This window comes from Haliea atlantica (genome assembly GCF_054779855.1).
This window is the reverse complement of sequence record NZ_BAAGXL010000006.1, coordinates 1-57,671: the sequence shown is the minus strand read 5'-3', so window position 1 is coordinate 57,671 and position 57,671 is coordinate 1. Positions and strand designations below refer to the sequence as shown.

The window sequence follows — 57,671 nt, the reverse complement described above, 5'->3', positions numbered from 1 at the left end:
CAATTCTCCACACCGGGCTGGCCTGCATGGCAACACTCTCCCTGCTCGCCGGCTGCACCGGTGAAGACCCCGCGACAGCCTCCGCAGGCGGCCCGAATACCGCCTGGCTGCACTGGGGCGGCGACGAGGGCGGCACCCGCTTTGCCAGCCCCGAGGATATCCATACCGGTAACGTGCACCGGCTGGAGCAGGCCTGGGAGTATCACAGCGGCGACCTCGAGCCCGGCAGCTTCCCCGACCCCTTCAATGCACCGGCCATGCAAACCACCCCGATACTGGCGGGAGACAGCCTGTTCCTCTGCTCCCCGCGCAACCGCGTGATCGCCCTCGACCCGGCCAGCGGCGAAGAGCGCTGGCACGTCGATGCCAATCCCGATATCCGCGGCCTCTACAGCGTGTCCTGCCGCGGCGTGGCCTTTCACCACGACCCCACCGCCGGGGCCGACGAAGCCTGCGCCGGCCGCGTGATCGCCGGCACCCTCGACGGCCGCCTGCTGGCACTGGACGCCCGCAATGGGGAACGCTGCCAGGATTTCGGCATCGACGGTGAAATCGACCTGAAGAGCGAACTCGGCGAGGTACGCCAGGGCGAGTACGCCATGACCTCGGCGCCCACCGTCGTCAACGACCGGATCGTGGTCGGCGCACAGGTCGCCGACCTGCGCCGCGCCGGGGTGCCCAGCGGCGTGGTGCGCGCCTTCGATGTGCGCAGCGGGGAAAAAGTCTGGAGCTGGGAGGCCGTGCCTCCGGGTCACGATCAGAGCCAGGGCTATACCCCCGGCAGCCCCAATGCCTGGGCCCCCTTCTCCGCCGACAGTGAACGCCGGCTGGTCTTCATCCCGACCGGCAACCCCACCGGCGACTACTACGGCGGCGAGCGCGCCGGCATGGACCACTACGGCAGCTCGATCGTGGCCCTGGATACCACCACGGGCAAACTGGTCTGGCACTACCAGACCGTGCACCGCGATGTCTGGGACTACGATGTGCCCTCCCAGCCGGTCCTCTTCGACTTCCCCGGCAAGGATGGTCCGATCCCCGCACTGGTGCAGGCGACCAAGATGGGGCTACTGTTTGTACTCAACCGGGAGACCGGCGAGCCACTCTTCCCCATCGAGGAGCGCGCGGTGCCCCAGGGCGGCCCCGCACCCGAGGCCCTGTCGCCGACCCAGCCCTACCCGCTGCTGCCGGAGGCCCTGCACCCCGACACCCTCACCGAGGAGGACATGTTCGGCTTCGTCTGGTTCGACAAACAGGCCTGCCTGAAGGAATTCCGCCAGCTGAACTATGCCGGCCGCTACACCCCCATCGGCACCGAGCCGACCCTGGTCTACCCGGGTTTCATGGGCGGCAGCAACTGGGGCAGCGTCAGCTACGATCCCCAGCGCAACCTGCTCCTGGCCAACACCACCCGGGTACCCGCGGTGATCGAACTGGTGCCCCGGGAAGTGGTCGACGGCCCCGACTACAGCGAGCCGGTGGAACGCCAGGAGGGAACTCCCTATGCGGTCAAGCGCCGCCCCTTCCTCTCGCCCCTGGGCGCCCCCTGCAACCGCCCACCCTGGGGCGTGCTCACGGCGATTGACATGAACAGCGGCAAGAAAGCCTGGGAAGTGCCCCTGGGCGGCACCCGCGATCTGGCGCCCTTCCCCCTGTGGCTGAATCTCGGTGTCCCCAACAGCGGCGGCTCACTGGTCACGGCGGGCGGCCTGACCTTCATCGGCGCCGCCACCGACAGCTACCTGCGGGCCTTCGAAACCGCCACCGGCGAAGAGCTGTGGAAAGCGCGGCTGCCCGCCGGCGGCCACGCCACTCCCATGAGCTATCGCTACCAGGGCCGTCAGTATGTGGTCATCGCCGCCGGGGGCCACCGCCACCTGGGCTCGCGCATGGGCGACGCCGTGGTAGCCTTCACCCTCGACTAAGTCGCGGGCATCGACACAGGGAGCACAGAGATGGCCAATACCGCCTTTATCACCGGCGCCACGTCCGGCTTTGGCCTGGCCTGCGCGGAGCGCTTCGCCCGCGCGGGCTGGAAACTGGTATTGAGTGGTCGCCGGCAGGAGCGCCTGGACGCCCTGGCGGCGCGCCTGGGCGAGCAGTGCCCGGTCCACACCCAGGCCCTGGACGTACGCGATACCGCGGCGGTACAGGCCATGGTCGCGGGCCTGCCAGAGAACTTCCGCGAGGTACATTGCCTGGTGAACAACGCCGGCCTGGCACTGGGCACGGCGCCGGCACCCGAGTGCTCACTGGAAGAGTGGCACCGCATGATCGACACCAACATCAAGGGGCTGACCACGGTCACCCACAGCCTGCTGCCGACCCTGATTGCCCGCGGGCGCGGCGCCAGCATCATCAACATCGGTTCAGTGGCGGGCCACTGGCCCTACCCCGGCGGCAATACCTACTGCGGCACCAAGGCCTTTGTGGAGCAGTTTTCCTACGCCCTGCGCAGCGATCTGCAGGGCAGTGGCGTGCGCGTCAGCTGCCTGGCCCCGGGGCTGTCCGAGAGCGAATTCACCCTGGTGCGCACCGGGGGCGACCAGGCCGCCCACGACACGCTCTACCGGGGCGCCGATCCGATCCAGCCCGAGGACATCGCCGAGACCGTGTTCTGGCTGGCCAGCCTGCCGCCCCACCTGAACGTCAACAGCCTGGAGCTGATGCCGGTCAGCCAGAGCTGGTCAGCGTTTTCCATCAAGCGGCGCTGAGCCCTACTTCCTGGAGGCCTCGCGCACGGCCTTGAACTCCACCCCGTCGCGCCACGCGGGAAAGTCGCGGTTGTTGGCCAGCTCGCGGCCCATGTGCAGCAGCAACATCACTTCCTGCACGGCCCCCCGCAAATCCCAGTCCTCGCGGTATTCATCCGAGGGCTTGTGGTAGTGATCGGCAATCCAGCCCTCCAGCCGCTCGCGACCCCAGGTCTGACCGTGCTCGACACTGTCGGTGCCCCGGGTGAGGTAGAGGGCGGGAATGCCGATACCGGCCAGGGAAAAGTGGTCGGAGCGGTAGTAGAAGCCCTTCTCCGGGTAGGGCTCCTGCACCACCTCGCGGCCCTGGGCCTCCGCCGCCCGGGCCAGGTAGTCTTCCAGTTCACTGTTGCCGTAGCCCACCACCGCAATATCCCGGGTCGGGCCCAGATTGGCAGCCGCGATATTGTCCATGTTGAAGTTGGCGACGGTTTTTTCGGGGGGGAACACCGGATGCTCCGCGTAATACCGGGAGCCGAGCAGACCGGACTCCTCCGCGGTCACCGCGAGGAACAGAATGGAACGCGCCGGTGGAGAGGCCTGGTCCTGGAACTCTGCCGCCAGTGCCAGCAGACCGGCAACCCCGGAGGCATTGTCACTGGCGCCGTTGTAGATGTTGTCCCCGGCCTCATTCGGGCGCACCCCCAGGTGGTCCCAGTGAGCGGTATAGATAATCACCTCGTCCGGGTGGCTGCTGCCCGGTATCATCGCCAGCACGTTGCGTGACAGGGCGTTCTGCAGCTGGTTCTCCAGCTGCACACTGGCGGTAAAGCCGGCCAGCGGGCGCGCCCGGAAGCCCGGCTTCACCGCCGCGGCCTTGAGCTGCTCCAGGTCCATCCCGGCTGCCGCCAGCAACTGACTGGCCTGCTCCAGGGGCAACCAGCCCTCCACCGCCAGCGCGTCGTTGTTGTGGTCGGGCGAGGTGATGCCGATCGTGCCCCCGGACCAGCTGTTGCGCACCACCTCCCAGGGGTAGGCGGCGGGCGCGGTCTCGTGAATGATCAGCGCCCCGGCGGCGCCCTGCCGGGCGGCTTCGGCGTACTTGTAGTCCCAGCGCCCGTAGTAGGTCATCGCCCGACCGTTGAACAGGGCCGGATCGCCGGTGGCGAAGCCCGGGTCATTGATCAGGATGACCACGGTCTTGCCGGTGACATCGACGCCCGCGTAATCGTTCCAGTCGCGCTCCGGCGCATTGATGCCGTAGCCGACAAAGACCAGTTCCGAGTTGTCCAGGCCAACGGCGGATTGCTGGCGCTGGGTGGCCACCATCATCTGCTCGCCGTAGGCGAGGTCAGCACGGTAGTCGGGCCCGCGCAGGGCAAGCTCGGCGGAGGGTGCCGTGGCGATGGTGGTGATCGGCACTTCCTGGAACCAGGAGCGGCGATTGCCGGGTTCCAGGCCCAGCGCCAGGAAATGCTCCGCCAGGTACTGCACGGTCTTCTCTTCGCCCGGCGTGCCGGGCGCCCGCCCCTCGTAGGCATCCGATGCCAGCTCGGCGATGTGCCGGTGCAGGCTGGCCTCGATACGTGCCGCGGCGGCGGGGGCGGCAGTGTCCGCTGGCTGGGATCCGGTATCCGCCATCCCGGGCGAGGTCACCCACAGGGCCCCCAGCAGGGAGGTCAGCGCGAGAATGTTCTTCATGAGCAGCTTCCGAAAATGATTTTCACCGCGCGCATGTTAACGCCTCCCACTCTGTGGTGCACCCCTATACAGGGTGCCCGACAAGGCCCTTTTCCTGCACAATAGCCGGATAATACCCGGCCTGGGAGCGCCACTGCACATGACCACTGCGAGCATTTCACCCGCCGAGGATCGCGGCTTCTTCGGCCACCCGCGCGGCCTCTATGTCTGCTTCGCCACCGAACTCTGGGAACGCTTCTCCTTCTACGGCATGAAGTACCTGCTGCTGCTTTACCTGACCAAATACCACCTGTTCAGCGACGCCAATGGCCTCGAGGTTCTGGGCGGCTATGCGGCGCTGGTCTACGCCATGCCGGTCATCGGCGGCCTCCTGGCTGATCGCTACCTGGGCATGCGCAAGTCGGTGATCTTCGGCGGCCTGCTGCTGGTGCTGGGTCACCTGGGCATGGCCGTCGAGGGGGAACAGGCGCGCATGGTGGGCGATGCCGTGGTGCGCGACGAGCGCGCGCTGCAGGTCTTCTACCTGTCCCTGGGGCTGATTGTGGTGGGCGTCGGCTTTCTAAAGCCCAACATTTCCACCATTGTCGGCCAGCTCTACAGCGTGGACGATCCGCGCCGGGACGCCGGTTTCACGATTTTCTACATGGGCATTAACCTGGGCTCCCTCACCGCCACCCTGCTCTGCGGCTATCTCGGGCTGACCTACGGCTGGGCCTGGGGCTTTGGTGCCGCCGGGGTGGGCATGCTGGTGGGCCTGGCCACCTTCCTCCATGGCCAGAAGCACCTGCGTGGTCTCGCCGAACCGCGCGACCCCGAGCGCCTGCGCCAGCGCACGGCGCTCGGCATCAGCCGCGAATGGACCATCTACCTGGCCAGCCTGCTCGGCGTCGCCGCCGCCTGGCAGATGCTGCAATTCCACGGCGCGGTGGGGACCCTGCTCAACGCCCTGGCACTGGTGGCCTTTCTCGGCATCGCCTGGTTCATCCTGTTCCGCTGCAACCCGGTCGAGCGCAGCCGCATGACCGTCCTGGTGATTCTGATCGTCTCCAGCGTGGTCTTCTGGTCACTGTTCGAGCAGAGCGCGGCGTCGATGACGCTCTACGCCGACCGGGTGATGGACCGGGAGGTCTTCGGCTTCACCCTCACAGCGGCGCAGTTCGGTTTTTTCAATGCCTTCTTCATTTTCCTGCTGGCACCGATCTTCGCCGCCCTGTGGACCTGGCTCGGTCAGCGCGGCCGCGAACCCAGCACACCGGTGAAATTCGCCCTCGGCATCGCCCTCGCCGGCGTCGGCTTCGGCGCCCTGGTCTGGGGGGCCCAACATCCCGACGAGCGCGGCCTGGTGGTCGGCTACTGGATGGTGCTCGCCTATCTGCTGCACACCATGGGCGAGCTGTGCCTGTCGCCGGTGGGCCTGTCGGCAGTCACCAAACTGGCGGTCCCCAGCGTCGTCGGGGTCATGATGGGAGCTTGGTTCCTGGCCACGGCCTACTCCGAATTTGTCGCCGTGCAGCTGTCCAAGATCGCCGCTCTGGACACCCTGGGTGGACAGATCACCGACGTGTCACGGGCCCTCGAGGCCTACACCGAACTGTTCGGCAGCCTCATGTGGGTGGGTCTCGGCGTCGGCCTGGTACTGCTGCTGCTGTCACCCCTGCTGCGCCGCATGATGCGCGGCATACACTGATTGCGGCGCATGAGCGGCAAGCCGGCCGGCGCGGAAACCGCTGCCGACAGCAACAGCGAAGGGGATCGCTTCGACCTGCTATTCCACGGCGAGGTGCTGTCTGGCCACCGCCGCGAACAGACCATCGCGGCCTTCGCCAGATTGTTCGCCATTGACGACACGGACCGGGCCAGGCGCTTCTTTCGCGGTGACGAGGTTACCCTGCGCCGCCATCTCAGCCGCGAGGAGGCCGCCCACTGGTATGTGCGCCTGCGGCGTATTGGCATGGTGGTGGCGCTGCGCGCCAGCGACCGCGGCGAGCATGGGACGGAACCGGCGGCACCGGAGCCCAAGGCGGCAACGTCGGGCACGGCGGCCCCCAATCTCTATGCGCTGGTGCCCTGGTCCAGCGACCCACAGCGGCCAATTCGGGCCGCGCAGCTGGCCAGGGGGCTCTGGGGCTTGTCGGCCGTGGCCGCCCTCCTCGCCCTGCTGCTCACGGCCCTGCACACGCTGCTCTGGTCACAGCCCGAGCTGCCGCGACTGCGCGCCGCAACCAGCACGGCAAACGGGGAACTGTGGCTGGCTACCGACGAAGCGCTGCTGTCACACGACCGCTCCGGCAGGGCCCTGCAAGCGCTGAGCCTGGAGGCGCTGGCCGTCGACAGCCCGGTGGTGGCACTGACGGGCGGTCGCGAAGGCCAGTTGTGGATGTTGAGCGAGGCCGGCGATGGCACGCGCCTGTTGCAGCACTGTGTCCTGGAGGACGGCAGCTGCCGCGCACTGCTCTCGGGCACTCTGCTCACCCTACACTGGCTGCCCCGTCAGGCGCAGCTGATTCTGGCCCACAGCGGGGGGCTGCAACTGCTGGATGAAGGTGGCCAGCTCCTGGCGAGCAGCCCGTATTCGCCGGCGCGGAACCCCGGCCTGCTTGCGGTGGAAGGGCTGCTGTTCACTAACGCCCCGGAGGGACCTGCGCTCAATGTTCTGCGCCCGGAGCGCGCCCATTTTGGAGAGCAGCTGGACCAGCTACTGGTATTGCCGCACGACGGGCTCCGGGCGGAACTGGCAAGTACCGGGCCCTTTGCGCGCGTCGCCGACGGCTGGTGGGTTACCCTGAGTCAGAGCGACGGCAGCGCGCAGGAACTGCATCGCTTCGACAGCCAGTGGCGTGGGCTCGGCGCCGTGACACTGCCAGCGGCTACCCGTGTGGACGCGGTGCTCGCCTGGGGGGACCGGGTGCTGGTCGCGGATTTTCGCCGCGATCATCTGCTGCGCTACAGCGCCAACGGTGAGCCCCTGGCGCCGCTAGCGGTGAGCGCCTTACAGGCCAGGCGCGACGACCTCGAACAGCGCGCCAGCCAGATCGAGGGGTGGTGGCAGTGGAGTCGCGCCCTGCTCCTGGCAGTCGCCCTGCTGGCGGCGGGACTCGGGCTGTGGCAGCACCTGCGCGCGCGCGTCCTGGCGCAAACGCAGCTCACCCAGGCAACCGCCCCCCTGCGCGCCCCCGACAGCATGCTGTGGCTGCCCGTGGATCCGCGCCGCCTGCGGCGCCTGCTGCAGTTCACCCTGCTCCTCGCCGGGCTGGCCCTGACGGGCAGCACCCTGCTTGCCGGAGCGAGTGTTTCCACCCTGGCGCTGGGAAGCCTGCTACTCGTGCTGGGCTGCACCGCACTCGGCCTGTGGTGGTTGGCCCGTGCTCCCCTGGACATGCTGGGGCTGCGCGGCAGTCAGCTGGTCCTGGTGGATCACCGCGGACGCTACCGTTCCGGCCCGGCCCGGGAGGCACGCTGGAACCGCGGCTGTATTGCCCTCGGCGACCTGGTGGTCTTCACCGGGAACCGCTGGCTCCCGGCACTGGACACCACCCAGCACGCGCGCGAGCTGGGACTGTTGCTGAACCACTCCGCGCGCCTGCCGCTGCTGCACAGCCTGGTGCTGCTGGTGGCCTCGCGCCACCCGCTGGGCATCGCCGGCTTGTTGCTGGCGGCCGGACTGGTGGTCAGCCTCCTCCTTCTCTGCCTCTGAGCACAGACGGGGATCCGGCTAGCCGGTGTTGCGCATGCCCGCCGCAATCCCGGCAATGGTCACCATGATCGCCTGCTCCAGCAGCGGCCGGGCTTCCCGGCGCTGGCGTTTCAGCAGCTCCGCCTGCAGAACATTCAGCGGGTCGGTATAGATATTGCGCAGCTGTATCGACTCGCGCACCCAGGGGGCATCTGCCAGGGGCACGTCGCTGCCGGTCAGCTCCAGCACGGTGCGACAGTCCGCCAGCAACTGCTCGCGCAAGCTTCGGCCCAGGCCCTGCAGCGGCTCGGGCACCAGGCAGGCATCGTAGTGGGCCGACAGGCCGGCATCGGCCTTGGCGAAAACCATCTCCAGCATCGACAGGCGGGTGGCAAAGAAGGGCCACTGCGACACCATCTGCCGCAAGAGGGCCTCGTCACCGGCGTCACGCACGGCCTGGAGGGCTTCGCCCGCTCCCAGCCAGGCGGGCAGCATCAGGCGGTTCTGCGACCAGGCAAAGATCCAGGGAATGGCACGCAGGCTTTCGACACCGCCCCCCTGGCGACGCCGTGCCGGGCGGGAACCCAGGGGCAAGCCGGCCAGTTCCTGCTCCGGCGTGGCGTGACGGAAGTAGTCGATAAAGCCGGAATGCTCGCGCACAATGCCCCGGTAGCGGGCACAGGACAGCGTGGAAAGCCGGTCCATGACCTCTCGCCACTGGTCCAGCGGCGCCGGCGGCGTGCGCAGGTTGGCGCGGCAGATGGCGCTGGTGTAGAGCGCGAGGGTCTTCACCGCCAGGGAGGTCCAACCGAGCTTGGCGCGGATCATCTCCCCCTGCTCGGTGACCCGCAGGCCCTGCTCCAGGGAGCCGGGTGGCTGCGACAGCAGGGCCGCGTGGGCCGGTGCACCGCCGCGGCCAATGGTGCCCCCGCGGCCGTGGAACAGGGTCAACTGGACGCCCTGGTCGCGGCACAGGGCCAGCAGCGACTCCTGGGCCTGGTACTGGGCCCAAGCTGCCGCCAGCACACCGGCGTCCTTGGCCGAATCGGAATAGCCGATCATAACCATCAATTGGTTGTTGATGTGGCCGCGATACCAGGGCATCTCCAGCAGCGCTGCCATCACCTCCCGTGCCCGCGACAGGTCGTCGAGGGTCTCGAACAGCGGCGCCACCGGCAGCGGATGCCGGCAACCGGTCTCGCGCAACAGGAGGTGCACGGCCAGCACATCGGAGGCCTGGCGGGCCATGGAAATCACATAGGCCCCGAAGGCCTCCGGCGGGTGCCGGGCAATCACCCGGAAGGTCGCCAGCACCTCCGCCACGGCTTCCGGGGGATCCCAATCCGGGGGCAGCAGCGGCCGCCGGCTGGCCAGCTCGCCGGCCAGAAACGCGCAGCGGGCGGACTCGTCCCACTCGGCATAATCGCCCAGCCCCAGCCACAGGGTCAGCGCCGAGAGCGCCTCGGTGTGGCGGGCGCTGTCCTGGCGCACATCGTGACGCACCAGGTGCACGCCAAAGCACTGCACCCGGCGCATCAGGTCGAGCAGGGCCCCATCGGCGATGGACTGCATGCCGCAGGCGAGCATGGAGTCGCGGCACAGCTCCAGGGGCGCCCACAGATCCTCGCGTGACAGCAGCTGCCGGTCCACCGGGCGCCCGGCGTCCAGGGCCTGCTCGACCGCCAGCAGGTCCTCCCGCAGCGCGTCGCGCAATTCGCGCAACAGGGCCCGATAGGGCTCGTGGGCATTCCCCACGCGCTCGCGCAGGGCTTCGCTGCAGGGCAGCATCGACAGCTCTTCGACCAGCCCGTCGATATCCCGGTAGTAGAGCTCGAGTGCCTGCCAGCGGCTCAGCCAGAGCACCTCCTCCGTGACGTCGGCAGTGACATTGGGGTTGCCGTCGCGGTCGCTGCCCATCCAGGATCCAAAGTGCACCGGGGCGTATTCGAGTGGAAGCCCTGTGCCGCAGCTCTCCTGCAGGGCCTCGTCCAGCCGGCGCAGGAACTCGGGCACCGCCTGCCACAGCGAATCCTCGACCACGGCAAAGCCCCAGCGGGCCTCATCCACCGGCGTGGGGCGGTCGGTGCGAAAGTCATCGCCGTACCAGATCTGGGCGATCAGCTCCCGCAGGCGGGCGTGCAGGCGTTCGCGCTCGCGCGCGGTCAAGCCCTCCAGTTCCAGCTGGGAGAGGCAGCGACCAATTGCCGTGTGCTTGTGAATCAGGGTGCGCCGCATGATCTCGGTGGGGTGCGCAGTGAGTACCAGTTCGATCTTCAAATCCGCCACCGCCGCAGCGAGCGTGTCGGCGTCCGCCCCCTCCTCGCGGAGCTCGCGGAAGGTGTCGCGCAATTGGCGGGAGGCGGAGAACAGCGGCTCCATCTGTCGCGCGACGGTGTGGTGCTGGTCGGCAATGTTGGCGAGATTGAGAAACTGGCTGAAGGCGCGCGCCACCGGCACCAGGCGATCGCTGTCCAGGGATTGCAGCAGCGTCTGCAGCTCACCGTGGCCGGCGCCGGTATCCGCGGCATCCTGGCGCGCCGACTTGGAGAGGCGGCGGATGCGCTCGATCAGGTCCAGGAAGTCCTCTCCCTCCGCGGCGGCAATGGTGTCGCCGAGCAGCCGGCCCAGGAAGCTGACGTTGCTGCGCAGCTGGCTGTAGTCCTCCGGATCGGCGTGCTCCTCGGTGTGGGGGGCGGGCAGGCTGTCACTTACCACTGGGACAACCTCCGCAACAAGTCGACCACCCGGCAGGAATAGCCCCACTCGTTGTCATACCAGTTCAGCACGCGCAGGTAGCGCCCCCCGGTCACTGCGGTAAAGCCGGCGTCGTAGACCGAGGAATGCGGGTTGCCGATGATATCCGAGGAGACGATCGGGTCGTCCCGGTACTGCAGAATGCCCTGCAGCCGGGGTGAGCCCGCCGCCTCGCGCACCGCCGCGTGCACCTCGTTCACCCCGACCTCGCGGCTCAGCCTGGCAAACAGGTCGACAACCGACCCGTCGGGCACCGGCACCCGGGCCGCAATGCCGTGCAGGCGCCCCTTCAGGCGCGGCAACACGGCGCCGACCGCCTTGGCCGCCCCGGTCGAGGTGGGAATGATGTTCTCCGCCGCGGCCCGGCTGCGGCGCCAGTCGGAGTGGGGCACGTCCGCCAGACGCTGATCGTTGGTGTAGGCGTGAACCGTATTGATGACGCCCTCCTCGATGCCGAAGGCCTCGTCCAGCACGCTCACCATGGGCGCCAGGCAGTTGGTGGTGCAGCTGGCATTGGAAATGATCCGGTGCTCCGGCAGCAGGCCGTCGTCGTTGACCCCGAGCACAACCGTGTAATCGATCGCATCCGAGGCGGGCACGGTCAGCACCACCCGACCGGCTCCCGCCGCCAGGTGCGGCTCCAGCTGCGCCCGCTTGCGGAAGGCACCGGTGGCCTCAACCACCGCATCGATGCCCAGGGCCTCCCAGGGCAGGCTGGCCGGATCGCGCTCATTGAGCAGGCGCGTGCGGCCGTTGGGGGTGACAAACTCGTCCCCTTCCAGCGCCAGCGACTTGCCAAAGGGCCCCATTACCGTGTCGTAATTCAGCAGGTAGCGCAGGGCGGCGTTGTCGAACAGGTCGTTGATCGCCACCACCTCGATGTCCGGGCACTCGTCGAGAATACGAAACACCGAGCGCCCGATTCGTCCGAAACCGTTGATAGCCACGCGCATCATGCTGTCTCCCCCTTCGCGTCCAGGGCCCCGTAGAGGCGCACCACATCCAGCAGGCGCGCCGCGTGCCCGAGATTCTCGTACCAGCTCAGGGTCTTGATCAGCGTATCGCCGGCCTTGATCGTGCCCACCGCATCAAACACCACCGAATGGGCGTTGCCGATAATGTCCGACGACACGATCGGGTCCTCCACCACCGCGACCACGCCCGGGTAGTCGGGGGCCGCCTGGCGCATCGCCTGGTTGACCATCTCGGCGGTGACGCTGCTGTCTTCCATCACCAGGCTGAGATCCATCAGGCAGCCCTCGTGAATGGGGACATTGAGGGCGGAGGTCAGCACCTTGCCGTCGAAGTCAGGCAGCACCTGGCCCAGCCAGCGGGCGGCCTCGTGGGTATTCGGGATGATGTTCTCCGCCGCCGAACGGCTGCGCCGGAAATCGCTGCCGGCGTAGTCCTGCAGGACCTGGTCCGAGGTGTAGGCGTGCACCGTGGTCATGTTGGCGCAGACCACCGGAAAAGCCTTGCCGAGGATGTGCAGGAGCAGGCACAGCGCCGTGGTGGTGGCGGAGCCGGCCGAGATCATCCGGTCCTCCGGGCGTGCGAGATGCCCATTGATGGCGGGCATGACGATCCGGTCAATGTGATCCACCGGCAGGGTGCGCAGGAACACCCGGGGAGCGCCGTTGTCGAGGTGGTCCTGCATGAAGCGACGCTCGCGGAACTTGCCGGTGGAATCGATGACCGCGTCGACACCGAAGACATCCCAGGGCATCTCGGCAGGCTGGTCGATGCGCATGAGACGGGCCCGGAAGCGCTCATTGACCAGGAAGTTGCCCTCCAGCTGGTGACGCTCGGGCTGATCGACCTCCGAGCGCAGGAGATAGTGCAGAATCTCCGGCTGGCCGATGTCCGCAATGGCAACCACCTCGACATCGCCGCAGCGGGTGGCGAGATCGTAGATCTGGCGACCGGTCTGGCCGAAACCCATGATGCCGATACGCAATGCTCTCTGTTCAGACATGGCCTCTCCTGTTCGGGTTGAAAATCGTCTTACGCCATCGCGGGCTCTGCCACGGCCTCCGCGGCGAGGGCGCGTATCCTGTCCCAATTCCCGCCTTCAATCAGGGTACGGGATACCATCCAGGAGCCGCCGCAACAGGGGACGTTGGGCAGGGCAAGAAAACTGCGGAAATTGTCCGGGGCCAGGCCGCCGGTAGGGCAAAAAACCACGTCGGGAAAGGGGCCTGCCAGGGCCTTCAGCAGGGACACCCCACCCACCGCCGTGGCCGGAAACAGCTTGAAACTGTCGAGCCCGGCATCCAGCCCGCGCATGACCTCCGAGGCCGTCGCGACCCCGGGGAGCAGGGGGACACCCAGATCCGGCGCCACCGCCAGCAGCGGGTCCGTCAGCCCGGGCGAGACCAGGAAGGAAGCGCCAGCGTCGACCGCTGCCCGCGCCTGATCCGGGTCCAACACGGTACCCGCGGCGATGCACAACTGGGGCTGGTCCTCGCGCACCGCCGCCAGCGCCGCGAGCGCGTCGGGATGCCGCAGGGTGATTTCCACCGCCGTCATGCCCGCTTCCACCAGCGTGCGGCAAAGGGCGACGGTGGACGGAGTGTCCAGGGGCGCAATAACCGGCAGGACTCGCGCCCGGCTCAACCAGGAACGCAACATAGCGCTACTCCATTGCACGACGAAGAGACCGCGGGACGGCGGTTCCCCCGAGCTTACCACACTCGGCGGCCGGACCGCCTCGCAGGGCCTGTCGCGACGACTGTCCAGATTTTGCCCATGATTGCCGGCAACTCTGTCCATGCCACAGGCATCTGCTTGCAGGCAGCGGGGCGTATACCGTTTGAAACCGACGGAGGCCAACATGGAAACAGCGCTCGCCAATCCCCTGGAATTCACCGAGAACCTGAGCGCGGAGGCGGCCCTGGTCCGGCGCGCGCTGCTGGAAAAGGGGCTGGAAACGCCCATGGTGCACAACGGGCTCAGCCGCGACGAGAAATATCGCCGCCTGGTCGCCGCCTTTACCGATGTCACCCGCACCCTGGGCCTCGATCTGAACGACGACAGCCTGCAGGAGACGCCGCACCGTATTGCCAAGATGTACGTCGACGAGATTTTCTCCGGCCTCGACTACCGCCATTTTCCCAAGATTTCAGTCATCGACAACAAGATGCAGGTGGAGGAGATGGTACAGATCGACGACATCGATCTCGTCAGCACCTGCGAACACCACTTCGTCACGATCGACGGCACCGCGAAAGTCGCCTACATCCCCCGGGACAAGATCATCGGCCTGTCCAAGATCAACCGCATCGTGCGCTTCTTTGCCCAGCGCCCGCAGGTGCAGGAACGGCTCACCCAGCAGGTCCTGGTGGCCCTGCAGGCGCTGCTGGGTACCGACGACGTCGCTGTCAGCATCAACGCCGTGCACTATTGCGTGAAATCCCGCGGGGTGATGGACAGCAATTCCCGCACCCGCACCACGGCGCTTGGCGGCGCCTTCAAGCAGGACCCGAGCACCCGCGCCGAGTTCCTCACCTGACCCCCCTCAGGGAACTCGGCCTTCCTCGCCCGGCTCTGCCGGGCTTTTTTTCATCCGCTGTTTTGTCTTGATGCGGGAAGTGTGTAACCTTTCCATTCACTTTTTACCGGGACCGCTCTCCGCCCATGCGCGCACTGCTGACACTGACCTCCCTGTTGATCTCCACCGCGCTGTTGCTGATCGGCCAAGGCATGCAGCTGACCCTGTTGCCCCTGCGGGCCAGCACCGTTGGCATGGCCGATTTCGTGATTGGTGTCAGTGCCTCCTGTTACTTCCTGGGTTTCGTTGGCGGCAGCCTGGTCATCCCCCGCATCATCGCCAAGGTCGGCCACATCCGCAGCTTCGCCGTGCTCACGGCGATCATGATCAGTGCCATTCTGGCGCTGGAAATGCTGGACACCTGGCCGGCCTGGATGCTGCTGCGCTTCCTGACCGGTGCGGTCATCTGCGGCCTGTACACTGTGATCGAGAGCTGGCTGAACGATCAGACCAACGCCAGCAATCGCGGCCAGGTCCTGGCGATCTATACCTTTATCATCCTGGTCTCCATGGCGGTCGGGCAGGTCCTGATCAACATCGGCCCGGCCGACTCCTCCGTGCCCTTCACCCTGGCGGCGATCTTCCTGGCGCTGGCCATCGTCCCGGTGGGCCTGACCAGCCGCCTGGCTCCTGCGCCGGTGGCGGCCACCCGGGTCAGCTTCCGTCTGCTCTACCGCCGCTCGCGCACGGCCTTCGCAGGCACCCTCCTCTCGGGCCTGGTGGTGGGCAGTTTCTGGTCCCTGGGGGCGGTCTTTGCCCAGCGCTACGGGCAGGCAGTCAGTGACGTGACGCTGTTCATTACGGCGGGTATCGCCGGTGGGGCGCTGTTCCAGTACCCGATAGGCTGGCTCTCCGATCGCGTCGACCGGCGCTATGTGTTGTTTGTGCTGGGCCTGGCCGCGACCGCTGCCTCGGCGGCGGTGGCACTCAGTGTGGGCCACACGCTACATCTGCTGGCGGTGTTCTTCTTCGGTGCCACCACCATGCCGATGTACGCCCTGTCCCTGGCCACGGCCGCCGACAACTCCTCCACCGAGGAGTTTGTCAAGATCGGTACCGCGGTACTGATGCTGAACGCCCTGGGGGCGGCCAGTGCGCCGGTCCTGCTCGGCCAGCTGATGGACCTCTACAACGCCACCGCCCTGTTCTGGTCCTCCGCGGTGCTCAGCGGGCTGTTTGCCATCTACCTGGGCCTGCAGACCCGGGACGCCAGTCAGGTGGTGGCCGCCGCAGACCATGTCCCCTTCTCCGCGGCAGCGCCGGAAGTGGCGCCCACCGGCTTTGCCCTGGACCCCCGCGGCCCGGAGGAGGATACCTGCGAGCTGATGCCGGAAGGCGGCCCCGACCCCGACGAAATGCACGCCGCCGAGGCGCCACCGGAGGAAGCGTCACCGCCCGTCGAGCCCGCGCCGGCCCACCGGGAGTCAGACCTTGCAGTGTCGCCCACGCCCGAAGCGGAAGACGGCAGCGACGTCAGCCCCCCGAGAGGCAGCTGAAGCCGGCGGGCTCACACCCGTTGCAGCTGCAGCTCCCCGCTCGCTACCGCCTGCCGCGCGAGGGTTTCCGCCAGCTCGCCAAAGCGCGCCTCCACCTGTTCCCGACGCACTTTGAGCGTGGGCGTCAGGATCTCGTTGTCCGGCGTCCAGGTCTCCGCGCTGAGGATGACCCCACCGATGCGCGCATGGGTCTCGAGCCCTGAATTCACCCCCGCAACCGTGTCGCGGATAGCGGCATCCACCACCTCCGGTGATGCCTGGCGGCCGGCCTCATTCAGCACCGCCACCATGACCGTCTTCGACAGCCCGCGACCGAGCAGGCAGTGCTGTTCCGTCCAGGGGTTGCGGGCAAACTCCCCCTCGATCGGAGGCGGTGCCACGAACTTGCCCTGGATGGTCTTGAAGTAATCCTTGATGCGCCCCGTGAGGTAAAGAAAACCCTCGTCATCCACGCGGGCCTTGTCACCGGTATGCAACCAGCCGTCGCGAATCAGCTCCGCGGTCTTTTCCGGGTCGCGGTAATAGCCGGGGGTACAGCCGTGCATGCGCACCAGCAACTCGCCCTCGGGGGATATCCGGTACTCGACATCGCCAATCGGCTTGCCCACCGAGCCGATACGGCGGTCGCGGTGGCTGTTGGCAAAGGCGCCCATCGCCTCTGTCTGCCCAAAACCCTCCATCAGCGTCAGGCCCAGGGCATCCCACCAGCGAATCAGCGCCGGGGGGGTGGGTGCCGCCGCCACCAGGCAATATTCCACCTGATCGAGCCCCAGTCCCTCCAGCACCAGCCGCCCAACACCTTCCCGGTCGGCGTCGAGTGCCTGCTGCAGCGCCTCCTCGCCGCCAAACTTGCCGGTAATGGCCTGGCGCAGCTGCTCCCAGATCCTGGGTGGGCCGAAGAACATGTGGGGGCGCGTGCGTGGCAGGTCGCTGGCCAGGGTGTCCAGACCCTGGTTGAAATTCACCTCGCCGCAACCATCCAGCGACGAGAATTCGACAATCTGCCGCTCGGCGATGTGCGAGAGCGGCAGGTAGGAGAAATAGCGGGCGCGCTCGCGGGCGCCAAAGGCCTCGCGAAAACGGCGGATGGGTACCAGGTTACTGTGGTGGGTCTGGATCACGCCCTTGGGCTGCCCGGTGGTTCCCGAGGTAAAGACCAGGGAAATGGTGTCGTCGGGCTGCGGGCGGTGCCGGGGCCGCAGGCCCTGCCCCTCGGCCAGAAGGTCCGCCCAGCGCAGGTGGGGCTCCTCCAGCTCGACCCCGGGGAGTGCCACCAGGGTGACGCCCTCCGGCAGGACATGGCGCACGCGCTCCCAGTTGCTGGCCTCACCGACAAACACCACCCGCGCCTCGGTGAAGTTCAGCACATAATCCGCGGTCGAGGGCGGCAGGGTGGTAAACAGACCGACCGAGACATTGCCCGACGCAATGATGGCCAGATCGGCGAGAAACCAGTGGGCGCGATTGCGCGACAGAATGACCATGCGCTCACCGTGACCAAAGCGCCCCTCGAGCGCACTGGCCACGGCACTCACGTCATCGCGCGCGGGCCCCCAGGCAAATTCCGTCGCCCCCTCGGGTGTCAGGTCCCTGAGCCAGATGCGCTCGGGGCAGGTATCCGCCCAGTGATCCAGCATCTCGGGCAGGGTGTGCATTCTCATGGCTTGTCCTCGTTATCATTATGAATAGCCGGCCACGGAGCGTCAGTCCATTTCCAGGCTCCTCTGGCCGATACCCGCGGGCACCCCGCGCTGGGAAATCCCCGCCTGCCCCTGGTCGGGGCGGTTCTGGTGATTCAGGGTCACCGGCGGAAGCTCGAGGCTCTGCCGCCCCCAGGCCTGTTGCGGCAGGCGCTCGACCAGGTCATCGACATCGACCACCGAGACCAGGCTCGCCAGTGGCTGCACCGAACGCCCCCCGCCGACATCGCTGTCCCAGCGCTCGTGAATGCCACTGCGCAGGCGGTGGTCCGCCGCGAACTGCAACATCACCATCTCCGTGCGGGCATGGGCCTCACCCAGGTCCACCGAGAGGAAGTCCACGCCCAGGGCTCCCAGGCTGAAGCCCAGGGTATTTTCCCGGACCCGCCAGTACTCCCAAAGCAAGGCATAGCCCTGGTCCGTGGCGGTGATGCGCAGCGGCGGGCCGAGTACCGCCAGCACCTCGGCCAGGGACGTGCCGGTGGCAAAAGGCTGGCCCTCGGGCAGTGCCGGCAGCGGTGCCCCGAGGTCATAACGCCACTGGCTGCAGCCGCTCAGCAGGCAACCCAGGCAGAGGGCAACAACGACGTGAAGGCCTCGCATCATGTCCGGGGGGTGACGTGGGTTGCGAAATCGACCAGGCGGTCGTTGTCATCAAAGAAGAACACCGCACGGTCGTAGCGGGTATCGATCTGCATGCGGTTGTAGAGAATCAGCACCAGACCGTCGCCGCGGGACTGCTCCAGCAGATAGTAGAGGACGGTTTCATCCTCCAGCGCAATCAGCTGGGAGGGCGGGCCCAGTCGCGACATCACTTCCTGCCGGGTGGTCTCGCCGCGACGGAAGTCGGCAACTGCGGCGGCATCCCAGGCCACCTCCACCCCACGCCGGTTTTCATACTGGGCACAACCCGCCAGTGCGGATAACACCGCGGCCACGCAAAACAACCTGACTAACACGTCAATACCTCCCGGATGCCTGTTGGGTGTCGATACGCGGCAAACGGCAACTCAGACCAGACGCAGGTCGTCACGACGGACCGTAAAGCTGCGCTCCGCCTGCGCGTTCAGCTGGTAGCCGGGCTCGCGGATATCGGACACATAGCGCCATTGTGCCTCCACAGCCTCGGGTGTAAAGCGCACGGTGAGAAAGCCGCGACGGGAGAAGTCCGCGTAGACCAGATCGTCCACCAGCGTCGTCATCAGCGGGGCGAACAGGGCCGCGGCATCCTCCCCGAGCACCGCCTCCAGCCCCGGTGAGGTGACGCTCGGCGTGGCAAACTCGACCCCCGCCACTGCCCCCTCGTGCGTGCGCAGCTGGGAGCTCCAGGCATTGTGGGTATCCCCCGCCAGTACGACAAGCCGCGAGCCCAGGTCGGCGGCGAAACGCAAAAGCGCATCGCGTTCCGCCGCGTAACCGTCCCAGGCATCCAGGTTGTAAGGCACCGCCGAATCCAGCAGGGCCTGTTGTTCCGGGGTCCGCTGGGCCTCCGGGGTATTGCGCGCCTCCACAGCGGCGAGAACCGCGGCGGTGCCCGCCTGCAGGGCGTTTTCGTCTGCCAGCATAGGATCCAGCGCCTCCATGATCGGCGCTGGTAGCCAGTAGCGCCCCATCAGTACCTGCTGGCCCAGCACCTGCCAGCGTGCAGCCGAGGCGGATAGTTGCTCGCGCAGCCAGGACAGCTGGGTATCCCCGAGCAGGCTGCGCCGCGCATCGGCGATCGCCGAACGGGTAGTCGCCACATCGATGGAGCCGCCGCGGGCGAGTTCGGCGTAGGTGAACTGCCGGTCCCGCGCCACCACGCGGGTATCCAGCATGAGCAGGTCCAGCAAATCGCCCCAGGGCTGACGACGGTAGATGATTTCCGCGACCTCAGTCGGTGGTCGCACCGGCAACCATTCATACCAGGCCTGAATCGCCGCAGCGCGCCGCGCGGAGAACGCCCCTTCTCCGGCACCGTGATTTTCCGCACCCTCCCGCCAGGTATCGTTGGCAATCTCGTGATCGTCCCAGACCACAATGAAGGGATGGGCCGCGTGCGCCGCCTGCAGATCGCCGTCACCGCGGTACTGGGCGTAGCGGCGACGGTAATCCGCGAGAGAGAACAGCTCCGAGGGCGGGTCAACCACCCGCCCCAGCGCCTCCGCATTGGCACTGGCGTATTCCCCCGGCGCGTACTCGTAGAGGTAATCACCGAGGTGCAGTACCGCATCCACCTCGCGCACCGCGACCTCGCGGTAGACATGGAAATACCCCGCCGGGTAGTTGGAGCAGGAAACCACGGCGAAGGTCGCCGCCGGCACACTGCCCAGGGGCGCGGTACGGGTCCTGCCGACCGGGGAGAGGCGCTCGCCGACACGAAAGCGGTAGTAATACTGCGTGGCCGGGGCCAGGCCGTCGACATCCACCTTGACGGTAAAATCAACTGTTGCATCGGTGCGCCCGCGGCCGCTGCGCAGGCCGCGTGAAAATTCCGCGTCCTCCGCCAGCTCCCAGACCACTTCGACGAAGCCTTCGGCCTCGGGGGTGGCACGGGTCCAGAGAATCACACGATCGGAGAGCGGATCGCCGGAGGCCACGCCGTGTTCAAAACGGGCGGCGACACCGGGCGGAGGCAAGGGCACATCGGGCTCGCTGCGGCTACCCCCGCTGTCGGAACAAGCCAGCAGATTGGCGCCCAGCAGGGGCAACAGTGAAGCCGCGGCCACGCCCTTGACCAGGGCACGGCGGCGAAGAGATGGCGTTGTGGGCATGGCGGCACCCTGCAGCGAAGTTATCGTTGTTCACTTCAGCATTACAGGAAGCTGCCGGCGACGCAAGCACCGCATGAGTTAGCGCGCCGGACGAGGTCCCGCGGCACCGCGACCCTGACCGCCGCGACGGCGACGACGACCGTTGCCCTCGCCACCGGGCCGCCCGGCTGCATCGCCGCGCGGCGCGCCCTGACGGCGCTGGCCATTGCCGTTCCCGTTGCCCTTACTGCGCGGGCGGCCGGCGGGACTGACGCGGCCCTCCGGGACGACATGTTCCGCCTCGAAACCGGGGATTTCCTCCCTCGGCAGGCGCTTGCGAATCAGGCGTTCGATGCCGGCGAGGAAATCTGCCTCGTCGGCACTGACCAGGGAGTAGGCCCGGCCCGAGGCTCCGGCGCGCCCAGTGCGGCCGATGCGGTGGACGTAATCCTCGGCGATATTCGGCAGGTCGAAGTTAACCACCTGGGGCAGCTGGTCGATGTCGAGACCGCGGGCGGCGATATCCGTCGCCACCAGGGCCTGGATCCGGCCACTCTTGAAGTCCCCCAGGGCCCGGGTCCGCGCATTCTGGCTTTTGTTGCCGTGAATCGGCGCGGCGCGAATACCGGCCTTCTCCAGCTGCTGGCTGAGCTTGTTGGCACCGTGTTTGGTACGGGTAAACACCAGCACCTGCTCCCAGCGCTCCTCATTCACCAGGTGACACAGCAGTGCCGCCTTGCGCTGTTTGTCCACCGGGTAGACCCACTGCTCCACGGTATCCGCGGTGGCATTCGCCGGACTGACTTCCACCTGGGCCGGGTCGCGCAGATAGCCACCGGAAAGCTCGCGGATTTCCCGGGAGAAAGTCGCGGAAAACATCAGCGTCTGACGCTGCTCCGGGATCAGGCGCACGATGCGCCGAATGTCGTGGATAAAACCCATGTCGAGCATGCGGTCGGCTTCATCGAAGACCAGGATTTCCAGGTCATCAAATTTGACGACACCCTGTCCGTGCAGGTCGAGCAGACGACCGGGCGTGGCCACCAGGACATCCACACCGTCGCGCAGACGCGAGATCTGCGGGTTGATGTTGACGCCACCGAAAACCACGGCGGAGCGGAGGCGCAGGTGGCGACCGTAGTTGCGGATGTTCTCGTGCACCTGGGCCGCCAGCTCGCGGGTCGGCGCCAGCACCAGGGCCCGGCAGCGGCCCCGAGCGGCGGGCTGGCCGCCATCAAGGCGCTGCAACAGCGGCAGCGTAAAGGCAGCCGTCTTGCCGGTACCGGTCTGGGCGGCGGCCATCAGGTCACGGCCGGCGAGCACCAGCGGGATGGCCTTGGCCTGTACGGGAGAAGGCGTGTCGTAGCCCTGCTCGGCAATAGCGCGCAGCAGACTGTCGGAGAGTCCGAGGGAAGCAAATGTCATGAATCAGCAATTCCAGAGGTGAAAGGTGTACGGGGGAATGCTGACGGGGAACGGCACGGCCAGCGCGTGCGAAGCCCGGCATGTTACGCGAAAGCCCCGGCAATGCAAGCGAAAGCTCAGCTACCCACGGACTCGAAAACCGGCTCCGGCCGATGAAAGGCCTCGCGGGCCAGGCGAATGCGCTCCTCGTGGCCCGCCGCCTCATCGGCAATCCGCGAGGCAACCTGCAGCCGGTGTACCAGGCCCTCCTGGTTGGCGACCTGGATGGCCAGACCCGGGCGTGCATTCAGCTCGAGCAACATCGGGCCTCGCTGGCGATCGAGGACAATATCTGCACCCAGGTAACCGAGGCCGGTCATTTCGGCACAGCTCGCCGCAAGGTCGAGGATTGCCTCCCAGTCCGGCAACTCCAGCTCGCGGAAGCTGGCGCCGGTATCCGGGTGGCTGGTCACCAGCCGCCCGTGTTGCACGGCGGCGATGCTGCGCCCGGTGCCGATATCAATGCCCACCCCCACCGCGCCCTGGTGCAGGTTGGCCTTGCCATCCGAGGCATGGGTGGCACAGCGGATCATCGCCATCACCGGCACGCCGCGAAATACGATGACGCGAACGTCGGGCACCCCTTCGTAACTGAACTGGGCGAGGTAGGGATTGAAGTCGATCAGCGCCTCGATCATGGCGAAGTCATTGCGCCCGCCGAGACTGTAGAGGCCGGCGAGAATATTCGAGGTGTGCCGGCGCAGGTCGCTCGCATCGATCACGGCCCCACTCGACTTGACGAAACCCTCGCCCTCGCGCCCGACCACCACCAGGATGCCCTTGCCGCCGCTGCCCTGTACCGGTTTGATGACGAAGCCCTGGCGATCCATGAGATCATCCACCATGCGTGCAATCTGAAACTGGTGGTCGATCACGCCGTAGAGCTCGGGCGTTGGAATGCCGCGGTCCAGCGCCGCCGTTTTGGTCAGCAGTTTGTTGTCCACGAGAGGGTAGTTACGCCGCTCGTTCCAGGCACTGATGAAACTGATATTGCGACGGTTCATCCCCAGGATGCCGTGGCGCCGCAGTGTGGACGGTGAAACCAGGCGGATCATTTCGAGTTCGCCAGGTCACGGAAGCGGTAGAGCTCGGAAAGGCGGTAGCCAGTGTACTTGCCGAGCAGCAGAATCACCCCCAGCAGACTGATCAGGAGCTCGGGAAAGTTGAATGTCAGGTGCGCCACCAGGGGCGCTGACATCACCAGATAGGCCAGCACCGCCACCAGGAGGCTGCCGCCACCCTGCTTGACCACCTCCCGCGGCCCCTCCTCCTCCCAGAGAATCGACATGCGTTCAATCGTCCAGGACAGGATAATGGTGGGGAAAAAGGTAACCGTCAGTGCCTGGTCGAGGCCCATCTTGTAGCTGAGCACTGCCAGGGTCGCCATCAGCAGAATCACCACGATGACCACGGCCGACACACGCGCCACCAGCAACAGGTTCAGGTGGCTCAGCCAGGAGCGGATCCACAGGCCCACACTGACCAGGGACAGGAAAATCGCCAGCCCCACCCACAGCGTGGTCTGCAGGAAGGCCAGGGCAATCAGGATCGGCATGAAGGTCCCGGAGGTGCTAATGCCCACCAGGATGCGCATCAGCACCACGACCAGAGCGGCGACCGGCAGCAGCAGGATGCCCTTGAAAATGCCCTGCTGCTCGACCGGCAGGGCGTAGATGGAGAAGTCCAGCAGGGCGAAATCCTCGCTGCGCTGCTCCATGCTGACCACGGTTTTCGCCGACAGGCTGTTGCGCAGAAGCGCGAACTCCAGGCTGGAATCGCGCCCACCCACCACACGCAGCACGGTGCCCTCGCCCCGCTGCCAGGGGAAGAAGTCCTCCGGCATGCCACTGACACCCGTGTGCGGGTCGAGCAACAGCCATCCCGCGCCAGTGTGCACTTCCAGCAGGGCAGTCAGGGTCTGGCGGCGCCGGCCATCCTGCAGGCGTATTCCGCGCACCGTATGCGAGGGAATGGCCGCCAGGGCCAGCGTATCGAGCAACACGCGGGTGGCATTCCCCTGGTAGGTACCCAGGAGAAATTCCGCGTCCTGGCGCGGCTCCGGCTGAGCCAGCTCCTGGATCAGCAGGCGCGTGAAACTCTCCACATCCGTGGAACGCTCCTGGAGATCGGCTATCAGGCGCTCCATGGCAGCCTGCTGATCGGCCTCCAGCAGCGGCGCTTCCGGGTTCACCACGGGGTAGCCCGGCAGCTGGTCGAGGGTGGCGCGGTAGGCCTGTATCTTGTAGTACAGCGTGGTGGGGTGCTCCAGGGTCTGGCGCGTCCAGTTGGCCTGCTTGCGCCCCCCCTCCTCGATCACGGTGAAGCCGAAGCCCGAGGAAGCGAAGTGCTCCTCCAGCACTACCCAGCCAGCCAGGGCCTCCGGCAGCTGCAACTCGACCGAGGTGGGCCCGCTGCTGGGCTTGAAGCTGACCTTGGACTCAATGGTCCACACCTCCCGCGACTCCCCGGGGGTCAACGGCAGGTCCAGTCGCAGAACCTTGTAGGCAGTCAGACCCAGACCAAACAGGATCATCAGCCCCGCGACCAGCGCGACCTGAAAACGGGATTCAGACATGCCTGCGACTCCTGTCGAAGGGGCTCAAAGGGCGTCCAGCGTATGCCGCTGACTGACGTCGACGATCGCAACGTCGGTAAGAAAATTGCGCCCGACCAGCAGCGGCGCGAGCATGTCCGTACGCTCCGAGAGCGCCACTTCGACCCGGGCGCGGTTTTCCCCGAGGGTCAGCCACAGGCGGACGATATAGGCGCGCACACTGCTGCCGTCCCCCAGTTTCAGCGTGGCGCGACGCTGCAGGGGGCTGTCCATGGGGTGCACTTCCCCCGTCGCCGGGTCCGTCAGGGCGTACAGCACATGCTGCTGACCGTCTTTTTCGACCAGCTGGATGTCGGCCACGCCCAGGGTTGTCAGCTCGGCCGCGGTATCCATCAAGCCCTCCAGCTGGATCCCGGGATACTCCAGCTGCAGGAACTCCACACGGCCAATAATCGGCAGGTCCAGCTCGCCCCCGGTGCGCGGACGCGCCTGCTCGGGCTCTACCGGCGGCGCTGGCTGGACAACCAGCCGCTCGACCACCCGGGGTTCGGGGCACTCGAAAATCTCACAGGGCGGGCAGGCGGGAATCTCGGGCTCCGGACAGGCGGGTGACTGCGCGACCGGCTCGGGGAGCGACTGACACCCGACTACAAAACATGTAGCCGCGATGGCGAAAACCCTGAGCATTGTTGTCATCCCTGTCCCCGTTCCAGCCCCGACAAACGCGCGAACAATAGCCGCGATTATCGCCTCAGTATACTGCAGCGTTGCGTGAAAAATCACGCAACGCCGACGAGATGGCGCGGCTGCGGCTACTCAGTCCTGCAGCGGATCGGCGCGGCGCATGAGCGCTTCGGTGTCCACTCCCCGGGGCAGACTGCCGACACTGCTGCCGCCCTCGCCAGCCAGACGCGACGCTATAAAGGCCTCGGCGACCGCCACATTGCCGCTGCGTACCAGCAGGGCCGCCTGCATTGTCAGGGCCAGCTGGTCTACCAGGTATCGCGCGCGGTATTCGCGCTGGTCGTCATCGGCAAAGTCCTTCCTGAGACGCGCGATCGCCTGATCCAGTCGCCGATCGGCGCCCTGCTCGGATGCCAGCTCGGCGAGCCAGGCGTCGAGCACGACGGGGCTGCGCTCGAGCGCCCGCAGCATATCCAGTGCCTGCACATTGCCCGAACCCTCCCAGATCGCATTGATCGGCGCATCGCGATACAGGCGAGCGGTCAGGAAGTCCTCGATCACGCCGTTGCCCCCGAGGCATTCCATCGCTTCATAGGCGAGGTGCGGGGTGCGCTTGCAAATCCAGTATTTGCCGGTAGGCAAACCCAGCCGCAGGAGGTGGCGCTCGTGCGTATCGGAACCGGGGGAGAGGCTGCGATCGAGAGCTTCCCCCATGCGCAACATCAGCGCCAGGGAACCCTCCACCTCGAGCTGCAGGTCGGCCAGGACATTGCGCATCAGGGGCTGCTGGTCCAGGCTGCGGCCGAAGGCGCTGCGCCCCCGGCAGTGGTTGAGGGCCTGCACCACGCACTGGCGCTGGGCGGCGGCAGAGCCAATCATGCAGTCGAAGCGGGTCATCGCGACCATCTCGATGATGGCTGCCACGCCGCGCCCCTCCTCACCCACCATCCAGCCCTCGGCATCCCGCAGTTCGATTTCCGAGGACGCGTTGGAGACATTGCCCATCTTGTTCTTCAGGCGCTGAACCTGCACAGGGTTCTTGCCGCCGTCCTCGCGCCAGCGCGGCACCAGGAAGCAGCTCAGGCCACCCGGCGCCTGCGCCAGCATCAGGAAGGCATCACACATGGGCGCCGAGGTGAACCACTTGTGTCCCCAGAGGGTGTAGCGCGCACCGGGTCCGCTGTGCGCGGACACCAGGGGCTCGGCCCGGGTGGTGTTGCTGCGAACGTCCGAGCCGCCCTGTTTTTCGGTCATCCCCATGCCGATGGTAACGGCGGACTTCTCACTGTGATGCAGGTTGCGCGGATCGTAGTCATTCGCCAGCACCCGCGGCAGCCAGCTCTCCGCCACCGCGGGCGTCAGGCCCAGCGTCGGCACGGCGGCAAAGGTCATGGTCACCGGGCAGCCGTGCCCCGATTCAACCTGGGCCTGGCAGTAGTAGCGCGCGGCGCGCGCAACGTGGGCACCGGCCCCCGGCGCTAACCAGGGCGCGCTGTGCAAGCCGGCACCCAGGGCCTGGCGCATCAGCTGGTGATAGGCATCGTGGTAGCGCACCTCATCGACGCGAAAACCCTGCCGGTCGTGGGAGCGAAACTGTGGCCGGTACTCGTTGGCGAGAAAGCCCCACTCCCAGCACTCCCGCCGCCCGCACAGCGCACCGAAGGCCAGCACCTCCTCCCGCGCCCAGCCCGCGCCGTGACGCGCCAAGCCCTCCTTTAACGCCGTGTCACCGGAGAACAGGTTGTAGTCCTCCAGGGGAACCGACTGGTTGAAGACCTGGTGGGTCTCGGCGGGGGCGCCGGGTGCCTGAAGCCTATTATTATCTGACATGGGAACTCCGCCTCATAATCCAGTGTCGACCGGGCATCGCCGATGGTAACATCGCCGGAATGCATTCACAGCGGCCCCGTGCGAGCGGTCTGCCGCCAGTTACTGGGCACAGGAGGTCTAAGCATGCTGACATGGGACGCTATCTTGCGCATCGCGGAACAGGGCAACCCCGCCCCGCCGCAGCGCGTGGAAAAGTCGGCAGAGGAATGGCGTCAACAGTTAAGCGAGGAGCAGTTTCAGGTGACCCGGCAAGCCGGCACCGAACGCCCCTTCAGTAACGAGATGTGTTCGCGCTTCGAGCCCGGCAACTACCGCTGCGTCTGTTGTGGCACGCTGCTGTTCGACGGCGGCGAGAAATTCGAGTCGGGCACTGGCTGGCCCTCCTTCACCCAGCCTGTCGCCGACAACGTGATTGCCTACCACGCCGATCACTCGCTCCCGGGGCGCCCGCGGATCGAGACCACCTGCAATTGCTGTGACGCCCATCTCGGCCACGTCTTCCCCGACGGCCCGCCCCCCAGCGGCCTGCGCTACTGCATGAACGCGGTAGCCCTGAGCAAGGACGACAGCCCCGCATGAGCAAGCCACTCTGTCTGACGCTCCTGACAGCAGCTCTGGTGGCCGGCTGCGCGGGCAACCCCGTGGAGACCGCCCAGCAGGCAGTCGCCGAGCAGATCCCTTTCAGCGAGGAACTCCAGTACCGCGAGGTGCAGCGCTACCCTGATCGCGTCGTCTGCGGGCAATATCGGGTGGTACAGCGCTGGGGCGACTATTCTCCCTATCGCCACTTCGTCTACCGCGACGGTGTCGTCGACGAAAAACCCTCGGGGCGGGATGTCGCCATCTACTGCAGCGAAAATCGTCTGGATAGCCTGTACCGCGAGACCGGTATTCGCATTGACGACGAAAGCCGCGCGCATCTGGTGAAGGTCGCCCGCGACCTGCGCGCCCTCCACGATGCCCTCGAAGCCTTCTACGTGGATACCGGCATGTACCCGGACGCAGGACACGGCCTGGCGATCCTGGTCAGCAACCCCCACGACGATCTGCGCCTGCGCAACTATCGCGAGGGCGGCTACCTGGCGACCCTGCCCCGGGACCCCTGGGGCCAGGACTACTACTACGCCCCCCCGGAGTTTGCCGGCTCACGCCAGCCACCGACACTGCTCAGCCTGGGCGCCGACGGCAGGCAGGGGGGCCTCGACGCGAATACCGACATCGGCCTGGAGCACCTGCACTACCTCGAGTACCTGCTGGATTGAGTCAGCGCTCTGCGGCAGCCACTAGCTGCCGAAGAGCTGCTTCACCCACAAACCGACGGCGTGGGAAAGGCCTATCACCACCACGCCGATCACCAGGTGCTCCAGTATGATGGGGCCGGGCCGCTCCCCCTGCATCCGCGCCAGCTGCCAGCTCAACAGGGCCAGCAGGGTGGCGCCCCAGAGCAGCGCCGCGGGCACGCCCTGGCTCAGTGGCAGGAGGGCGACCGGCAGCGCGAAGGAAGACGCCACCACGAACTTGGCCAGGAAGGTACTCGCGGTGGCCAGCCACACATGCCGCTGTCCCGTGTCCGGGGCCGACTCCTCCGACAAATGTATGCCCAGGGCATCCGAGAGCGAGTCGGCCACCGCGATCACCAGAATGCCACCGAGAACCGCCGCCAGGGACTGGGTGCCGGCGGCGAGCCCGGTGAGCAGACCACAGGTGGTAATCACCCCCGAGGTGGTGCCAAAGAACAGACCCACCCGTATTCCATCCCGCATACTCTCATCCCCCCAGGGTTCCACGACAGCCGCAGAGGCCGGATTTGCCCCCGGTCGCGGGGAATCACAGCCACGACCGCGCCAATACCCGACCATTGCGGTAGGTTTTATAGTCGACTAAAATAGTAGGACATTTTCGGCACGGGGCGCCGAAGTCACGCGGGGGTTGCAGACAGCAGCGCCCTCGCGTGCGAAAATTGCGCCCCCGCGACGCCACCGTCCCGCTGAAAACCGCACAGTCTGACAGGATACCGACATGTCCCAGGAACAGATAGACCAGGTCATCCGCAAGGAGTATGCCGCCGGGTTCCATACCAACATCGAATCCGACACGCTGCCCCCGGGACTTTCCGAGGAGGTCATCCGCGCCATCTCGGCGCGCAAGAACGAGCCCGACTGGTTGCTGGAGTGGCGCCTGGAGGCCTATCGCGACTGGCAGGAAATGACCGAGCCTTCCTGGGCCCACGTCAATTATCCGCCGGTGGACTTCAACAGCATTTCCTACTTCTCCTCGCCCAAGAGCATGAAGGACCGGCCGAAGAGCCTCGACGAGGTTGATCCCAAGCTGATCGAGACCTACAACAAGCTGGGTATCCCCCTCCACGAGCAGGCTGCACTGGCCGGGGTAGCGGTCGATGTGGTCTTCGATTCGGTCTCGGTCACCACCACCTTCCGCGAAAAGCTCAAGGAAGCCGGGGTCATCTTCTGCTCGATCTCCGAAGCGGTGCAGGACTACCCGGAACTGGTGCGCAAGTACCTCGGCAGTGTGGTTCCCCGGCGCGATAACTACTACGCCGCCCTCAACAGCGCGGTGTTCACCGATGGCTCCTTCGTCTACATCCCCAAGGGTGTGCGCTGCCCGATGGAACTGTCGACCTACTTCCGCATCAACGAGCAGAACACCGGCCAGTTCGAGCGCACCCTGATCGTGGCCGACGAGGCCAGCCAGGTCAGCTATCTGGAAGGCTGCACCGCGCCGATGCGCGACGAAAACCAGCTGCACGCCGCCGTGGTGGAACTGGTGGCCCTGGACGATGCCGAGATCAAGTATTCCACTGTCCAGAACTGGTACCCCGGCGACGCCGAAGGCAAGGGCGGAATCTACAATTTCGTGACCAAGCGCGGGGTGGCCCACCGCAACGCCAAGATTTCCTGGACCCAGGTGGAGACCGGTTCGGCCATCACCTGGAAGTATCCGAGCTGCATCCTGCGCGGCGACAACAGTGTTGGCGAATTCTATTCCGTGGCCCTGACCAACAACGCCCAGCAGGCCGATACCGGCACCAAGATGATTCACCTGGGCAAGAATACCCGCTCGACGATCATCTCCAAGGGCATTTCCGCGGGGCACAGCTCCAACGCCTACCGCGGCCTGGTGCGCATGAGCCCCCGCGCCGAGGGCGCGCGCAATTACACCCAGTGCGACTCCCTGCTGATCGGCGACCGCTGCGCGGCGCACACCTTTCCCTATATCGAGAGCCGCAACCCGAGCGCGGTGGTCGAGCACGAGGCCACGACCTCCAAGGTCAGTGACGATCAGCTTTACCTCTGCCAGCAGCGGGGCCTGGATGCCGAGAAGGCGGTCTCCATGATCGTCAACGGCTTCTGCAAGGAGGTGTTCCGGGAGCTGCCAATGGAGTTCGCCATGGAGGCCGGCAAATTGCTGGAAGTCAGTCTCGAAGGATCAGTGGGCTGAAGCGCCCAAGGGCGGCACCGCCGCCGCACAACGGAGTTAATTGACATGCTGAAGATCGACAACCTGCACGCCAGAGTGGAAAACGAGGACATCCTCAAGGGCCTGAACCTCACCGTGACCCCCGGTGAAGTGCACGCCATCATGGGTCCCAACGGCTCCGGCAAGAGCACCCTGGGCCACGTCCTCGCCGGCCGGCCCGGTTACTCGGTGAGCGCCGGCTCGGTGCAGTTCCTGGGCGAGGACCTGCTGGCCATGGACACCGAAGAACGCGCCCAGCTGGGCCTGTTCCTCGCCTTCCAGTACCCGGTGGAGATCCCCGGGGTCAGCAACATGGAGTTTCTCAAGGCGGCGGTAGACGCGGTTCGCGAGCGCCGCGGTGAAGAGGCCATCGGCAGCGTCGATTTCCTCAAGCTGGCCCGCGAAGCCTGCAAATCCGTGGACCTGGACCAGAGCTTCCTCAAGCGCGGGGTCAACGAGGGCTTCTCCGGCGGCGAGAAGAAGCGCAACGAACTGCTGCAGATGATGCTGCTGCAACCGAAGCTGTGCATCATGGACGAAACCGACTCCGGTCTGGACATCGACGCCCTGCAGGTGGTTTCCCGCGGGATCAACGAAATGCGCGATGCAGGACGCGCATTTATCCTGGTCACCCACTACCAGCGCCTGCTCAACTTCGTCGAGCCGGACCATGTGCATGTCCTCGCCGGGGGCCGCATCGTCCGCTCCGGCGACAAGTCCCTGGCGCTGGAGCTGGAAGAGCGCGGCTACGCCTGGCTGGAGGACGCGGCCTGATGTCGGATTTCATGCAACAGCCGATCCGGGAAGCGCCTGAGCTCGCCCCCGCATGGCTGCGCCCCCTGCAGCAGCGCGGTCGCGAGGCCTGGCAACAGACCCCCTTTCCGACCCGCAAGACCGAGGCCTGGAAATACACCAGCCTGCAGGCCCTGCAACAGCGCTTCGTGGCGGCCGACCGGGACAGTGCCAGCACCGATGTCAGCGATATCGAGTTCCCGCAACTGGGTGGCCCGACCCTGGTGTTCACCGACGGTCACTACAGCCCCGCTCTGTCGTCGCGAGAGCTGCCCGACGGGTTGTCCGTGGTGCGCTTTGCCGAGGCTGACGACGCGCAGGCGGCGCGCATTCGCGAGCTGCTGGGCAGCGCCGTGGCCGGTTCCCGGCATGTCTTTGTCCCCCTGAACGAGGCCACCCTCGCAGACGGCGTGTTCCTGGATATCCAGCCCGATGCACGGCTGGAAGCCCCGATCCAGATCGTGTGGCTGACCAGCGGAGCCGACGCCGCCCTGGCCCTGTCCCAGCGACTGCTGGTCAACTGCGGCGCCCACAGCGAGGCCACCCTGGTGGAAACCTTCGCCAGCAGCGACACCGGCGCCACCGCCTTTACCAACGGGGTCAGCGAACTGCTGCTCGGCGAGGGTGCGCGGCTGCAGCACTGCCGCCTGCATCTGGAGCAGGACAACGCGGTGCACATCGGCGGCGTGCATATCCGCCAGAGCGCCAATAGCCAGCTGCAGGGCTTCCACCTGGCCCTCGGCAGTGACCTCAAGCGCATCGATCTGGTGGTCGACCACCAGGGGGCGGGTGCACACTGCGAGCTGGACGGCATCTACCTGCCCCGCGGCAGCGAGACGGTCGACTACCACACCTGCATCGAACACAGCGTGCCCCACTGCACCAGTCGCGAGCGTTTCCGGGGGATTGTCGGCGACGAGGCCAGCGCGATTTTCAACGGCCGCATCCACATCCACCCACAGGCGCAGAAAACCCGCGCGGAGCTGAGCAACAAGAACCTGCTGACCAGCCACAAGGCAGAGGTCAACACCAAGCCCGAGCTGGAAATCTACGCCGATGACGTGCAGTGCGCCCACGGCGCCACGGTGGCCCAGCTGGACCCGATGACCCGGCACTACCTGCGCACCCGCGGCGTGCCCCGCGAAGAGGCCGAGGTGATGCTCAGCTACGGTTTCATCAACGAGCTGGTGGAAGATCTGCCCTGCGCCGCGGTGCGCGACTTCGTCAAGCCGCTGCTGGCGAGCCGCTTTGCCCGCAACCCCAGACTGACGAGGCACCTGCTGTGAACGCGCCGCAGACACGCCCTTTCGACGCTGCCCGGCTGCGGGAGGATTTCCCGATCCTGCAGCAGTCGGTCAACGGCCAGCCGCTGGTCTATCTGGACAACGCCGCCACGACCCAGAAGCCCGCGGTGGTGCTGGAGGCGCTCGATCACTACTACCGCTACGACAATGCCAACGTCCACCGCGGGGTGCACGCGCTCAGCGACCGCTCCACCACGGCCTTTGAGGCGGCCCGGGAAACCGTCTCTCGCTTCCTCAACAGCCCCGCTGCCCACCAGGTGATCTGGACCCGGGGGACCACGGAGTCGATCAACCTGGTGGCCCAGAGCTGGGGACGCCAGAACCTGCGTGCGGGAGACCGCATCCTGGTCTCCTGGCTCGAGCACCACTCCAATATCGTACCCTGGCAGCTGGTCGCCGAGGCGACTGGTGCCGAAGTCGTCCCGATTCCCGTGAGCGATGCCGGCGACATCGACCTGGCGGCCTTCGACGCCCTGCTGGATGCACGGGTGAAGCTGGTGGCCGTCAACCACGTTTCCAACGCCCTCGGCACCGTCAACCCGGTGGCGGAAATCTGCCGCCGGGCGCGCGACGCCGGTGCTCTCACCCTGGTGGACGGGGCCCAGGCCGTGGCCCACATGCCGGTTGACGTGCAGGCGATTGGCTGCGACTTCTACGCCTTTTCCGGGCACAAGGTCTTCGGCCCGACCGGCATCGGCGTGCTCTGGGGGCGGGAATCCGTGCTGGAAGCCATGCCGCCCTTCCTCGGCGGCGGCGAAATGATCGAAACCGTGAGTTTCGAGGGCACCACCTTCAACAGCCTGCCCTTCCGTTTCGAGGCGGGCACACCGCACATTGCCGGCGCGATCGGACTGGCCGCCGCCCTCGACTATCTCGGGGGCATCGACCTGGCGGCAGCGGCGCAGCATGAAAAGCGGCTACTGGCGCAGATGCTCGAGCTGACCGCGGATGTCCCGGGACTGCGCCGTATCGGCCAGCCGGCGGAATGCGTGGGCATCTTCAGTTTCATCATCGATGGCGTGCCCCCCGCGGATCTCGGTATGCTGCTCGACGAACAGGGCATTGCCGTGCGCACCGGCCATCACTGCACCCAGCCGCTGATGTCGCGCCTGGGACTGCCGGGCACCGTGCGCGCCGCCTGCACCCTGTACAATACACCCGACGACATCGAGCGCCTGGCCCGGGGGATTCACCGGGCCCGGCGCCTGTTCGCCTGATCAACCCGGAAGGTTAGCCATGAGCGTTGCCACTTTTGATGTGACCACCGAAGCGCTGCAGGTCACCCCCGCAGCCGCCGACTTTCTCAAGCGCCAACTGGATCGCGCCGGCAAGCCCGCCCTGCGCGTCAGCGTCAAGGAGAGTGGCTGCACCGGCTACATGTATGTGATGGACGAAGTCGACAACGGTGAGCCGGACGACCTGGCCCTGCGTCTGGAGAACGGCATCACCGTGTATGTCGATCCCAAGTCGCTACCGGTGCTGCAGGGCACCCGGCTGGAATTCGAGAAGGAAGGTGTGAACCGCACGATCAAGTTCCACAATCCCAATGTCACCGCGGCCTGTGGCTGCGGCGAAAGCTTCAGCATTAACTGACCAGAAGAGACCTGCCATGAGTGCCCAGGAACGCACCCTGCTCACCACCCGCCGGGACTGTCCCGGGCGTCTGGTCCCGGTCGGTACCCCGGTGACCATTCCCGCCCACAGTTTCGTCACCCTGACCCAGGCACTGGGGGGCAACTACACGGTGATTCACGAGGGCAACATGGTCCGCGTCGACGGCACCGATGCCGACGCCCTGGGCCTGGAACCACAGGTCCTGAAGTTCACGCCGCCGACGGACGGCCGCATCAGTGAAGAGCAGGTCTGGGAAGCCCTGGGGACTGTCTACGACCCCGAGGTTCCGGTGGACCTGGTCAGCCTGGGTCTGATCTACGCCATGGAGGTTGACCAGGACGCGGGCACGGTATCCATCCGCATGACCCTGACGGCACCGGGTTGCGGCATGGGCCCGGTGCTGGTCGGCGACGTCGAATACCGCGTGGCACAGGTGCCCAATGTGCGCCAGGTCAAGGTCGAGCTGGTGTTCGACCCACCCTGGTCCCGGGACATGATGTCCGAGGAAGCCCAGCTGGAAACGGGCATGTTCTACTGAGACGGGAGCAAGGGATGGCCAAGGAAAACCCCTTCGGGCGCAGCATCACCAGCGCCGACATACTCGACAACCTGGCATTCTTTGACGACTGGGAGCAGCGCTACCAGTACATCATCGAGCTGGGCCGCGAGCTGCCTCCACTGCCCGATGAGCTGCGCACGGCAGACCGCCTGATTCGCGGCTGCCAGAGCCAAGTCTGGCTGGAAGCCAGGATGCAGGACGGGCGACTGCAACTGGATGCCGACAGCGACGCCTTTATTGTCAAGGGGCTGCTCGGGGTGGTGCTGGCGGCCTGCAATAACCGCACGCCCGAGGAAGTACTGGCCTTCGACATGGACGACTACTTCCGCCAGCTCGACCTGTTGCGCCACCTGACACCAACCCGTGGCAATGGCCTGCGGGCCATGGTGTCGCGCATCCGCGACATCGCTGCCGTCAGCGCCACCTGATAAGCCGCCGCCGTGGCCGCCCGGAACAAGCGCCTGAACCGCCTCAAGCAGGCCCTCCGAGATGGCCACTTCGCCGACGTCCTCACCCAGACCCGCGCCCGACTCAGCCGCGGCGAGGAAAGCGCCGCCCTGCTGGGGCTCCATGGACGCGCCCTGGAAGGCCTGCAGCGACCCGACGAGGCCGAAGCCTGCCTGCGCGACGCCCTCGCCCGCTATCCCGAGGACGGCCACCTTCACCTCTACCTGGGCAACCTGCTGGAGCGACGGGAGCAACCGGAACAGGCCCTGCGCTGTTTCCAGGCCGCAACGCGCTGCGACCCGGGCCTGATCTCCGCCTGGCGCGCACAACTGCGCCACCACCCCCTGCCCGCGGACAGCCAGGCCACCGTCAGCCTGCTGGCCCACGCCCTGGACAACAACCTCAGCCCCCTGGCGCAGGCCCGGGCGCTGTTCCTGCTGGGGCAGATCCACATCGAGGCAGACCGCGACGCCACCGGCTTCGAATTCTACCGACAGGCCAACCGGCGCCTGGCCGGCACGCTGCAGAGTGATGCCAAAGAGTACCGTCTGCCGCCGGGACTGTTGAGCAGCCCGCGAGAACGCTGGGCGCCGATCCCCGGTGTGACATCCACACCCTGCCCCCTGGTCGTGGTCGCGGGCCTGCCGCGCTCGGGCAAGAGCCTGGTGGAAGCCCTGCTGAGCCGGCATCCCGGCCTGCACGGCGGTGGCGAGCTGGCCCTGGTGCGCAAGGCTGCTGCAGGCCTGGATCTTCACGGGCTGCGGCAGCCAGGCCAGCGGGAATCCGCCCGGCAGGTATCCCGGCAATTGCTGCGCGCCAGCCACGATATTCTCGGGCGCCAGGCGGATGCCAGCACCCGCTTAGTGGACACCTCCCCCGCCAACCTGCCGCGGCTGGGGCTGCTGGGCATGCTGCAACCGCAGGTGCCGATCATTCTGTGCCGCCGGGAAGCGGCCGAACTGGGCATCGCCCTGTACTTCAAGCACTTTCGCACCGGGCACGGCTACAGCTACAACCTGGCCGGTATCGGCAGGGCACTGGCCCGGGCGGAAAGCCTGATCGACTACTGGGCGGCACATCTGCCCAACCCGGTGCACATTGTCGACTACGAAACCCTGGCGCGGGACCCACTGGGTACGGCGAATGCCCTCTACCGCTTTCTCGGCCTGGCGCCCGATGAGATTCCGGCCAGCCCGCCCCTGCAGGCGGCGACCGGTCGCTTGTTCCCGAGCCGCTCCGACGACCCCAGGGCACCGATTTCGGATGCCCTGCTGGGCTTTGCACAGCGCTTCTCCAGCCAGCTCAGGCCGATGCTCGCCGCCCGCGATAGCGAGCAGCGCAAACTGCTGGCACAGAACACACCGGCAGAGGGCCGCAGCGACTAGCCTGCAGCCTCGTTCTCCGGCACCTCTTCCGCACTGAGATCATCCGCCCCCTCGGAGGCATCCTCCTCCTCGAACTCATCTTCGCCGGTGAGGTCATCCTCACCCGTGAGGTCATCCTCACCCGCGAGGTCGTCTTCGCCCTCGTCCTCACCGCTCAGATCGTCTTCCTCGCTAACATCGTCGCCACCCTCATCCTCGGTGGTGTCATCGCAGCTGTCATCATCGCAGAGGAATTCGCGCTCGCCATCCAGCAGTTCGCGGTTTTCGAACTCGATCTCGTCGGCGATGCCGTCGGCCAGCTCGTCATCCTCGATAGCCACCAGGTCGCCCACCTGCAGGCTGTCAAAGAAGGCCTGCTCTGTCAGCGCGATATCGCTGCGATCCTCGTACTCGGTATTACCTCCGACCAGATAGGTGACGCCGAGCACGGTGATATCCACGCCCGCGGTGAAGGCCTCCACCGGCCCCTGCAAACGGTCGTCGTCCTGCTCGTCCTCCAGGCGCAGACTGGTCGCCACCAGGTTGCCATCCAGCAACTGTGCCTCCACCTCGAGGAAATTGCCGGGCATGATGTCCGCCAGGGTCAGGCGCCGGTTGCTATCGTCGTCATCCCGCAGCCGGGTGCGGGCGTCAACCTGTACGCTGATGTCACCGGGGAAAAGATCGAGCGTCACGATACCGGCTTCGGCATCCACGCCACTCACATCGGCCTCGATCTCGATGCGACCACGGCGGGACACCAAGCGCTCGGCAATCAGGACATCACCCTCCCAGCGGCCGGTAATTTCCACCACCAGACCGTTGTCGAGTACCAGGCTGCGGGGTAACAGCTCCGCCTGACTGGCATCCACCAGGATGCCGTTGACCAGAAAATTGCCGGGATCGACAAAATCGGTAATCGTCCCCTGAATGCGCACCGCATCCTCGACATCACCGACACTCACGGCGAGGCCGGGGGCACGCACAATACGCTCGGCGAGCAGCACATCCCCTTCGAGGGTGCCGATGGCCTTGATGCTGTCTCCTTCGGCCAGGGGGCTGTTGCCGCCCTCACCCACGATCCGGGCCTGGCTGGCGTCCACCAGTACGCTGCCCAACTGGAACTGATCGCCGACCAGAGCGCTGACGCGCCCCCGCGCCTCGACCCGCGTCTGCCCCGGCACGAAGCGCTCCTCGCGCTCCAGGCGGGTGGCCCGGATACTGTCGCCACGGCCGATGAAGCCGGACACTTCAACCACGTCATCCACTGCCAGTGTATCGAAGGTGACATCATCGAACACCGTGGAGAGGCGCTCCACCAGCACCTTCACACCGAGGATGGTCAGCAACTTGGTGTCGCCGTCGGCACTCACTTCGATGGCGGCGATCGGGCCCCGGATTTCATTGTCGTAGACCACCTGACGAGCCACGCCATTGCGACCATCGGCGTTGATCTCGCCGGCGACGGCCACCACCATGCCGAGGCGCAGGGCCCGCTCGTCGAGCGTTTCGCCATCGACAATGACTTCCGCGTCCTCTGTCTCAAACCGGACACCATTGACGAAAATGCTGCCAAAGCCGTCGATCGTGCCGCTGCTGGTAGTCGACTGCCCCGAGCCCCCGATGCCGCCACCGGTGGGTGTCGGGTTGTTGGCTGCCAGGTCGCTTCCACCACCGCCACCGCCGCCGCAGGCAGCGAGGACAAGGGAAAGCGCACTCGCCGTAGCAATGGTTCTGTTCCGATATGCCTCTGTCATGACTGTACCTCCCCGGGAGAATCCTCGTGGTAATAGATGCCCACGGCGACATAAGCCGGTGGGTTGGCGTGATCTTCACTGCTGTCTGTCTCGTGCTGTAGCAGCCAGGTGTTATAGGCTTCCAGCAATTCCTGGGATTGACGGGTGGTGAGATCCCGGAACGCGGGCAGTGCCGCCCGCGGCAGGCTGTAGTTGGACACCTTGCGCTGGAAGTAACGGCGCTCGGGCTCCGCCGCCAGGTTGTGTCCTATGGTTTGCACCAGCTCCGCGACATCGGTACCCAGAATTCCGATGCGCTCAAGGGGCGTGGCCATCGGAATGTAGGCGCGCGATCGCAACATCACCTTGCTCCCGGCGTACTCGACATTGTTGCTGGCCTGGAGAATCTGCAGCATCGCCACCGGCGGGATATCCCCGCTGTACTGCCGTACCAGTGCCGTGAAACTGCCGAACTCGCCCTCCATGGGCAGTACCGCAGGCTGGCCCTCGTGATCCAGGAAGGCAGGATCGTTGACCCAGCCACTGATCACGCGGATCGCCCGACTGTAACGCTGCTGGTTGGAGACATCCTCTTCCGGTGCCGCGTCCCTCAACCGCGCTGTTTCCTTGCGGCTGAGCCCGGTCAGGGCCGAAACACTGGATACCGTCGGGCGATGCCCCTCCCGGCGCAACTGCTCGAAAGCGGCGTCGACGAAGGCGCGCCGCGCCAACTCGGTGAAGGTACCGCAGGCCATCCCGTGGGAAAGCAGGATGCGCGCCAGCGGTCGCAGGATCTTGAGTACGCCCTCGGCGAGCGCATTTTGAATTGGCATGTCCATAATTGGGAAAATAATCCCAATTAAGCCGACCGTCAAATGCTTTGTCGACTTTTCCGCGCTTGCCCCCGGGAAGGCCGCCGACTCAGGACGCCTGAGGCACCCAGGCCGCGCCCTGCAGGAGCGCCTGCGCCGCAGACTCCGACACCAGGCGCGACGTGCGCCGGCTGATGTACCAGCGCCCCGCGTGACGACGCAGCTCCCAGGCATTCACCCCCAGGCGCATCAATTGGGGCGGTCCCTCGCTGCTGTGGTAGAGCCGGGAATAGCCGGTCGCCTGCGCCACGTCGCCTTCCACCTCGACGGTGAGGGGCCCGACGGTGTGCGCACAACCCGGCAACAGCGACTGGTGCAGCTCCGAGCTCAACATCTCGCGAATGGCCTGGTGGCCGCGCAGATCGAGATCCGCATTCGTCCCGCTCTCCTCCCGGCCCGCCCGCGGCGCGGAGACGACATAGACGGCATCACTGAGGTGACAGTCCAGAGCAGCCTGCACGTCGCCGCAGTCCACCGCCATGCCATAGCGGGCGATCAGGTTGCGAATGGCCAGTTCATCTTCGGCGCGCTGCAGCCTTCGCTCCAGCGCGTCGATCCGTTGTTCAGACATGCGTGTCTCCCAAAAAAAAGCGGGGCACACAGGCCCCGCCGGCAAATGACCGGAATTCAGAAAGCGTAGGTGACGTTCAGATAGAACATGCGCCCGCGCGGATCGTGGACCTTGGTATCGTAGCCCAGAAGGTCGTTGACCGTGGGCGGATCTTCGTCGGTGACATTGATCGCGCCAACGGCAATCGTGGCACTGCCCTCACCCAGCTGCTCGAAATCGTAGGCATAGCGCAGGTCGAGGGTTGTGTGGCTGTCTATCCGGGTATCGTTGCCATCATCCACGTAGCTGTCGGTGTAGCGGAGGTAAGCCGCCGCACTGTGTGGCCCCTGCATCCAGGCAAGATTGAGATTGCCCTGCCACTCGGGCATCGAGCGGGCGAAGTTCAGCCGGTTGCGGCTGCCGACGGCGTCGATCTCGGGGGAATCCGGCCCCTCCCGCAGGTCGTAGCGGTTCATCCAGGTCCAGGTGCCACCGAAGCGGAAGTCCCCCATGCCCTGCGGGGCAAAACGATAGGTCCAGCTCAGGTCGAGGCCATCTGTCTCGGCCGACGAGGCATTGATGAAGTCGGTCTTGACGAAGGTAATCAAGCCACTCGCAGGATCCCGGATCACGCGTTGCTGTGCCTCGGTGCCCTGCAAGCCCGCCTGGGTGTCTACGACTTCCTGGGCAACCACGACATCCGGCACCTGTTTCACGATCAGGTCGTCGTACTTGAAGTACCAGTAGTCGAGGCTCAGTTCCAGGGCATCGGTCGGCGCCCAGGTCACCCCGGTGTTGAAGACATCCGCCTCCTCCGGCTCCAGGTCCGGATTGCCGACTGTCTGCACCGAGCGATACACCGTGCTGTCGCTCAGTGGATCATACATGTTGGCCTGGGTGGCCTGGGTGGCGATGGTCTGGAACAGTGATGGCGCACGGAAAGCCGTCCCGATACTGCCGCGCACCGACCACTGGTCACTCGGGCGCCACAGCAGAGCCAGTTTCGGGTCCAGGCTGTCGAGCCCGGAGCCGTAGTCCTCGTAACGCGCGGAGGCCTGCATTTCCAGGGTATCGGCAAGGGGAATGCTGAACTCGCCGAACAGGGCGTAGACGTCGCGGCTGCCACTGTAGTCGGGGCCACCAAAGAGGTTGAGGAAGGCGCGGTTGTTGAAGTCGTCGCTCCAGTCATGGGCGAGGTCTTCATCGCGGTAATGCACGCCAAAGGCCGCCTGGACGGTGCCGGCGCTGATCTCCATCAAGTCGCCGGATACGATGCCATCCACGGTATACAGGCTGGTCTCGCCGCGCAAGCCGGTGGAGCCGAACATGTCGGCAATCACCGCGGGGTCATCCTCGCCCTCGTAGAGGGGATTCCAGTACTGGTCGTTGTTGGGACCACCGCGACCTTCCAGGGCGGCAATCGCACGATCCTGCAGCACGTCACCCTTGTCGTAGAACACTTCCTGCTCGCTGTAGCTCGCGTTCAGGGTCCAGTACCAGCCAGAGCGGAAGCTGCCTTCCAGGGAGCCGGCGATCCGGGCGGTTTCGTATTCATTGACCGCGACCGACGGACCCGCGTCCGCACCCAGGACGCGCCCGAAGAACTGCGCGTCCTCGCCCCACAGGTTACCGGGATTGTGTGCGGGTACGGTGGGGAAGAAGGTGGCAAAGGGGAAGGACGGCGAGGCGATGACTTCGACCTCGGTGTCCGCGTAGGACACTTCCAGTTTGCCGGTGGTGGTCTCGCTGAAGTCGTGGGTCAATTTGCCGAAAGCCTGCCAGCGCTGCTCCTCGGGGCTGAGGTCGAAGTAGGGCGAGTAGTCAAAGCCGCAGAAGCCATTTGCGCGGACAAAACCGCCACTCACGCCACAGGCGGGGTCTACCTGGAAGCCCTCGCTGGTCAGGAAAGTGCCGGGCTGGCCCAGGCTGGACAGGGCAGTACCCTCGGTAAACTCGCGTTCATCGGACTGCAGGGGATCGCGATCAAAATAACTGGCGGCGAGCACCAGGTGCGTGCGCTCGTTGCCGCCACCCCAGATGATGCCCAGCTCGCTGTCCGAGTGGCTGCCGGTGTCCACACTCTGGTATTTGCCCTGGATTTCCAGCCCCTCGAAGTTGTCGCGGGTAATAAAATTCACCACACCGGCGACAGCATCCGAACCATAGGTCGCGGCGGCACCATCCTTCAGCACCTCGATCCGCTCCAGGGCGATGAAGGGCACCAGGGAGTTGGTATCCACGAAGCTGCTGCCATCGGTGGCCGCCACCGCACTGAGCGTCTGGCGCTGGCCGTTGATCATCACCAGGGTCGAACCCAGCCCCAGGTTGCGCAAATTGATATTGGAGGTCCCGCTGGTGAGCGGCTGGTTCAGGTTGTCGACCTGGAACTCCGCACCGGAATTCTCCGGCAGGTTCTTGATCACGTCGACCACCGTGGAAGCCCCCTGGTCGAGCATGTCGGAGCGGTTGACGACCGAAAGCGGCGAAGGGGTATCAAACTGGCTCTTGCGGCGGATATGGCTGCCGGTGACAACCACTTCCTCGAGTGCTGGCTCCTGCTGAGCCTGTACGGCTTGCGCCAGCGGCAGGAGGCTAAAACCCGCCAGGGCGAGCGCGGTCGATGCAGTGACAGATAGTCTGGGTGTTTTCATTGTGTCTCTCCATGTATGGATGGAACCCGTCAGAGAGACGCAAGCGGGGCGCATTTACCCCACCCCCGAAGAAGGCAGCTCAGATGCGCCGGTTCAATTCCACATACCAGAGGCGGCCGCGGGGGTCATGGGTGCGGCTGTCGTAACCGAGGAAACCGCGCACTGACGGCGGGTCCCTGTCGGTGAGATTGAGCACACCGGCACCCAGACTCCAGCCATCACGGGTCCAGCGATAGTGGGCATCCAGCGTGGTGTGGCTATCGATGTCACCGCCTTCCCCACTCTCGTCGCGGTAGGCATCCACGTGGTTCACTTGCAGACGCCCCTGGTGACCACCGCTCTGCCAGTCCAGCTGCAATTGCCCGCGCCAGCGCGGCAAGGCACGCACCCCAGGCAGTGTGGCATTGAGCTGGCCGACGGCGTCTCGCGTCAGCCCTCGGACATGATCCTCCACCCGATAGGCGCCCACCCAGTTGAAGCGGGCCGAGGGGCCCAGGGAGAAGCCGTCAAATTGATACCGCCGGCCCAGGTGCCCGTCCAACCCCCAGGTGCGGACCGAAGCACCGTTGACAAAGGCCGTGGTCACCCGCTCGATATGGCCCGTCAGCGGGTCCCGGCGCACACGCGCCATGGCCGAGGGGTCACCCGCCTGGGCGGCATCCACAATCAACTGCGCGGGCTCCTTGAAGATCAGGTCGTCGACGGTGTAATGCCACAGGTCAAGATCCAGGTACGCGGCCCCCTCCTCTCCCAGGCTGAGCCCCGCTGACCAGGCGTCGGCTACCGCCGCCTGCAGATCTCGGGAGCCCTCGGCGACGATATTCACGAAGACCGGCGTATTCAGGGTCTGCTGATCGCTGACCGCGGTACTCACTGACTGGCGGGCGACCCGCTGGAACAGCGTCGGGGCGGCGAAGGAGCGGCTCCAGGCACTGCGCAGGGCGAACGCGGGTCGCGGGTTCCAGAGCAGGGTGAGACCGGGCGAAAACACCCCCAGGCGGCCATCGTAGTCCTCGTGCCGGAGTGCCAGCTCCACGCTCAGGGCCGGACTGAAACGCTGGTGCCACTCCGCAAACAGGGCACTGACCCGCTGGCTGCCGCCGAAGTCCGGTCCTCCTCCCAGGGTCAGGAAGCGCCCTTCGTTGAAGGCCCGGCCAAAACTGTGCCTGAGACCCTCGCGACGAAACTGCAGGCCAAGCGCCACGGCATGTTGTCCCGCCGCCGTTGTGTACCAGTCGGTGGATGCCAGCAGCTCGGCGACGGTAAGACTGGAGCGACCGCGCATCCCCCACTCGGCGAGCAAACTCTCTACCAGTGCGGGATCATTGGCACTGCCGTACAAGGGGTTCCAGTACTGGTCGCCCCCGGGACCGCCGCGCCCGTCCAGGGCAGCCTCCAACTGTGGCCTGAGCGTGTCACGCCGTTCATAGTCGGCGGTGTTGCGACTGTGGGACAGGCTGGCACGCAGGGACAACAGGGGCATGTGCCGCTCGATTTCTGCCGAGACAAAGGCGTGCTGGTAATCGCTTTCCGTTAGCGAGGCCGGCGAGCCGACGCCGAGCACCCGGCCGTAGAAATAGGCCGCTTCACCCAGAGGATTGCCCGGATTGTGGGCCGGCACCTCGGGAATGTGTCGCGCAAAAGGAAAGGATGGAGAAGCTCGCACGCCGACTTCGGCGCGATTGTAGGCCAGGGTGACGCTGGCTCGCTGTGTCGCCGAGGGAACATGCTCCAGTCGGGTCCACCACTGCAGCCGCTGTTCCCGCGGGGTCAGGTCGAAGTAGCCGGAAATATCCAGCTGGCAAAAACCGGTCGCGGGGTCGATCCGGGAGTTACCCACTCCGCAGGCCGGATCCGCAAGCACTTGGTCGGCGCTGACAAAGGTTCCAGGAAATCCCAGACTACTGATCGCCGTTCCGCGGGCAAAGGCGCGGTCTTCGGTGGAGAGCGCCGTCCGATGCAGGAAGCTGGCCGCGCCCAGCCAGCGCAGCTCGCCACCTCCCCACCACTGACCGGCCAGCACGGAGGCCCGCGTGTCTGCCTGATCGGCGCTATCCGTGGACTGCTGCCGCAGGGCCAGTTCCAGCCCGCGAAACTGTTCCCGGGTCTGGAGATTGACCACACCCGCGACTGCGTCGCTACCATAGATTGCCGACACCCCCCCGTGCACCACATCGATAGCCTCCAGGGCAATAGCCGGCACCAGGTTGCCGACATCAACGAAGGTCTCTCCCTCGGTAGTGGCAACCGCCGCACGGGCGGGGCGCTTGCCGTCCACGAGCACCAGGGCCGCCCCCAGCCCCAGGTTGCGCAGATTGAACGTGGTCGCGCCGGCGGTCAGCGGCTGGTTGAGATTATGCACCTGGATCTGGTTGCCCGAGGTCGAGGGCAGCCGACCCAGCAGTTCCCCCAGCTCGGCGATACCGCTGAGTGCCATTTCATCCCGGTCCACGCGCACCCGCTGTAGCGGAAGATGTTTCTGGGAATCCCGCGGAATATGGCTGCCTGTCACCAGCACCTCTTCCTCCGGCGCGGGCGGCAGGGACGCCTCCTTCGCCGTGGCGACCGGCGCGGCCGACAAGACCACGGCACCGGAGGCGGCAACGCGGAATGCAAGCGGAAGCCCCTCGAGCAGGCGGGTGAGTGCCTCCTCAAGCCCCGCAAGCCCTTCCAGCGCTGGTGCCTGCAGGCCGCGTGTCAGCGCAGTCGCAAACAGGATCGGACGGCCGAATTCGGCGGACAGCGCCAGCAGTGATTCCGACAGCGGCTGGGGCGGGAGTTCCAGGGCCCGCGTGTCGGTCTCGCCCGCGGTAGCGCGCGCGGAGAGCACACAGAACAGGCAGAGCAAACACGCAACCCGTGCCAGCCAGCGCGACACCATCAGCGCGCGCGCAGCAGCACCCGTTCCGGGGTTCGGGTGACGCGGGCCGACAGCGAAAGCTCGATGGTCTCGAGCACTGCCGCGACATCCGCGAAATTATCGAAGGCCCCGGTCACCCGCATCCCCGCCAGGCGAGTGTCGGCAATCACCACCGGCACCGGGCTGTAACGGTTGAGGTCGGCGACGACATCGGCCAGGGGGCTGTCGCGGAACACTCGCCGCCCCTCGCGCCAAGTGGCCACCTCCCCGGTGGGCAGGTCTTCCAGCCGATAAAGCTCTGTCTGGCTGAGCCGCAGGCGCTGTCCCGCGGTCAGGGTCGCCCGATGGGAGCCGCGGGATACGGCGACCTCACCCCGCGCCACCGCCACGGTGATCTGGCCGCCGTTGCGATGGATACTGAAGGCGGTACCGAGAACCCGGACCGTGCCCACGCCGACATCAATCAGGAAGGGCCGTTCGACATCGCGAGCCACATCGAAAAAGGCTTCGCCATCCTGCAGCACCACCTGTCGCGTGTCTCCGCCGTAGGCCACGCTGATGCGCGAGCGCGCGCCCAGTTCAATGGCAGATCCGTCCTCCAGGGCGAGCGAGCGGAGCTCGGCGGTCTGCGTCGCATACTGCCACTGGCTCGGCGCCGGCGCCACGCCCGACAGACTGCGCCAGACCAGACCGCCCGCGAGCAACACCATCGCGAGGGAAGCGGCCATGGCAAAGGGCAGCCAGCGGGGGCGCTGCCGCGCTGGCTCGGATTCCAGCCACGCACTCTCGGGCAGCTGGTCGAGCTCACGCCACAGGCGGTGCACCTCGGCGAACTGGCGCCGGTGCTCCTCCGAGCGCGAGAGCCAGGCCTCCAGCGCACGTTCGTCCTCGGGGCCCGCCTGCCCCGAACTCATCCGCAACAGCCAGGCTCGGGCCTCCTCTCGCAACAGCGAGACTGGCGGGTCGGCGCGACTCATGACTTGCCCCCCAACTCCCGGTCCAGTTGCCGCAGGGCCTTCATCATGTGTTTTTCCACCATGCTGACACTGATGCCCAGGTGCTCGGCCACTTCCCGATAGGTCAGCTGGCGCACCTTGTGCAGGTAGAAAACCTGTCGACGCCGGGACGGCAGGCGCCGCACCGCGGCCTGCAGGGCCTGCAGGCGCTCCCGTGACAGCAGAGTCGTCTCTGGCCCGGGTGACTCCCACTCCGCCTCCGCCGCCAGGTAGACGATATTGTGGTGGCTGCCGCGGGCGCGCAGCTGGCGCAGGCGATCCACCGCCAGGTTGCGCGCCGATCGAAACAGGTAGGCCACGGGAGAGTCGGCATCCCGCAAGCGCTTGCCGGCGCCCTCATTGCTCAGCATGCGCAGGAAGGTTTCCTGTACCACATCATCGGCATCGTCACCGGTATCCAGGGTACCGCGGACATGGCGCTGCAGGGAGGCGCGATGCTTCAGGTAGAGATCTTCCAGGGGCGACTTGTTATCCATGGCGCGGAGATTAGCACAGTGTGGGTCAGCGGGAGCGCCACCCGGACGTTTGGCAGCCATCATCGCCTCACTCCAGCTCGGCTGCCTGGCGGTAGCCGCGCATGCCCTGAAGCACGAGCAGTATCGCCAGCGGACAGACCAGCAGCGGCAGCACCGCCAACGAGTAGCGCAGTGCCAGGTCGTCGCCAAAGACAAAGTCCGTCAGCATGGCCACCGCCGTCGGCCCAAAAGCCAGGCCGAACAGGTTGGTGACAAACAGCATCAACGCGGAGACCTGGGCGCGCATTCGATTCGGGGTGATGAACTGAACCGCGGCAACGCCCACGCCGTAGTGGGCATTCAGGAAGAACACAATCGGAGCCGCCATCCACACCGCCATGGTCGGTGAACCACTCAAGGGACCCAGCACCGCAGGGAGTATCCACAGCGCCGACACCGCCAGGATGATGCGCAGGGGCGCATCCTGGTAGCCACGGCGCATCAGGGGTTCCACCGACCAGCCACCCACCAGGGTGCCCACGCTTCCGGCGATCAGGAACATCAGACCAAACTGGCTGCCCGCTTCCCCCCGCGGCATGTCAAAGGTCCGGATCAGGAATTCCGGATACCAGGCCATGGTGCCGTAACCCAGGATCCCGAGCACCGCCACCGAACCGATAGGCGCGACATAGGCACGGAAGTGCCGACGCAGATGGGCGCCGATCTCGGCCAGACCATGGTGGACTTCCGGGGCACCAGATGCCGGCGCGCCGGAGGGCGGCACACCGCCCAGCGCGGTACCGCTGCGGCGCACCGGCTCGCTCAGAAGCCCGAGAAAGATCGCCAGAATGAAACCGGGAGCCCCCACCGCGATGAAGGTCATCTGCCAGGGGCGAACTTCCCCGAACAGCGGCAGGACCAGCTGCTCGGCGCCGGCAAACCACTCGTAAACGGTGCTGCCCACCACATAGGCGAGACCGCCACCAAGAGTAATCCCCAGGCTGTAGGTGGCCAACGCGCGGGCCAGCTTCTCCTTGGGGAACAGGTCGCCGAGCATGGAAAAGGCGGCCGGCGACAGGGTGGCTTCGCCGACCCCCACACCGATGCGTGCCAGAAAGAGAGTGAAGAAGCTGCGTGCCGTGCCACACAGACAAGTCATCATGCTCCAGGCCACCAGGCCCACGGTGACGATCCACTTGCGACTGTGGCGATCCGCCAGGCGCGCGATGGGCAGCCCCATGACGATGTAGAACATGGAGAAGGCGAAGCCGTGGAGCAGACTGTACTGGAAATCGCTGATGGCGAAATCACTGCGGATCGGGCCAATAAGTACCGCCATCACATTGCGATCGATAAAAGACAGGATATAGGCCAGCAGCAGCAACAGCAGTGCATAGTTGGCCCGCCAGGGTGCGGGGAATTCGGCTTGGGACACGTCGGTAATCTCGCAGCTTTTGACTTATGGACGTACGCAGGAGGATCTTACCTCACCCCTTTCCCAAGCTCGACGCCAGATTCTCTGCCGCGGGCCCAGCACAGGGAGCCGCAAGCCCCCCTGCGACCCGCTAGAGCAGCTGTCGACCCGGAATCGACTCCAGCAGCTGGCGGGTATAGGCCTCGGCGGGCTGCTCGAAAAGCTGCTCTGCAGGCCCCTGCTCCACGATGCGCCCCTTGTAGAGCACGATGATACGGTCGGCAATGTGTCGCACCACGGCGAGATCGTGGGAGACAAACAGCATGGTCAGGCCATACTCCTTCCCCAGGGCCAGCATCAGCTCGAGAATCTGCGCCTGAATGGTGACATCCAGGGCGGATACCGGCTCATCGGCGACCACAAACTCCGGGCGCGTGGCCAGAGCCCGGCCGATGGCAATGCGCTGGCGCTGGCCACCGGAGAACTCGTGGGGATACTTGCGGATAAAAGCGCGCGCCAGACCGACATCGTCCATCAGTTTGAGCACGCCCTGCTCCACGCTCTTGCGGGACTCGATGCCGTGCAGCAGCAGCGGCTCGGCCAGGGTGTCGAAGACCGTCATGCGCGGATTCAGGGACGCGTAGGGATCCTGGAAGATCATCTGCATGCGCCGGCGCATCTGCTTGAGCGCTTTGCCTTCCAGGGCAGTGACATCGACGCCGTCGAAGTTCACTTCACCGCTGGTTATCGGCACCAGGCGCAGCAGGGAACGTCCGATGGTGGACTTGCCGCTGCCGGACTCCCCCACCAGGCCCAGGATCTCGCCCCTGCGGATGGTGAAACTGACATCGTCCACCGCCTTCACGGGTTCGCGGTGCTTGCCCTGCCCGAACCAGGTGCACAGGTGATCGACCCGCACCAGGTCCTCGCCCACGGACTCCGCGGGCACTTTGCTACCCCCGGGAATCGCCGCCAGCAACTTGCGGGTGTAGGGGTGCTCCGCGTTCTCGAAGATCGCCCGGCGGTCACCCCGCTCCACCACGCGTCCCTTTTCCATCACCACGATGTGGTCGGCGATGTCCGCCACCACCGCCAGGTCGTGACTGATGAAGATCACCCCGACATCGTGGCGTTTCTGCAGATCCGCCAGCAGCCGCAGGATCTGCGCCTGGATAGTCACATCCAGGGCCGTGGTCGGCTCATCGGCGATCAGCAGCTTGGGCTCATTGATCAGCGCCATGGCGATCATGACGCGCTGCCGCATGCCGCCGGAGAACTGGTGGGGATACTGGTCAATGGTCGTCCCGGGATCGCGCAGGCCCACTTCCTCCAGCAAGGCAATAGCGCGCTCACGCGCCTCCTCGCGGGGCATGCGCCGGTGACACAGCAGGGGTTCCACCAACTGATCGCCAACGGTCATGTAGGGGTTGAGGCAGGTCATCGGGTCCTGGAAGACCATGGCGATATCCCGGCCGCGCACAGCGCGCAATTCCGCCACACTCATGCGCAGCAGGTCGCGCCCCTCGAACTCTGCCGTGCCCCCTTCAATACTGGCCGGGGGCATGGGCAGCAGGCCCAGCAGGCTGTAGCAGGCAACCGACTTCCCGGAACCCGACTCGCCGATGATGGCGGTAATCTCGCCCTTGTCGACACTGAAACTGACATCGTCTACCGCGTGGGTCACGCCGTTGCGGGTGGTGAAGTCGACCTTGAGACCGTTGACGGAGAGCAGGGCCATGGGCGATCAGTCCGTGGAGCCGCGCACGTCCAGCGCATCGCGCAGGCCGTCGCCGAGAAAATTGAGCGCAAAGAGCGTGAGGGTCAGGGCCGCGCCGGGGAAAATCAGCAGCCAGGGATACTCCTCCATGGTCTCAGCGCCGTAGGAAATCAGCAGGCCCCAGGAGGTCTGGGGCGGCTGCACGCCGAGCCCCAGGAAGCTGAGAAAGGCTTCCAGCAGCATCACGCTGGGGATGGTCAGGGTGGTGTAGACGATGATCGGGCCGAGGGCATTGGGCACCAGGTGGCGCCAGATGATTGTCGCCGGGGACAGGCCGAGGGAAACCGCCGCCTCGACAAACTCCTGCTGTCGCAGGGTCTGCACCTGCCCGCGCATGATGCGCGCCATGGTCAACCACTCCACCGCGCCAATAGCCAGGAAGAGCAGCAGGAGGTTGCGCCCGAACACCACCATCAACAAGACAATGAAAATCATGAAGGGCAGCGCGTAGAGAATATCCACCAGGCGCATCATGACCGCGTCCACACGGCCGCCGACATAGCCTGCCACAGCCCCCCAGGTCACGCCGATCAGCAGCGCCACCGCGGTGGCGACAAAACCCACCGCCAGGGAAATGCGCCCGCCATAGAGGATCTGGGTAAGCAGATCGCGACCAAAAATGTCGGTACCCAGCCAGTGCGCCGCCGAGGGCGGCGTCGCCCCCAGGTCCAGGTTCTGGTCATCGTAGGCGTAGGGCGCGATCCAGGGCGTCAACAGGGCCAGGATCACGAAACTGACCAGCACCACCAGGCCGAAGACCGCCAGGCGGTTGCGACGCAGGCGAATCCAGGCATCCTTCCACAGGGAGGTGCCCTGCTCCACCGCGCCGGCCTCGAGAATCGGCTCGTTCATCTCAGACCTCCCCGAACTGGCTGCGCAGACGCGGGTTCAGCCAGGCCGCCAGCACGTCGGAGGCCAGGTTGAACAACACGATCAGGGTGGACAGGAAAACCGTGGTGCCGAGAATCATGGTGTAGTCGCGGTTGAAAGCGGCCTGGACATAAAAGCGCCCCAGGCCGGGAATCTGGAAGATGGTTTCCACCACGAAAGAGCCCGCCAGCAGCCCGGCAAAGGCCGGCCCCAGGAAGGCCACCACCGGCATCAGGCCCCCGCGCAGGACGTGGCGGGTAATCACCTGCCACTCCGGGAGCCCCTTGGCCCGGGCGGTGCGAATATAATCCTGGGACAGTACCTCGAGCATCCCGGCCCGGCTCAGGCGCGCCACATACGCGGCGTAGGCCGCACCCAGGGTCAGGCTGGGCAGCAACTTGTCGCCGGGCATATCTCCCCAGCCGGAAACCGGCAGCCACTCCAGGTGAATGCCGAAGACCAGCACCAGCAGGGGCCCTAACAGAAAGGTCGGCATGCAGATACCGATCATGGCCAGGGACATGGGGATGTAGTCCTGGGCCGTATTCGGCTTCAGCGAGGCGATCACGCCGGCCACACCGCCGATGCAGATCGCCACCAGCAGGGCGTAGAGCCCCAGCTCCGCGGTCGCCGGCAGGCCCGCGGCAATCAGCTCATTGACACTGCGTCCAGGATACTTGAAGGAGGGCCCCAGCTCGCCCTGGGCCAGGTCCCCAAGGTAGGCGACATACTGCTGGAACAGCGGCTGGTCGAGCCGGTACTGGGCCTCCAAGGCCGCCTTCACCTCGGGTATGACGGCCTTTTCACTGTCGAAAGGCCCGCCCGGTGCGACGCGCACCAGGAAGAAGGTCACCGTGATCACCGCGAGAATGACCGGGACGGCCTGCAACAGGCGACTGGCCACGAACTTCCACATGCTCAGGGTACCTCGAACTCGTGCACGTCCACCGGCTCCAGGCGGATGGTTTTGAAGTTGACGAAGTCCATCAGGTTGGGGGGCAGCCCCTTCACACTGGGGTGCTTCAAGTGCTTGCTGGCGTAGGTGTAGACCGGAATGATCGGCATCTCTTCCATCAGCCGGGTTTCCGCCGCATGAAAGATGCGGAAACGCTCCTCTCGCGTTTTTGCCTGGGGCGCCCGCTCCAGGATCATCTCGTCGTAGACCGGGTCGGAGAAGCCGGTATTGTTGTTGCCGCCATCGGAGAGATAGAGGTCGAGGAAGTTGTTCGGGTCGACATAGTCGCCAATCCAGCCCCGGCGGGCCATGTCAAAGTTCATTTCCGATACCGAGTCCAGGTAGACCTTCCACTCCTGATTGGAGAGGGTCACCTCGATACCCAGCACATCCTTCCACATCTGCTGCAGGGCCACGGCCACCTTGCGATGACTCTCGCTGGTGTTGTAGATCAGCTCCAGTCCGGGCCAATCCTCCCCACCCGGGTAGCCGGCCTCCGCCAGCAGCGCCCGGGCCCGCTCCGGCTCGTAGCCAAACAGTTTCGGCGGCTGGTAGCCGAGGGTACCGGGCGGTGTGATGGACCAGGCCGGCGTCACCAGGTCGTGCATCACGCTGCGCGCCAGCTTGGCCCGGTCCACCGCTAGGGAGAGGGCCTTGCGCACCCGCACATCGTCCAGCGGTGGGCGCTCGGTGTTGAGCAGGTAGAAATAGGTCCCCAGGTAAGGTGCCTCAACGAAGGGGCTGTCGGGCATGGCCCGGTAGGCGGGGATCTTGTCCAGCGGCACGTCGTTGGTGTAGTGCAGCTGGTTGACCCGGAACATGCGCTCCTCGCTGACCAGGTTCTCGGTGGGGTAGAACACCACCCCGTTAAGCTGGACCGCCTCGGCATCCCAATAGTGGGGGTTCTTCTCCACCACAATGCGGCGGTTGAGTTTCCACTCGGTGAGGCGGAAGGGCCCGTTGGTGATGATGTTGCCCGGGCGGGTCCAGCGGGTGAAGCGATCGGTGGCCTCGCCGAACTGTTCGATCACCTGCCGCGGCACCGCAAAGGTGCTGTAGTGGTCAAGCAGCTGCAGGAAATAAGGCGTCGGCTCGACAAGGGTGACCTCCAGGGTGTGGTCATCCAGGGCCCTGACCCCGAGCTGCTCCGGGTCCTGCAGTTTGCCAGTGGCATAGGCCTCGGCGTTCTTCACCGGGTAGAGCATGTAGGCGTAGAGGTTGCCCATGGCCGGGTCCAGGGCCCGCCGCCAGGACCAGACGAAATCGTGGGCCGTCACCGGGTCGCCGTTGGACCAGCGGCCCTCCGGCTGTAGCTTGAAGGTGATGACCCGGCGGTCCTCGCTGAAGGTCCAGCTGGCCGCGGCTCCGGGTTCTGGCTCCAGGGTCCAGGGGTTCTTGCGGGTGAGCCCTTCGTAGAGGGCATCGATGAGCTTGCTCTCGGGCACGCCGGTGACGACGTGCGGATCAAGCCCCTGGGGCTCCGAGCCGTTGCCGAAGTGCAGAATGCCCTCGCGGTTGCCCTGGCTGACATTGGATTCCCCGGCGGAACAACCGACGAGGAGGAGCAGGATGAGGGGTGTCAGAAGCTTGCAAATGAAAGACCGCATGGGATCCCACGATAGCCTGTAAACGATCCCGATACCAGCGTTTCAACCTACCCCTTGGGGGAGGTTGCCGGTAGCATGAAACCCGCTGCCAACCGGGAGAAAACATCCATGACCAGACGGCTGTCCATCTTTACCGGCGCCGGCATTTCCGCGGAATCCGGCGTACCCACCTTCCGCAGCGGCCCGGATGCCCTGTGGGAGAACCACCGCGTGGAGGACGTGTGCCACATCGACACCTTCGAGCGAAACTACGAACTCGTGCACCGCTTCTACAATGCGCGGCGGACAGCCCTTGCCGGGGTCGAACCCAATCTCGCCCACCGGGCCATCGCCGACCTGCAGCGCACCTTCCCCGGTCGCGTGCGACTGATGACCACCAATGTCGACGACCTCCATGAAAGAGCCGGCAGCAACGAGGTGCGCCACATCCACGGCACTCTGCTGGAAATGCTCGATCTGGACAGTGGCCAGACCCAGCCCCTGGCTTACGAAGCATTCGATTACGCCGGAACCCCGGGTCGCTACAAACCGAATGTGGTCTTCTTCGGTGAAGCGGCCCCGGTCTACGCCGAGCTGTTCGAGCGGATGGACAGCCTGGATGGCGACGATATGGTACTGGTGGTGGGCAGCAGCGAGCTGGTGCTGCCCTTCTGCCAGCTGGCCTGGCGGGGCAGCCTGGGTCGCGCGCGCATCCTCTATGTCGACCCCTGCGCGGAGAGCCCCTACGGGGAGCTTCGACCCCAGCCCTACCACCGTCACTACCGCCTGCCGGCGACCGAAGCCCTGGCGGAGAACGGCGAGCTGTTCGCTGAAATCCGGGCCTGGCTGGCAGACGGCGCCTGATGCGACTGTGGATGCCCAGGAATGCCCCGCGAGCGGCAGCGGAATCCCGGGCAGCCGCGAGGCATCAGGCACTTGCCCAAAGACCTTCGGCTCTTGCTATAATGCGCGCCCCTGCCGGTGTAGCTCAGTTGGTAGAGCAGCGCATTCGTAATGCGAAGGTCGTAGGTTCGACTCCTATCTCCGGCACCACTCTCCCCTAGTTGTGAACACCGCCATCCACCTTGACCACTTCACCGGTCATGTGGGCACCGTCGTCCGAGGCCAGCATGGCGATCACCGCCGCGACACTCTCCGGCGCGCCAAACACACCATCGGGGCGCGACAGGTGGCCGAACAGGCTCATGTCGAACTCCCCCATGCGCTCCCCCTGCGCGGCCACCATCGGGGTCAGGATGCCACCCGGGGCGACTGCGTTGACGCGAACGCCCTGGCGCAGGTACTCCCAGGCGAGCGTGCGGGTCAGGGCAAACACGCCACCCTTGCTGGCCGCGTAAGCGGCCATGTAGGGGTGGCCGAACTGGGCGGAGGTCGAGGCCGCATTGACGATGCAACCGCGAGTTTCCAGCAGGGCCGGCAGCGCTTCGCGACAGCACAGGAAGGTACCAATCAGGTTCACGTTCAGAACTGACTGAAAGAGATCCAGAGAGGTGGATGTTGTCGGTTCCGAGCGCAGAATCCCGGCCATGTTCACCAGCGCATCCAGGCGCCCTTCTTTCTCGAGCACACCCGCCACCAGCGCCTTGACGGCCGACTCGTCGGCCACCGAACAGACCACGGTGCGCAGCAGCGGAGAGGCAGCCCGGTTGTCGCCTTCACACGCCGCTCTGGCCCGGTCGGCAGTCTGCGCCAGTCCCTCGGCACTGGTATCCACGCCCACCACACGGGCGCCCTCCGCCAACAGGCGCAGAACAGTGGCTTGACCAATACCGGAGGCGGCACCCGTGACGATGGCGACCTTGTCGCTGAAACGTTGCAATGCTGTCATTCAGAAAAACCCGTTGGCGGAGGAATTCACGTCGATTGGCAGCTTGCACCGGCACAGCCGGGCAAACGCACGCAGACTAACAACTGTTAGTCTAAATCAAGTGGCCGCTACAGTGCCAGCGAAACCTCGCTTTGGGCGGTGGCTGGCAGCGCGCCGCTGCTATTCACTCCGCCGATGCGCCGTCCACTGCGCTCCGTCCCACCAGCGCAACATGCCGGGCTGCTCGCTGTCGGGGTACCAGCCCTCGGGCGGCGCGGTGGGGGGCGGCGCGTCCCGGCGGCTGGCGGCATCCGGTGCCGGCATGGCACTGTCATCCGCACCAGGCGCCGCCGTCGGCTTGGCAGACCCGGCGCCAACCCCTGCGGCGGCGCCCTCCAGCAGGCTCGCCAGACCCTGGCTGCGGCCCTTCTGCCCCGCAGCGGTCTGCTCGACATCCACCCCGCCCTCTCGGGCCCGTTGCGCCAGGGACATGAGATCGGCGAAAAAGCCCTGGCTGCTGCCGGCCTCCTCGCGGTCCTTGCGCCCCTGCAGGAACAGCCACACGCCGAGGACAATCAGCGCAATGCTGACCAACAGACTGAACAGGGACAAGACCAGCACCAGCAGGCCAGTACCCTGGAATATCAGGTGGAAATTGCCGTCCAGGCCGTCGGTGCGGTAAGCGTTCGCCGGTTGGCTGGCGGAATAGACAATATCCACCGGCTTACCGATGGTCGGGCGGCCACTCGAGCGCACCCCGGAGGTAAAGGTGTAGTCCTCGCCATTCACGGTGTACTGGTATACCGCGCTGTACATGGTCTGCCCATCGCTGTCGCGACCGCTCTCAACGTCCACGATACTGCCCTGGACTTCCACCGGGTCCGCGAGTTCATCGGGGGACATCAGCCCCCCGAAACCCATGAATACCGCCCCGAATATAACCCCGAAGAGACCACCGAGCAGACCGCCTTTCTTTTTCTTGCCGCTACTGGCCACGCCGCGGAGGGTGCCAAATAAGCCTTCCGCGACCAGTACGGCTCCCGCAGTCATCTTGGCGGCACCCCGGGCCGCGGGATCCTCCGACCAGTTGGTGGAAACCGTGTTGAAAAAATGCTTGATGCGCGCCAGCATGCCCGCCCCCCTTGGCTGTTGTTATCTTATGCAGCTTAACTCAGGAAGCCGATGATGCCAGTGTCTCCAGGGGGTTGAAAAGCGAGTCGTCCGCGGCGCGCAGGAAATGGCCGTCGTGGTAGCGGCACTGGGCCACCAGCAGGCGCTTGCCATCCACCCGATAGACCAGGCGGTGCTTGCGGTCGATGCGCCGGGACCAGTAGCCTGACCAGCCCGCCAACAGCGGCAGGGGTGCGCCCAGCCCGGTCTCCGGATGTCGCCGGATATCCGCCAGCAAGGCATTGATGCGGGCGTGGATCTGGGGTGCCTGGCGGGACCAGTACTGGTAATCCTCCCAGGCAGCGGGCGACCAATGGAGGGTCACAGCTCGAACAGGTCGCCCTGGACCTCCTCCCCGGCGGCAATCGCCTCGACCGCCCGGTTCAGGCTCGCCGTGTTGGCCGGGCTCTGCGTCAAGTGGGCCATCTCTTCCCAGGCCTGGTAGTCATCCAGACTGACCAGTACCGCGGGGCGGCCGGTCTGGCGGGTGATCAGCACCGGCTTGCGGTCATCATTGACCCGGTCCAACACCGAGGCGAGATGGCGCCGAAAGGCGGAATAACTCATGGCATCCATGGCGGGACCCTGCACAAATGAACAGATTCTTGTACCTTCTAACAAAGGCTCGCCGCACCGGCAAGTGCGAGCGACAGAGCTTAATGAGAGTTCACTTAAAAATAAATGTATATGCTAATGTTTTATAGGAATTTATTACTGGTCTCGCAAGATCTCTGGCAGCTATGCGTACAGGTACGCCTAATTGCACAAGCTCACAAGTGACCCATGTACCAGGAGGACGCCATGCACAGTTCCGACCTGCCCTTTTCCCAGGCCTGCGAGAACAACCAAGCGCCCATTCTGGTGGTGCTCAGGGACTGGCTTGCCCACAGCAAACGGGTACTGGAGATCGGCACCGGCACCGGTCAGCACGCAGTGCATTTTGCCACCGGGCTACCCCACCTGCACTGGCTGCCGAGCGATCACCTGGAGACACTCTGGCAAAGCCGCGAGCGCCTGGCGAGGGACGCGCCCGCCAATCTGCAGCAGCCCGCACTGGCCCTGGATGTGGCACAGCGGCCATGGCCGGACCTTCAGGTGGATGCCGTGTTCTCCGCCAATACCGCGCACATCATGAGCTGGTCGGAGGTTGAGGCCATGTTCCGGGGTGTCGGCGATCTACTCCCTGCCGGGGGCTGCTTCTGCCTCTACGGGCCCTTCAATCAAGATGGCCGCTACACCAGCGAGAGCAACAAGCGCTTTGACAGCTGGTTGAGAGAGCGATCGCCCAACCAGGGTATTCGCGATCTTGAGGCCCTCAAGAGCCTCGCCGCAGGTTCCGGGCTCAGCCTGGAAATGCAGCAGCCCATGCCGGCCAACAACCAGCTGCTGCTGTGGCGGCGCGTATCGCACTGAGGTCGCTTTCGGCTATGCTGTGCCGGCGGACGACCGCCTACCGACGAGACAAGGAGAACATCAAATGATCGTGTATGGACTCCTCCTCTATTGCAAGCACTTTTTTGATCACGAGAAGGTACGACTGCCT

Annotated in this window: 49 protein-coding genes and 1 tRNA gene (1 of these 50 running past the window's edge); 19 read left to right on the top strand and 31 right to left on the bottom strand. The window is 65.9% G+C overall.

The annotated features are described in order from the left end of the window. Positions 1-1,925: the 3' portion of a pyrroloquinoline quinone-dependent dehydrogenase gene (locus tag ACYVGS_RS06905; protein WP_460587938.1), read on the top strand. Its footprint begins 10 nt before the window's first position; only the last 1,925 of its 1,935 coding nucleotides appear in the window; its start codon lies off the left edge, out of view; it ends in the stop codon at positions 1,923-1,925. Positions 1,926-1,955: 30 nt separating this feature from the next. Further along, positions 1,956-2,714, top strand: coding sequence for a Rossmann-fold NAD(P)-binding domain-containing protein (locus ACYVGS_RS06900; RefSeq protein ID WP_460587937.1), 759 nt, complete (start codon positions 1,956-1,958; stop codon positions 2,712-2,714). 3 nt (positions 2,715-2,717) lie between these two features. Here the strand turns inward: ACYVGS_RS06900 and ACYVGS_RS06895 are convergent, their stop codons facing one another. After that, positions 2,718-4,394, bottom strand: a complete 1,677-nt coding sequence (locus ACYVGS_RS06895; protein WP_460587936.1) for a M28 family metallopeptidase — start codon at positions 4,392-4,394, stop codon at positions 2,718-2,720. 139 nt (positions 4,395-4,533) lie between these two features. Here ACYVGS_RS06895 and ACYVGS_RS06890 point away from each other — a divergent pair, with 139 nt between their 5' ends. Together ACYVGS_RS06890 and ACYVGS_RS06885 are read left to right on the top strand one after the other, a co-directional pair. After that, on the top strand, positions 4,534-6,081 hold the full coding sequence (locus tag ACYVGS_RS06890) for a peptide MFS transporter (RefSeq protein WP_460587935.1): 1,548 nt from the start codon (positions 4,534-4,536) through the stop codon (positions 6,079-6,081). Between the two features lie 9 nt (positions 6,082-6,090). Further along, positions 6,091-8,088, top strand: coding sequence for a hypothetical protein (locus tag ACYVGS_RS06885; RefSeq protein ID WP_460587934.1), 1,998 nt, complete (start codon positions 6,091-6,093; stop codon positions 8,086-8,088). A gap of 18 nt (positions 8,089-8,106) precedes the next feature. Here ACYVGS_RS06885 and ppc read toward each other — a convergent pair whose 3' ends face one another. From ppc to eda, 4 genes are read right to left on the bottom strand one after another with little or no spacing between them, the layout of a single operon-like run. Continuing rightward, entirely contained in the window at positions 8,107-10,782 is a 2,676-nt protein-coding gene (gene ppc / locus ACYVGS_RS06880; protein WP_460587933.1) for a phosphoenolpyruvate carboxylase, read from the bottom strand. Beyond that, a complete protein-coding gene (gene gap, locus ACYVGS_RS06875; RefSeq protein ID WP_460587932.1) occupies positions 10,776-11,777 on the bottom strand; it encodes a type I glyceraldehyde-3-phosphate dehydrogenase in 1,002 nt (333 codons plus the stop codon). Before gap ends, ppc begins: the two co-directional genes overlap by 7 nt. Then, a complete protein-coding gene (locus ACYVGS_RS06870; protein WP_460587931.1) occupies positions 11,774-12,796 on the bottom strand; it encodes a type I glyceraldehyde-3-phosphate dehydrogenase in 1,023 nt (340 codons plus the stop codon). The genes gap and ACYVGS_RS06870 overlap by 4 nt, the downstream gene beginning before the upstream one ends. A 29-nt stretch (positions 12,797-12,825) precedes the next feature. Beyond that, entirely contained in the window at positions 12,826-13,452 is a 627-nt protein-coding gene (gene eda, locus ACYVGS_RS06865) for a beta/alpha barrel domain-containing protein (protein ID WP_460587930.1), read from the bottom strand. Between the two features lie 202 nt (positions 13,453-13,654). Between eda and folE the strand changes: the two genes are divergently transcribed. Together folE and ACYVGS_RS06855 are read left to right on the top strand one after the other, a co-directional pair. Continuing rightward, positions 13,655-14,332: a GTP cyclohydrolase I gene (gene folE / locus ACYVGS_RS06860; RefSeq protein ID WP_460587929.1), complete on the top strand. Its 678-nt coding sequence runs from the start codon at positions 13,655-13,657 to the stop codon at positions 14,330-14,332. Positions 14,333-14,457: 125 nt separating this feature from the next. Beyond that, entirely contained in the window at positions 14,458-15,867 is a 1,410-nt protein-coding gene (locus tag ACYVGS_RS06855; protein ID WP_460587928.1) for an MFS transporter, read from the top strand. An 11-nt stretch (positions 15,868-15,878) separates the two neighbouring features. On the opposite strand, the gene ACYVGS_RS06850 is transcribed toward ACYVGS_RS06855, so the two are convergent. The 9 genes from ACYVGS_RS06850 to ACYVGS_RS06810 form a co-directional block, all read right to left on the bottom strand. Beyond that, positions 15,879-17,528 (bottom strand): AMP-binding protein, encoded by a 1,650-nt coding sequence (locus tag ACYVGS_RS06850; RefSeq protein WP_460587927.1) that lies wholly within the window; start codon positions 17,526-17,528, stop codon positions 15,879-15,881. Positions 17,529-17,570: 42 nt separating this feature from the next. Beyond that, complete coding sequence (locus tag ACYVGS_RS06845; RefSeq protein WP_460587926.1) at positions 17,571-18,173, bottom strand: hypothetical protein; 603 nt, start codon at positions 18,171-18,173, stop codon at positions 17,571-17,573. Beyond that, the gene (locus ACYVGS_RS06840; protein WP_460587925.1) at positions 18,170-18,526 is read right to left on the bottom strand and encodes a hypothetical protein; all 357 of its coding nucleotides are present in this window, start codon (positions 18,524-18,526) and stop codon (positions 18,170-18,172) included. The genes ACYVGS_RS06845 and ACYVGS_RS06840 overlap by 4 nt, the downstream gene beginning before the upstream one ends. Positions 18,527-18,577: 51 nt before the next feature. Beyond that, on the bottom strand, positions 18,578-20,320 hold the full coding sequence (locus ACYVGS_RS06835) for an alkaline phosphatase D family protein (protein WP_460587924.1): 1,743 nt from the start codon (positions 20,318-20,320) through the stop codon (positions 18,578-18,580). Positions 20,321-20,398: 78 nt separating this feature from the next. Then, a complete protein-coding gene (locus ACYVGS_RS06830) occupies positions 20,399-21,724 on the bottom strand; it encodes a DEAD/DEAH box helicase (protein WP_460587923.1) in 1,326 nt (441 codons plus the stop codon). A gap of 116 nt (positions 21,725-21,840) precedes the next feature. Then, positions 21,841-22,818 (bottom strand): ATP-grasp domain-containing protein, encoded by a 978-nt coding sequence (locus ACYVGS_RS06825; protein WP_460587922.1) that lies wholly within the window; start codon positions 22,816-22,818, stop codon positions 21,841-21,843. Then, positions 22,815-24,338, bottom strand: coding sequence for an inactive transglutaminase family protein (locus tag ACYVGS_RS06820; RefSeq protein ID WP_460587921.1), 1,524 nt, complete (start codon positions 24,336-24,338; stop codon positions 22,815-22,817). Before ACYVGS_RS06820 ends, ACYVGS_RS06825 begins: the two co-directional genes overlap by 4 nt. Before the next feature lie 24 nt (positions 24,339-24,362). Then, positions 24,363-25,004: a putative ATP-dependent zinc protease gene (locus tag ACYVGS_RS06815; protein WP_460587920.1), complete on the bottom strand. Its 642-nt coding sequence runs from the start codon at positions 25,002-25,004 to the stop codon at positions 24,363-24,365. A gap of 129 nt (positions 25,005-25,133) precedes the next feature. After that, positions 25,134-26,831 carry an acyl-CoA dehydrogenase family protein gene (locus ACYVGS_RS06810; RefSeq protein ID WP_460587919.1) on the bottom strand — a complete coding sequence of 566 codons (1,698 nt, stop codon included), beginning with the start codon at positions 26,829-26,831 and terminating at the stop codon, positions 25,134-25,136. Between the two features lie 123 nt (positions 26,832-26,954). On the opposite strand from ACYVGS_RS06810, the gene msrB reads away from it, so the two are divergent. Together msrB and ACYVGS_RS06800 are read left to right on the top strand one after the other, a co-directional pair. Beyond that, positions 26,955-27,410, top strand: a complete 456-nt coding sequence (gene msrB, locus ACYVGS_RS06805) for a peptide-methionine (R)-S-oxide reductase (RefSeq protein ID WP_460587918.1) — start codon at positions 26,955-26,957, stop codon at positions 27,408-27,410. Further along, positions 27,407-28,093, top strand: a complete 687-nt coding sequence (locus tag ACYVGS_RS06800; protein ID WP_460587917.1) for a type II secretion system protein GspG — start codon at positions 27,407-27,409, stop codon at positions 28,091-28,093. The genes msrB and ACYVGS_RS06800 overlap by 4 nt, the downstream gene beginning before the upstream one ends. A gap of 21 nt (positions 28,094-28,114) precedes the next feature. Here the strand turns inward: ACYVGS_RS06800 and ACYVGS_RS06795 are convergent, their stop codons facing one another. Next, entirely contained in the window at positions 28,115-28,594 is a 480-nt protein-coding gene (locus ACYVGS_RS06795) for a hypothetical protein (RefSeq protein ID WP_460587916.1), read from the bottom strand. Positions 28,595-28,850: 256 nt separating this feature from the next. Between ACYVGS_RS06795 and sufB the strand changes: the two genes are divergently transcribed. The 8 genes from sufB to ACYVGS_RS06755 are packed head-to-tail and all read left to right on the top strand — an operon-like array spanning position 28,851 to position 36,409. Further along, complete coding sequence (sufB, locus tag ACYVGS_RS06790; protein WP_460587915.1) at positions 28,851-30,290, top strand: Fe-S cluster assembly protein SufB; 1,440 nt, start codon at positions 28,851-28,853, stop codon at positions 30,288-30,290. A 45-nt stretch (positions 30,291-30,335) separates the two neighbouring features. After that, positions 30,336-31,082, top strand: a complete 747-nt coding sequence (gene sufC, locus ACYVGS_RS06785) for an ABC transporter ATP-binding protein (RefSeq protein WP_460587914.1) — start codon at positions 30,336-30,338, stop codon at positions 31,080-31,082. Then, on the top strand, positions 31,082-32,386 hold the full coding sequence (gene sufD / locus ACYVGS_RS06780; protein WP_460587913.1) for a SufB/SufD family protein: 1,305 nt from the start codon (positions 31,082-31,084) through the stop codon (positions 32,384-32,386). The genes sufC and sufD overlap by 1 nt, the downstream gene beginning before the upstream one ends. Then, positions 32,383-33,621 (top strand): aminotransferase class V-fold PLP-dependent enzyme, encoded by a 1,239-nt coding sequence (locus tag ACYVGS_RS06775; RefSeq protein WP_460587912.1) that lies wholly within the window; start codon positions 32,383-32,385, stop codon positions 33,619-33,621. Before sufD ends, ACYVGS_RS06775 begins: the two co-directional genes overlap by 4 nt. A gap of 19 nt (positions 33,622-33,640) precedes the next feature. Then, positions 33,641-33,997 (top strand): HesB/IscA family protein, encoded by a 357-nt coding sequence (locus ACYVGS_RS06770; RefSeq protein ID WP_460587911.1) that lies wholly within the window; start codon positions 33,641-33,643, stop codon positions 33,995-33,997. Positions 33,998-34,013: 16 nt separating this feature from the next. After that, entirely contained in the window at positions 34,014-34,556 is a 543-nt protein-coding gene (gene sufT, locus ACYVGS_RS06765; protein ID WP_460587910.1) for an iron-sulfur cluster assembly protein, read from the top strand. Positions 34,557-34,570: 14 nt separating this feature from the next. Then, a complete protein-coding gene (locus ACYVGS_RS06760) occupies positions 34,571-35,005 on the top strand; it encodes a SufE family protein (RefSeq protein ID WP_460587909.1) in 435 nt (144 codons plus the stop codon). Positions 35,006-35,017: 12 nt separating this feature from the next. Beyond that, positions 35,018-36,409: a sulfotransferase family protein gene (locus ACYVGS_RS06755; protein WP_460587908.1), complete on the top strand. Its 1,392-nt coding sequence runs from the start codon at positions 35,018-35,020 to the stop codon at positions 36,407-36,409. Here the strand turns inward: ACYVGS_RS06755 and ACYVGS_RS06750 are convergent. From ACYVGS_RS06750 to ACYVGS_RS06695, 12 genes are all read right to left on the bottom strand, one after another. Continuing rightward, positions 36,406-38,145, bottom strand: coding sequence for a DUF5666 domain-containing protein (locus tag ACYVGS_RS06750; RefSeq protein WP_460587907.1), 1,740 nt, complete (start codon positions 38,143-38,145; stop codon positions 36,406-36,408). The genes ACYVGS_RS06755 and ACYVGS_RS06750 overlap by 4 nt on opposite strands. Next, positions 38,142-38,957: a DUF6502 family protein gene (locus ACYVGS_RS06745; protein ID WP_460587906.1), complete on the bottom strand. Its 816-nt coding sequence runs from the start codon at positions 38,955-38,957 to the stop codon at positions 38,142-38,144. Before ACYVGS_RS06745 ends, ACYVGS_RS06750 begins: the two co-directional genes overlap by 4 nt. Positions 38,958-39,045: 88 nt before the next feature. Beyond that, a complete protein-coding gene (locus tag ACYVGS_RS06740; protein ID WP_460587905.1) occupies positions 39,046-39,567 on the bottom strand; it encodes a nuclear transport factor 2 family protein in 522 nt (173 codons plus the stop codon). Between the two features lie 56 nt (positions 39,568-39,623). Further along, positions 39,624-42,197 carry a TonB-dependent receptor plug domain-containing protein gene (locus ACYVGS_RS06735; protein ID WP_460587904.1) on the bottom strand — a complete coding sequence of 858 codons (2,574 nt, stop codon included), beginning with the start codon at positions 42,195-42,197 and terminating at the stop codon, positions 39,624-39,626. A gap of 79 nt (positions 42,198-42,276) precedes the next feature. Further along, on the bottom strand, positions 42,277-45,078 hold the full coding sequence (locus ACYVGS_RS06730) for a TonB-dependent receptor (protein WP_460587903.1): 2,802 nt from the start codon (positions 45,076-45,078) through the stop codon (positions 42,277-42,279). Then, on the bottom strand, positions 45,078-46,034 hold the full coding sequence (locus tag ACYVGS_RS06725) for a FecR family protein (protein ID WP_460587902.1): 957 nt from the start codon (positions 46,032-46,034) through the stop codon (positions 45,078-45,080). The genes ACYVGS_RS06730 and ACYVGS_RS06725 overlap by 1 nt, the downstream gene beginning before the upstream one ends. Continuing rightward, entirely contained in the window at positions 46,031-46,612 is a 582-nt protein-coding gene (locus tag ACYVGS_RS06720) for an RNA polymerase sigma factor (RefSeq protein WP_460587901.1), read from the bottom strand. Before ACYVGS_RS06720 ends, ACYVGS_RS06725 begins: the two co-directional genes overlap by 4 nt. Positions 46,613-46,616: 4 nt before the next feature. Continuing rightward, entirely contained in the window at positions 46,617-47,963 is a 1,347-nt protein-coding gene (locus ACYVGS_RS06715) for a spinster family MFS transporter (RefSeq protein WP_460587900.1), read from the bottom strand. A gap of 130 nt (positions 47,964-48,093) precedes the next feature. Continuing rightward, positions 48,094-49,680 (bottom strand): ABC transporter ATP-binding protein, encoded by a 1,587-nt coding sequence (locus ACYVGS_RS06710; RefSeq protein ID WP_460587899.1) that lies wholly within the window; start codon positions 49,678-49,680, stop codon positions 48,094-48,096. Positions 49,681-49,686: 6 nt separating this feature from the next. Continuing rightward, entirely contained in the window at positions 49,687-50,571 is an 885-nt protein-coding gene (locus ACYVGS_RS06705; RefSeq protein WP_460587898.1) for an ABC transporter permease, read from the bottom strand. A gap of 1 nt (position 50,572) precedes the next feature. Continuing rightward, positions 50,573-51,505, bottom strand: coding sequence for an ABC transporter permease (locus ACYVGS_RS06700; RefSeq protein WP_460587897.1), 933 nt, complete (start codon positions 51,503-51,505; stop codon positions 50,573-50,575). A 2-nt stretch (positions 51,506-51,507) separates the two neighbouring features. Continuing rightward, positions 51,508-53,151 (bottom strand): peptide ABC transporter substrate-binding protein, encoded by a 1,644-nt coding sequence (locus ACYVGS_RS06695; RefSeq protein ID WP_460587896.1) that lies wholly within the window; start codon positions 53,149-53,151, stop codon positions 51,508-51,510. A 108-nt stretch (positions 53,152-53,259) separates the two neighbouring features. On the opposite strand from ACYVGS_RS06695, the gene ACYVGS_RS06690 reads away from it, so the two are divergent. Further along, positions 53,260-53,994 carry an SIR2 family NAD-dependent protein deacylase gene (locus ACYVGS_RS06690; RefSeq protein WP_460587895.1) on the top strand — a complete coding sequence of 245 codons (735 nt, stop codon included), beginning with the start codon at positions 53,260-53,262 and terminating at the stop codon, positions 53,992-53,994. A gap of 113 nt (positions 53,995-54,107) precedes the next feature. Beyond that, a tRNA-Thr gene (locus ACYVGS_RS06685) sits at positions 54,108-54,183 on the top strand. Between the two features lie 7 nt (positions 54,184-54,190). Here ACYVGS_RS06685 and ACYVGS_RS06680 read toward each other — a convergent pair. The 4 genes from ACYVGS_RS06680 to ACYVGS_RS06665 all read right to left on the bottom strand — a co-directional run bounded on the left by ACYVGS_RS06680 (position 54,191) and on the right by ACYVGS_RS06665 (position 56,704). Then, positions 54,191-54,979: an SDR family NAD(P)-dependent oxidoreductase gene (locus ACYVGS_RS06680; protein WP_460587894.1), complete on the bottom strand. Its 789-nt coding sequence runs from the start codon at positions 54,977-54,979 to the stop codon at positions 54,191-54,193. Positions 54,980-55,138: 159 nt separating this feature from the next. Next, on the bottom strand, positions 55,139-56,089 hold the full coding sequence (locus ACYVGS_RS06675; protein ID WP_460587893.1) for a DUF2510 domain-containing protein: 951 nt from the start codon (positions 56,087-56,089) through the stop codon (positions 55,139-55,141). Between the two features lie 40 nt (positions 56,090-56,129). Beyond that, complete coding sequence (locus tag ACYVGS_RS06670) at positions 56,130-56,453, bottom strand: type II toxin-antitoxin system YoeB family toxin (protein ID WP_460587892.1); 324 nt, start codon at positions 56,451-56,453, stop codon at positions 56,130-56,132. Then, a complete protein-coding gene (locus ACYVGS_RS06665) occupies positions 56,450-56,704 on the bottom strand; it encodes a type II toxin-antitoxin system Phd/YefM family antitoxin (RefSeq protein ID WP_460587891.1) in 255 nt (84 codons plus the stop codon). The genes ACYVGS_RS06670 and ACYVGS_RS06665 overlap by 4 nt, the downstream gene beginning before the upstream one ends. A 225-nt stretch (positions 56,705-56,929) precedes the next feature. On the opposite strand from ACYVGS_RS06665, the gene ACYVGS_RS06660 reads away from it, so the two are divergent. Then, a complete protein-coding gene (locus ACYVGS_RS06660) occupies positions 56,930-57,541 on the top strand; it encodes a class I SAM-dependent methyltransferase (protein ID WP_460587890.1) in 612 nt (203 codons plus the stop codon). Positions 57,542-57,671: the final 130 nt, after the last annotated feature.

Bases quoted from the DNA above. Each gene is read 5' to 3' on its own strand.
- ACYVGS_RS06660 (WP_460587890.1), top strand. From the start codon at position 56,930: ATGCACAGTTCCGACCTGCCCTTTTCCCAGGCCTGCGAGAACAACCAA.
- ACYVGS_RS06850 (WP_460587927.1), bottom strand. From the start codon at position 17,528: ATGAGAATGCACACCCTGCCCGAGATGCTGGATCACTGGGCGGATACC.
- ACYVGS_RS06740 (WP_460587905.1), bottom strand. From the start codon at position 39,567: ATGTCTGAACAACGGATCGACGCGCTGGAGCGAAGGCTGCAGCGCGCC.
- eda (WP_460587930.1), bottom strand. From the start codon at position 13,452: ATGTTGCGTTCCTGGTTGAGCCGGGCGCGAGTCCTGCCGGTTATTGCG.
- ACYVGS_RS06800 (WP_460587917.1), top strand. From the start codon at position 27,407: ATGAGCAAGCCACTCTGTCTGACGCTCCTGACAGCAGCTCTGGTGGCC.
- ACYVGS_RS06695 (WP_460587896.1), bottom strand. From the start codon at position 53,151: ATGCGGTCTTTCATTTGCAAGCTTCTGACACCCCTCATCCTGCTCCTC.
- ACYVGS_RS06815 (WP_460587920.1), bottom strand. From the start codon at position 25,004: ATGCTCAGGGTTTTCGCCATCGCGGCTACATGTTTTGTAGTCGGGTGT.
- ACYVGS_RS06730 (WP_460587903.1), bottom strand. From the start codon at position 45,078: ATGGTGTCGCGCTGGCTGGCACGGGTTGCGTGTTTGCTCTGCCTGTTC.
- ACYVGS_RS06825 (WP_460587922.1), bottom strand. From the start codon at position 22,818: ATGATCCGCCTGGTTTCACCGTCCACACTGCGGCGCCACGGCATCCTG.
- ACYVGS_RS06750 (WP_460587907.1), bottom strand. From the start codon at position 38,145: ATGACAGAGGCATATCGGAACAGAACCATTGCTACGGCGAGTGCGCTT.
- ACYVGS_RS06745 (WP_460587906.1), bottom strand. From the start codon at position 38,957: ATGCCAATTCAAAATGCGCTCGCCGAGGGCGTACTCAAGATCCTGCGA.
- sufC (WP_460587914.1), top strand. From the start codon at position 30,336: ATGCTGAAGATCGACAACCTGCACGCCAGAGTGGAAAACGAGGACATC.
- sufT (WP_460587910.1), top strand. From the start codon at position 34,014: ATGAGTGCCCAGGAACGCACCCTGCTCACCACCCGCCGGGACTGTCCC.
- ACYVGS_RS06895 (WP_460587936.1), bottom strand. From the start codon at position 4,394: ATGAAGAACATTCTCGCGCTGACCTCCCTGCTGGGGGCCCTGTGGGTG.
- ACYVGS_RS06890 (WP_460587935.1), top strand. From the start codon at position 4,534: ATGACCACTGCGAGCATTTCACCCGCCGAGGATCGCGGCTTCTTCGGC.
- ACYVGS_RS06735 (WP_460587904.1), bottom strand. From the start codon at position 42,197: ATGAAAACACCCAGACTATCTGTCACTGCATCGACCGCGCTCGCCCTG.
- ACYVGS_RS06690 (WP_460587895.1), top strand. From the start codon at position 53,260: ATGACCAGACGGCTGTCCATCTTTACCGGCGCCGGCATTTCCGCGGAA.
- ACYVGS_RS06665 (WP_460587891.1), bottom strand. From the start codon at position 56,704: ATGGATGCCATGAGTTATTCCGCCTTTCGGCGCCATCTCGCCTCGGTG.
- ACYVGS_RS06710 (WP_460587899.1), bottom strand. From the start codon at position 49,680: ATGGCCCTGCTCTCCGTCAACGGTCTCAAGGTCGACTTCACCACCCGC.
- ACYVGS_RS06855 (WP_460587928.1), top strand. From the start codon at position 14,458: ATGCGCGCACTGCTGACACTGACCTCCCTGTTGATCTCCACCGCGCTG.
- ACYVGS_RS06835 (WP_460587924.1), bottom strand. From the start codon at position 20,320: ATGCCCACAACGCCATCTCTTCGCCGCCGTGCCCTGGTCAAGGGCGTG.
- ACYVGS_RS06720 (WP_460587901.1), bottom strand. From the start codon at position 46,612: ATGATGGCTGCCAAACGTCCGGGTGGCGCTCCCGCTGACCCACACTGT.
- ACYVGS_RS06830 (WP_460587923.1), bottom strand. From the start codon at position 21,724: ATGACATTTGCTTCCCTCGGACTCTCCGACAGTCTGCTGCGCGCTATT.
- ACYVGS_RS06810 (WP_460587919.1), bottom strand. From the start codon at position 26,831: ATGTCAGATAATAATAGGCTTCAGGCACCCGGCGCCCCCGCCGAGACC.
- ACYVGS_RS06885 (WP_460587934.1), top strand. From the start codon at position 6,091: ATGAGCGGCAAGCCGGCCGGCGCGGAAACCGCTGCCGACAGCAACAGC.
- ACYVGS_RS06675 (WP_460587893.1), bottom strand. From the start codon at position 56,089: ATGCTGGCGCGCATCAAGCATTTTTTCAACACGGTTTCCACCAACTGG.
- ACYVGS_RS06760 (WP_460587909.1), top strand. From the start codon at position 34,571: ATGGCCAAGGAAAACCCCTTCGGGCGCAGCATCACCAGCGCCGACATA.
- ACYVGS_RS06700 (WP_460587897.1), bottom strand. From the start codon at position 51,505: ATGTGGAAGTTCGTGGCCAGTCGCCTGTTGCAGGCCGTCCCGGTCATT.
- ACYVGS_RS06900 (WP_460587937.1), top strand. From the start codon at position 1,956: ATGGCCAATACCGCCTTTATCACCGGCGCCACGTCCGGCTTTGGCCTG.
- folE (WP_460587929.1), top strand. From the start codon at position 13,655: ATGGAAACAGCGCTCGCCAATCCCCTGGAATTCACCGAGAACCTGAGC.
- sufB (WP_460587915.1), top strand. From the start codon at position 28,851: ATGTCCCAGGAACAGATAGACCAGGTCATCCGCAAGGAGTATGCCGCC.
- ACYVGS_RS06725 (WP_460587902.1), bottom strand. From the start codon at position 46,034: ATGAGTCGCGCCGACCCGCCAGTCTCGCTGTTGCGAGAGGAGGCCCGA.
- ACYVGS_RS06770 (WP_460587911.1), top strand. From the start codon at position 33,641: ATGAGCGTTGCCACTTTTGATGTGACCACCGAAGCGCTGCAGGTCACC.
- ACYVGS_RS06705 (WP_460587898.1), bottom strand. From the start codon at position 50,571: ATGAACGAGCCGATTCTCGAGGCCGGCGCGGTGGAGCAGGGCACCTCC.
- ACYVGS_RS06845 (WP_460587926.1), bottom strand. From the start codon at position 18,173: ATGATGCGAGGCCTTCACGTCGTTGTTGCCCTCTGCCTGGGTTGCCTG.
- ACYVGS_RS06820 (WP_460587921.1), bottom strand. From the start codon at position 24,338: ATGTCTGAATCCCGTTTTCAGGTCGCGCTGGTCGCGGGGCTGATGATC.
- msrB (WP_460587918.1), top strand. From the start codon at position 26,955: ATGCTGACATGGGACGCTATCTTGCGCATCGCGGAACAGGGCAACCCC.
- sufD (WP_460587913.1), top strand. From the start codon at position 31,082: ATGTCGGATTTCATGCAACAGCCGATCCGGGAAGCGCCTGAGCTCGCC.
- ACYVGS_RS06795 (WP_460587916.1), bottom strand. From the start codon at position 28,594: ATGCGGGATGGAATACGGGTGGGTCTGTTCTTTGGCACCACCTCGGGG.
- ACYVGS_RS06870 (WP_460587931.1), bottom strand. From the start codon at position 12,796: ATGTCTGAACAGAGAGCATTGCGTATCGGCATCATGGGTTTCGGCCAG.
- ACYVGS_RS06680 (WP_460587894.1), bottom strand. From the start codon at position 54,979: ATGACAGCATTGCAACGTTTCAGCGACAAGGTCGCCATCGTCACGGGT.
- gap (WP_460587932.1), bottom strand. From the start codon at position 11,777: ATGATGCGCGTGGCTATCAACGGTTTCGGACGAATCGGGCGCTCGGTG.